The sequence below is a fragment of the Herbaspirillum sp. RTI4 genome (assembly GCF_034313965.1).
In the GTDB taxonomy this organism is placed as follows: Bacteria; Pseudomonadota; Gammaproteobacteria; order Burkholderiales; family Burkholderiaceae_D; genus Herbaspirillum.
On the sequence record NZ_JAVIWQ010000002.1, the window covers coordinates 3,860,383 to 3,918,053 of the forward strand.

The 57,671-nt window shown below is 53.8% G+C and carries 52 protein-coding genes, 1 tRNA gene and 3 pseudogenes (2 of these 56 only partly in view); 31 read left to right on the plus strand and 25 right to left on the minus strand.

Annotated elements, in window-relative coordinates:
• Window positions 1–586, plus strand: partial view of a tRNA (adenosine(37)-N6)-threonylcarbamoyltransferase complex transferase subunit TsaD gene (gene tsaD, locus RGU70_RS17220; RefSeq protein WP_322210846.1) — the 3' portion only. It extends 440 nt beyond the left edge of the window; only the last 586 of its 1,026 coding nucleotides appear in the window; the start codon falls outside the window, past its left edge; it ends in the stop codon at window positions 584–586.
• Window positions 587–660: 74 nt separating this feature from the next.
• Here the strand turns inward: tsaD and plsY are convergent, their stop codons facing one another.
• From plsY to RGU70_RS17240, 4 genes are read right to left on the minus strand one after another with little or no spacing between them, the layout of a single operon-like run.
• Window positions 661–1,281 carry a glycerol-3-phosphate 1-O-acyltransferase PlsY gene (gene plsY / locus RGU70_RS17225; RefSeq protein ID WP_322210594.1) on the minus strand — a complete coding sequence of 207 codons (621 nt, stop codon included), beginning with the start codon at window positions 1,279–1,281 and terminating at the stop codon, window positions 661–663.
• A 55-nt stretch (window positions 1,282–1,336) separates the two neighbouring features.
• Entirely contained in the window at window positions 1,337–1,825 is a 489-nt protein-coding gene (locus RGU70_RS17230; protein ID WP_322210595.1) for an aminoacyl-tRNA deacylase, read from the minus strand.
• Window positions 1,826–1,854: 29 nt separating this feature from the next.
• Window positions 1,855–2,826, minus strand: coding sequence for a site-specific tyrosine recombinase XerD (xerD, locus tag RGU70_RS17235; protein WP_322210596.1), 972 nt, complete (start codon window positions 2,824–2,826; stop codon window positions 1,855–1,857).
• Window positions 2,826–3,314 carry a methylated-DNA--[protein]-cysteine S-methyltransferase gene (locus RGU70_RS17240; RefSeq protein ID WP_322210847.1) on the minus strand — a complete coding sequence of 163 codons (489 nt, stop codon included), beginning with the start codon at window positions 3,312–3,314 and terminating at the stop codon, window positions 2,826–2,828. Before RGU70_RS17240 ends, xerD begins: the two co-directional genes overlap by 1 nt.
• 621 nt (window positions 3,315–3,935) lie before the next feature.
• On the opposite strand from RGU70_RS17240, the gene RGU70_RS17245 reads away from it, so the two are divergent.
• From RGU70_RS17245 to RGU70_RS17255, 3 genes are read left to right on the plus strand one after another with little or no spacing between them, the layout of a single operon-like run.
• Window positions 3,936–5,192: an OmpP1/FadL family transporter gene (locus RGU70_RS17245; protein WP_322210597.1), complete on the plus strand. Its 1,257-nt coding sequence runs from the start codon at window positions 3,936–3,938 to the stop codon at window positions 5,190–5,192.
• Between the two features lie 6 nt (window positions 5,193–5,198).
• Window positions 5,199–6,242 (plus strand): 3-oxoacyl-[acyl-carrier-protein] synthase III C-terminal domain-containing protein, encoded by a 1,044-nt coding sequence (locus tag RGU70_RS17250; RefSeq protein WP_322210598.1) that lies wholly within the window; start codon window positions 5,199–5,201, stop codon window positions 6,240–6,242.
• Between the two features lie 29 nt (window positions 6,243–6,271).
• Entirely contained in the window at window positions 6,272–8,869 is a 2,598-nt protein-coding gene (locus RGU70_RS17255; RefSeq protein WP_322210599.1) for a response regulator, read from the plus strand.
• 428 nt (window positions 8,870–9,297) lie between these two features.
• Here the strand turns inward: RGU70_RS17255 and RGU70_RS17260 are convergent, their stop codons facing one another.
• The 3 genes from RGU70_RS17260 to RGU70_RS17270 all read right to left on the minus strand — a co-directional run bounded on the left by RGU70_RS17260 (window position 9,298) and on the right by RGU70_RS17270 (window position 12,662).
• A complete protein-coding gene (locus RGU70_RS17260; RefSeq protein WP_322210600.1) occupies window positions 9,298–10,782 on the minus strand; it encodes a TRAP transporter large permease subunit in 1,485 nt (494 codons plus the stop codon).
• Window positions 10,779–11,375 carry a TRAP transporter small permease gene (locus RGU70_RS17265; protein ID WP_322210601.1) on the minus strand — a complete coding sequence of 199 codons (597 nt, stop codon included), beginning with the start codon at window positions 11,373–11,375 and terminating at the stop codon, window positions 10,779–10,781. Before RGU70_RS17265 ends, RGU70_RS17260 begins: the two co-directional genes overlap by 4 nt.
• Before the next feature lie 282 nt (window positions 11,376–11,657).
• A complete protein-coding gene (locus RGU70_RS17270) occupies window positions 11,658–12,662 on the minus strand; it encodes a TRAP transporter substrate-binding protein (RefSeq protein ID WP_322210602.1) in 1,005 nt (334 codons plus the stop codon).
• Window positions 12,663–12,841: 179 nt separating this feature from the next.
• On the opposite strand from RGU70_RS17270, the gene RGU70_RS17275 reads away from it, so the two are divergent.
• The 3 genes from RGU70_RS17275 to RGU70_RS17285 are packed head-to-tail and all read left to right on the plus strand — an operon-like array spanning window position 12,842 to window position 16,433.
• On the plus strand, window positions 12,842–14,869 hold the full coding sequence (locus RGU70_RS17275) for a PAS domain S-box protein (RefSeq protein ID WP_322210603.1): 2,028 nt from the start codon (window positions 12,842–12,844) through the stop codon (window positions 14,867–14,869).
• Window positions 14,870–14,896: 27 nt separating this feature from the next.
• Window positions 14,897–15,487, plus strand: a complete 591-nt coding sequence (locus RGU70_RS17280) for a response regulator transcription factor (RefSeq protein WP_322210604.1) — start codon at window positions 14,897–14,899, stop codon at window positions 15,485–15,487.
• A 52-nt stretch (window positions 15,488–15,539) separates the two neighbouring features.
• On the plus strand, window positions 15,540–16,433 hold the full coding sequence (locus RGU70_RS17285) for an AEC family transporter (RefSeq protein WP_322210605.1): 894 nt from the start codon (window positions 15,540–15,542) through the stop codon (window positions 16,431–16,433).
• An 11-nt stretch (window positions 16,434–16,444) separates the two neighbouring features.
• On the opposite strand, the gene queG is transcribed toward RGU70_RS17285, so the two are convergent.
• Window positions 16,445–17,536: a tRNA epoxyqueuosine(34) reductase QueG gene (queG, locus tag RGU70_RS17290; RefSeq protein WP_322210606.1), complete on the minus strand. Its 1,092-nt coding sequence runs from the start codon at window positions 17,534–17,536 to the stop codon at window positions 16,445–16,447.
• A 63-nt stretch (window positions 17,537–17,599) separates the two neighbouring features.
• On the opposite strand from queG, the gene tsaE reads away from it, so the two are divergent.
• Together tsaE and RGU70_RS17300 are read left to right on the plus strand one after the other, a co-directional pair.
• On the plus strand, window positions 17,600–18,085 hold the full coding sequence (tsaE, locus tag RGU70_RS17295; RefSeq protein ID WP_416186573.1) for a tRNA (adenosine(37)-N6)-threonylcarbamoyltransferase complex ATPase subunit type 1 TsaE: 486 nt from the start codon (window positions 17,600–17,602) through the stop codon (window positions 18,083–18,085).
• Window positions 18,049–19,383, plus strand: coding sequence for an N-acetylmuramoyl-L-alanine amidase (locus RGU70_RS17300; RefSeq protein WP_322210608.1), 1,335 nt, complete (start codon window positions 18,049–18,051; stop codon window positions 19,381–19,383). The genes tsaE and RGU70_RS17300 overlap by 37 nt, the downstream gene beginning before the upstream one ends.
• Window positions 19,384–19,446: 63 nt before the next feature.
• Here RGU70_RS17300 and RGU70_RS17305 read toward each other — a convergent pair whose 3' ends face one another.
• Window positions 19,447–20,094, minus strand: coding sequence for a VTT domain-containing protein (locus tag RGU70_RS17305; protein WP_322210609.1), 648 nt, complete (start codon window positions 20,092–20,094; stop codon window positions 19,447–19,449).
• Window positions 20,095–20,203: 109 nt separating this feature from the next.
• On the opposite strand from RGU70_RS17305, the gene mutL reads away from it, so the two are divergent.
• From mutL to RGU70_RS17350, 9 genes and pseudogenes are all read left to right on the plus strand, one after another.
• Entirely contained in the window at window positions 20,204–22,051 is a 1,848-nt protein-coding gene (mutL, locus tag RGU70_RS17310) for a DNA mismatch repair endonuclease MutL (protein WP_322210610.1), read from the plus strand.
• Between the two features lie 35 nt (window positions 22,052–22,086).
• Window positions 22,087–23,022 (plus strand): tRNA (adenosine(37)-N6)-dimethylallyltransferase MiaA, encoded by a 936-nt coding sequence (miaA, locus tag RGU70_RS17315; protein WP_322210848.1) that lies wholly within the window; start codon window positions 22,087–22,089, stop codon window positions 23,020–23,022.
• 367 nt (window positions 23,023–23,389) lie between these two features.
• Window positions 23,390–23,560, plus strand: coding sequence for a hypothetical protein (locus RGU70_RS17320; protein ID WP_322210611.1), 171 nt, complete (start codon window positions 23,390–23,392; stop codon window positions 23,558–23,560).
• 41 nt (window positions 23,561–23,601) lie between these two features.
• A tRNA-Met gene (locus RGU70_RS17325) sits at window positions 23,602–23,678 on the plus strand.
• Window positions 23,679–23,844: 166 nt separating this feature from the next.
• Window positions 23,845–24,438, plus strand: a pseudogene (locus RGU70_RS17705) (tyrosine-type recombinase/integrase); the annotation flags it as partial.
• Complete coding sequence (locus RGU70_RS17335) at window positions 24,430–25,089, plus strand: tyrosine-type recombinase/integrase (RefSeq protein ID WP_416186574.1); 660 nt, start codon at window positions 24,430–24,432, stop codon at window positions 25,087–25,089. The pseudogene RGU70_RS17705 and the gene RGU70_RS17335, both read left to right, overlap by 9 nt.
• Window positions 25,090–25,131: 42 nt before the next feature.
• The gene (locus RGU70_RS17340; RefSeq protein ID WP_322210614.1) at window positions 25,132–25,680 is read left to right on the plus strand and encodes a hypothetical protein; all 549 of its coding nucleotides are present in this window, start codon (window positions 25,132–25,134) and stop codon (window positions 25,678–25,680) included.
• Between the two features lie 100 nt (window positions 25,681–25,780).
• Complete coding sequence (locus tag RGU70_RS17345; RefSeq protein ID WP_322210615.1) at window positions 25,781–26,041, plus strand: helix-turn-helix transcriptional regulator; 261 nt, start codon at window positions 25,781–25,783, stop codon at window positions 26,039–26,041.
• A 1-nt stretch (window position 26,042) separates the two neighbouring features.
• Window positions 26,043–28,118, plus strand: coding sequence for a DUF927 domain-containing protein (locus RGU70_RS17350; protein ID WP_322210616.1), 2,076 nt, complete (start codon window positions 26,043–26,045; stop codon window positions 28,116–28,118).
• 435 nt (window positions 28,119–28,553) lie between these two features.
• Here the strand turns inward: RGU70_RS17350 and RGU70_RS17355 are convergent.
• Window positions 28,554–28,754: pseudogene (locus RGU70_RS17355) on the minus strand (M48 family metallopeptidase); the annotation flags it as partial.
• 118 nt (window positions 28,755–28,872) lie between these two features.
• Here RGU70_RS17355 and RGU70_RS17360 point away from each other — a divergent pair.
• From RGU70_RS17360 to RGU70_RS17710, 3 genes and pseudogenes are all read left to right on the plus strand, one after another.
• A protein-coding gene (locus RGU70_RS17360) for an IS3 family transposase (RefSeq protein WP_322210617.1) occupies window positions 28,873–29,948 on the plus strand; the annotation gives its coding sequence in 2 pieces (ribosomal slippage) (window positions 28,873–29,131 and window positions 29,131–29,948; 1,077 coding nt in all).
• Between the two features lie 483 nt (window positions 29,949–30,431).
• Window positions 30,432–30,653 (plus strand): hypothetical protein, encoded by a 222-nt coding sequence (locus tag RGU70_RS17365; protein ID WP_322210618.1) that lies wholly within the window; start codon window positions 30,432–30,434, stop codon window positions 30,651–30,653.
• A gap of 374 nt (window positions 30,654–31,027) precedes the next feature.
• A pseudogene (locus RGU70_RS17710) lies at window positions 31,028–31,276 on the plus strand (ISNCY family transposase); the annotation flags it as partial.
• Between the two features lie 16 nt (window positions 31,277–31,292).
• Here the strand turns inward: RGU70_RS17710 and drt2 are convergent.
• Window positions 31,293–32,570: an antiviral reverse transcriptase Drt2 gene (gene drt2, locus RGU70_RS17375; RefSeq protein WP_322210620.1), complete on the minus strand. Its 1,278-nt coding sequence runs from the start codon at window positions 32,568–32,570 to the stop codon at window positions 31,293–31,295.
• Window positions 32,571–33,182: 612 nt separating this feature from the next.
• On the opposite strand from drt2, the gene RGU70_RS17380 reads away from it, so the two are divergent.
• From RGU70_RS17380 to RGU70_RS17405, 6 genes are all read left to right on the plus strand, one after another.
• Window positions 33,183–33,830 carry a nucleotidyltransferase domain-containing protein gene (locus RGU70_RS17380; RefSeq protein ID WP_322210621.1) on the plus strand — a complete coding sequence of 216 codons (648 nt, stop codon included), beginning with the start codon at window positions 33,183–33,185 and terminating at the stop codon, window positions 33,828–33,830.
• Window positions 33,799–34,230, plus strand: coding sequence for a hypothetical protein (locus RGU70_RS17385; RefSeq protein WP_322210622.1), 432 nt, complete (start codon window positions 33,799–33,801; stop codon window positions 34,228–34,230). The genes RGU70_RS17380 and RGU70_RS17385 overlap by 32 nt, the downstream gene beginning before the upstream one ends.
• Before the next feature lie 143 nt (window positions 34,231–34,373).
• Window positions 34,374–34,520, plus strand: a complete 147-nt coding sequence (locus tag RGU70_RS17390; protein ID WP_322210623.1) for a hypothetical protein — start codon at window positions 34,374–34,376, stop codon at window positions 34,518–34,520.
• Window positions 34,510–36,453 (plus strand): type I restriction-modification system subunit M, encoded by a 1,944-nt coding sequence (locus RGU70_RS17395; protein WP_416186539.1) that lies wholly within the window; start codon window positions 34,510–34,512, stop codon window positions 36,451–36,453. The genes RGU70_RS17390 and RGU70_RS17395 overlap by 11 nt, the downstream gene beginning before the upstream one ends.
• Complete coding sequence (locus RGU70_RS17400; protein ID WP_322210624.1) at window positions 36,450–37,787, plus strand: restriction endonuclease subunit S; 1,338 nt, start codon at window positions 36,450–36,452, stop codon at window positions 37,785–37,787. The genes RGU70_RS17395 and RGU70_RS17400 overlap by 4 nt, the downstream gene beginning before the upstream one ends.
• Before the next feature lie 89 nt (window positions 37,788–37,876).
• Window positions 37,877–41,065, plus strand: coding sequence for a type I restriction endonuclease subunit R (locus RGU70_RS17405; RefSeq protein WP_322210625.1), 3,189 nt, complete (start codon window positions 37,877–37,879; stop codon window positions 41,063–41,065).
• Window positions 41,066–41,404: 339 nt separating this feature from the next.
• On the opposite strand, the gene RGU70_RS17410 is transcribed toward RGU70_RS17405, so the two are convergent.
• Genes RGU70_RS17410 through RGU70_RS17420 form a run of 3 tightly spaced genes read right to left on the minus strand, consistent with a single transcriptional unit; the run spans window position 41,405 to window position 43,455 of the window.
• Window positions 41,405–42,460 carry a metallophosphoesterase gene (locus RGU70_RS17410; RefSeq protein WP_322210626.1) on the minus strand — a complete coding sequence of 352 codons (1,056 nt, stop codon included), beginning with the start codon at window positions 42,458–42,460 and terminating at the stop codon, window positions 41,405–41,407.
• 32 nt (window positions 42,461–42,492) lie between these two features.
• Entirely contained in the window at window positions 42,493–43,023 is a 531-nt protein-coding gene (locus RGU70_RS17415) for a hypothetical protein (protein WP_322210627.1), read from the minus strand.
• A 9-nt stretch (window positions 43,024–43,032) separates the two neighbouring features.
• Complete coding sequence (locus RGU70_RS17420; protein ID WP_322210628.1) at window positions 43,033–43,455, minus strand: hypothetical protein; 423 nt, start codon at window positions 43,453–43,455, stop codon at window positions 43,033–43,035.
• Window positions 43,456–43,572: 117 nt separating this feature from the next.
• Between RGU70_RS17420 and RGU70_RS17425 the strand changes: the two genes are divergently transcribed.
• The 3 genes from RGU70_RS17425 to RGU70_RS17435 all read left to right on the plus strand — a co-directional run bounded on the left by RGU70_RS17425 (window position 43,573) and on the right by RGU70_RS17435 (window position 46,247).
• Window positions 43,573–44,469, plus strand: coding sequence for a helix-turn-helix transcriptional regulator (locus RGU70_RS17425; protein ID WP_322210629.1), 897 nt, complete (start codon window positions 43,573–43,575; stop codon window positions 44,467–44,469).
• A gap of 132 nt (window positions 44,470–44,601) precedes the next feature.
• The gene (locus RGU70_RS17430; RefSeq protein WP_322210630.1) at window positions 44,602–45,183 is read left to right on the plus strand and encodes a hypothetical protein; all 582 of its coding nucleotides are present in this window, start codon (window positions 44,602–44,604) and stop codon (window positions 45,181–45,183) included.
• The gene (locus RGU70_RS17435) at window positions 45,183–46,247 is read left to right on the plus strand and encodes a hypothetical protein (RefSeq protein WP_322210631.1); all 1,065 of its coding nucleotides are present in this window, start codon (window positions 45,183–45,185) and stop codon (window positions 46,245–46,247) included. The genes RGU70_RS17430 and RGU70_RS17435 overlap by 1 nt, the downstream gene beginning before the upstream one ends.
• A gap of 360 nt (window positions 46,248–46,607) precedes the next feature.
• Here the strand turns inward: RGU70_RS17435 and RGU70_RS17440 are convergent, their stop codons facing one another.
• From RGU70_RS17440 to dctP, 11 genes are all read right to left on the minus strand, one after another.
• On the minus strand, window positions 46,608–48,266 hold the full coding sequence (locus RGU70_RS17440; protein ID WP_322210632.1) for an NAD+ synthase: 1,659 nt from the start codon (window positions 48,264–48,266) through the stop codon (window positions 46,608–46,610).
• Between the two features lie 148 nt (window positions 48,267–48,414).
• The gene (locus RGU70_RS17445) at window positions 48,415–49,332 is read right to left on the minus strand and encodes an ACP S-malonyltransferase (protein WP_322210633.1); all 918 of its coding nucleotides are present in this window, start codon (window positions 49,330–49,332) and stop codon (window positions 48,415–48,417) included.
• Complete coding sequence (mdcB, locus tag RGU70_RS17450; protein WP_322210634.1) at window positions 49,329–50,237, minus strand: triphosphoribosyl-dephospho-CoA synthase MdcB; 909 nt, start codon at window positions 50,235–50,237, stop codon at window positions 49,329–49,331. Before mdcB ends, RGU70_RS17445 begins: the two co-directional genes overlap by 4 nt.
• Window positions 50,222–50,899 (minus strand): malonate decarboxylase holo-[acyl-carrier-protein] synthase, encoded by a 678-nt coding sequence (gene mdcG, locus RGU70_RS17455; RefSeq protein WP_322210635.1) that lies wholly within the window; start codon window positions 50,897–50,899, stop codon window positions 50,222–50,224. The genes mdcB and mdcG overlap by 16 nt, the downstream gene beginning before the upstream one ends.
• On the minus strand, window positions 50,883–51,599 hold the full coding sequence (gene mdcE, locus RGU70_RS17460; protein WP_322210636.1) for a biotin-independent malonate decarboxylase subunit gamma: 717 nt from the start codon (window positions 51,597–51,599) through the stop codon (window positions 50,883–50,885). The genes mdcG and mdcE overlap by 17 nt, the downstream gene beginning before the upstream one ends.
• On the minus strand, window positions 51,596–52,495 hold the full coding sequence (locus RGU70_RS17465) for a biotin-independent malonate decarboxylase subunit beta (RefSeq protein ID WP_322210637.1): 900 nt from the start codon (window positions 52,493–52,495) through the stop codon (window positions 51,596–51,598). The genes mdcE and RGU70_RS17465 overlap by 4 nt, the downstream gene beginning before the upstream one ends.
• Window positions 52,492–52,803, minus strand: a complete 312-nt coding sequence (gene mdcC / locus RGU70_RS17470) for a malonate decarboxylase acyl carrier protein (RefSeq protein WP_322210638.1) — start codon at window positions 52,801–52,803, stop codon at window positions 52,492–52,494. Before mdcC ends, RGU70_RS17465 begins: the two co-directional genes overlap by 4 nt.
• Before the next feature lie 14 nt (window positions 52,804–52,817).
• Entirely contained in the window at window positions 52,818–54,485 is a 1,668-nt protein-coding gene (gene mdcA / locus RGU70_RS17475) for a malonate decarboxylase subunit alpha (RefSeq protein ID WP_322210639.1), read from the minus strand.
• Window positions 54,486–55,835 carry a TRAP transporter large permease gene (locus tag RGU70_RS17480; protein ID WP_322210640.1) on the minus strand — a complete coding sequence of 450 codons (1,350 nt, stop codon included), beginning with the start codon at window positions 55,833–55,835 and terminating at the stop codon, window positions 54,486–54,488. It abuts the gene before it with no gap.
• Window positions 55,832–56,389: a TRAP transporter small permease gene (locus RGU70_RS17485; protein WP_322210641.1), complete on the minus strand. Its 558-nt coding sequence runs from the start codon at window positions 56,387–56,389 to the stop codon at window positions 55,832–55,834. The genes RGU70_RS17480 and RGU70_RS17485 overlap by 4 nt, the downstream gene beginning before the upstream one ends.
• Window positions 56,386–57,462, minus strand: coding sequence for a TRAP transporter substrate-binding protein DctP (dctP, locus tag RGU70_RS17490; RefSeq protein WP_322210642.1), 1,077 nt, complete (start codon window positions 57,460–57,462; stop codon window positions 56,386–56,388). The genes RGU70_RS17485 and dctP overlap by 4 nt, the downstream gene beginning before the upstream one ends.
• A 151-nt stretch (window positions 57,463–57,613) precedes the next feature.
• Between dctP and RGU70_RS17495 the strand changes: the two genes are divergently transcribed.
• Window positions 57,614–57,671, plus strand: the beginning of a protein-coding gene (locus RGU70_RS17495) for a GntR family transcriptional regulator (RefSeq protein ID WP_322210643.1). 653 nt of this gene lie beyond the right edge of the window; the window shows 58 of its 711 coding nt (coding positions 1–58); its start codon is at window positions 57,614–57,616; its stop codon lies beyond the right edge, outside the window.

Here is a 57,671-nt window from a genome sequence, read left to right on the forward strand (position 1 = left end):
GGTGGGGCGCTATACGCTGCTGGGCGAAACATTGGATGATGCGGCCGGAGAAGCCTTCGACAAGTCGGCAAAATTGCTGGGTCTGGGCTATCCCGGCGGGCCGGCGATTTCCTTGCTGGCAGAGCAGGGCGACCCACAGGCCTATCAACTGCCACGGCCTATGCTGCACGCTAAAAATCTCGATTTCAGTTTTTCGGGTTTGAAAACGGCGGTACTCACGGTCGTCAATAAAATCCCAGTCCCGATGAGCGAGCAAGACCGCGCCAATATCGCGCGCGGCTTTGTCGATGCGATGGTCGACGTCCTGGTCGCCAAATGCATGACCGCGCTCAAACACAGCGGCCTGCGGCGACTCGTGATCGCTGGTGGTGTCGGCGCGAACCGGCAATTGCGCGCCGGCCTGAATGCCGCTGCCGCCAAGCGCGGCTATACGGTGTATTACCCGGAACTGGAATTCTGCACCGATAACGGCGCGATGATCGCCTTTGCAGGAGCGCTCCGTTTGCAAGCCAACCCGGACGCTGCGCGCCGCGAATATGGCTTCAGCGTGCGACCGCGCTGGCCGCTGCAAGAATTGGTTCTCTGATTTTTTTAATGCGCCCGCTCAGGAAATAAACATCTGAGGCACCTTAGCCCCATAAAATTTATTGCTGACAGGCCTTAATGTGCGCCGTTCTTTTTCTTCTCTCCGATACGACTTTCCTTGCCAGCCAACAGATTGCCGATATTTTTGCGATGACGGTAAATCAGTAATCCGCTGACAATCACTACCGCTACCAGCACCCCATCTGCGCTGCCGAACATCAAGCCGTAATAAAACGGCGCGAACACTGCTGCAATCAGCGCCGCCAGCGACGAATAGCGGAAGGCATAGGCAATAATCAGCCAGGTTGCTACCGTTGCCAGACCCAGCCAGACATTCAGCGCCAGTAAAATTCCGAGCGCAGTAGCGACGCCCTTGCCGCCGATAAAGCGGAAAAACACCGGCCACAAATGCCCCAGAAATACAGCAAGCACGACTAGCCCCAGACTGCTGTCGTCTAGTCCGTACTGCGGCCCAAAGCGCTGTGCCAGCCACACCGCCAGCCAACCTTTGACGCAATCCCCCAACAAGGTCAGCGCCGCTGCCGCCTTGTTGCCACTGCGCAGCACATTGGTCGCACCCGGGTTCTTCGAGCCATACGTGCGCGGATCGGCCAGACCGAACAGTCTGCTCGACACCATGGCAAACGAAACCGAACCCAGCAAATACGCCGCCAACACAAACACTACTGTCATCATGATTTCTCTTTTCTTTATTGAAATAATCGGAAACTCGGTGGTTTTCGGTGACGGCCTATTCCTCTAATGCGCATTGCACCGGCACAGCTGCCAACGTTGTCAACAAGACTTGCGGCGCAATGCCAACAAGAAAGCCGCGACGCCCGCCATTGATATATATTTTTTCCAGCGCCAGCACACCTTCTTCGACATACACCGGCATCGCTTTACGCAGGCCGAACGGCGACGTACCACCCACCAGATACCCGGAGTGCCGTTGCGCCACTTCTGGCTTGCACGGCGCCACTGATTTGCAGCCGATCTGACGTGCCAGATTTTTGGTCGATACCTTGCGGTCGCCATGCATCAATACCACCAGCGGATGCGCTGCTTCATCTTCCATGACCAGTGTCTTGACGACACAGTGCTCATCTACCCCGAGCGCCAGCGCCGACGCGCTGGTACCGCCGCGTGCTTGATAGGGGTAGGGATGCTCACTGAAATCGGCTGCGTGCCGGTGTAGAAAGTCGGTGGCAGGGGTGGCGGAGACATGAGTTTTCTTCATCGGCGCCCATTATGCAGCAAGAACATCCGCTATCCGCGGGGATGATGTTCGGCGTGCAATAATTTCAGGCGTTCACGCGCCACATGGGTATAGATTTGGGTCGTAGAAATATCGGCATGGCCGAGCAGCATCTGCACCACGCGTAAATCCGCGCCATGGTTGAGCAGATGCGTGGCAAAAGCGTGTCGCAGGGTGTGCGGCGACAAGGGAGCGCTAATACCGGCCTGCAACTGGTATTTTCGGACGAGCTGCCAAAACATCTGCCGCGTCATCGGCGCTCCGCGGGCGGTAATGAATAAGGCATCGTCCACCTGACCTCCCAATATCTGCGGCCGCCCATGCTCCAGGTAGCGCACCATCCAGCTACGTGCTTCCTCGCCGAAAGGCACCAGACGCGTCTTGTCACCTTTACCGGTAATTCTGAGAACGCCTTCGTTCATCCCTACTTCCAGCATGCGCAGCAAAACCAGCTCCGACACGCGCAAGCCGCTCGCGTACATCAGCTCTAGCATCGCCCGATCGCGCAAACCGAGCGGTGTCGTCACATCGGGCGCATTCAGCAAAGCCTCCACCATGGCTTCGGTCAGCGCATGCACAGTGCGTACCGGTTGTCGGGCCGATTTAATTTTAAGGCAGGGATCAACGCTGATTTTGTTCTGCCGTAAGGCCAACTGGTAAAACCGTCGGATGACTGCCAGTCGCCGGTTTGAAGAGGTTGCCTTGGATAAGCGCGGGGCAGCAGCCACATCGCCCGGTATGGCCGGCTTAATATGTTTAGCGGCGATATAAGCATCCACATCCGCGTTCGTCGCTTCGTACAGATCGACACTTCGCCGCTGATACAGCCAATCGGCAAACAGCGTCATATCGCGCCGGTAAGCTTCCAGTGAATTACGCGCAAAACCATCCTCCAGCCATAAGCTGTCGCAAAACATATCGATGGCTCCCTGACTGCAAGACGGCGCAATGATTTTCGGCGGACGGGATACGGGGGCAGTCATCAATAAGACTCCACACCTTCATGCGCTAGCAACCAGCGCTTTACTCCCAGGTGAAAGCCGGCCTCGTCGCTCTGATGCGCGAAGCCGCCCAGACCGCCAGCGGCCGTCACCCGGTGGCAGGGAATGATGATCGGAAACCAGTTCGCGCCACAGGCCTGACCGACAGCGCGCGGAGCGGACTGCACGCGGCGCGCAATATCCCCGTAAGTCAGTACCTGTCCTTTGGGAATGGCGGCAATGGCTGCCCAAACTTTGCGCTGAAATAGAGTCCCGGCGGCGGCCAATGGAAGATCGAACCGACAATCCGCCTGCGCCAGATAGGCCTCAAGCTGAAGCGCGGCCCTCTCTGCCAGCGCATTTTGTGGCGGCTGAGCCTTGTAGGAGGGGGGCAGGTAAACCAGCTCACATAAGGCGTTTTCATCACCACGAACACCGATTGCGCCGAACGGGGCGGCGACGATAGCCGTGAACTGCAGCACTGCCGACATAGGTGATGAGCGCGCCGCGAGAGATGGCGCAGCATGTGGAGAAGTCTTTTTCATGACTCAGTATAAAGACATCCGCCAAGTGACTGACTGGAATTCTGCCATCGACGAAACACGGGGCCACCCATCCATTGTCACAATGCGTCGCGCCACCCGCAAAAAACAGACAAGTACCAAAATCAGAATCTTCTTGCATCTTCATGCAAGGGCGCGTGCCTGAACGGCGAAGGATTTGTTTATTATTTGTTTCCAAAAGGAAATTTATATCTATTATCCCATCGGCTAACAGTTCGCCAGCCTGAATATTTACAACGGAGCGCCCCCCGCTTTCTCACAGGTGAGCAAGCCCTACGTCTCAGCAATATCAATGTCTGCGACTCAAGATATCAAAGACATCGAATACACCGCTAAAACGGAGCCAACCACTCGAACCGCAGACGCATTCCATAACCGTCAGAAACGATTGGAACGGGTAATTTCAACGAATGAGTCCATCATGATGCGAAATAAAAAAATAGCATCTGGAAACAAATAATTTTTAACTAAAAAATACTAATTTATAAATAATTATAAAGATAATAATTTTTTATAATTTACATTTATTAATCTTAATATATTTTAAAAATGATGAAAATAATCCTTCTTTTAAAATCAATACACCTATTTCCCCTACTTATTTTTTACGTTACAGACGCTCGCGCAGCAGCGTTTTCCAGCCAAGCAACAAGTGCCTCCGCATTGGGAAATGCTTATGCCGGCTCAACCACTGGCACCCACGACAACTCGGACATGTACTTTAACCCGGCCATATTGAGCCTTCACGACAGGCCCCAATTAACTCTGGGGGCCATACGGACTGATCACGTCATCGACGCCACAGTACACAGCACCACCATCAACGGCATCGCCCAAAACGGGGTATCGAAAGCTTCGCCCGGATACATTGGACTCATCCCTTATTACTCACTGTCATTACCCCTAAACGCCTACTGGTCAGTGGGTCTCAATGTCAGCGCCCCCTTCTATCTGAACACCAAGTACGGCGCAGATTCGCTTGCGCGCTTTCATGCACTAGAAAGCCGGATTAGAAGTACTAACATTAATCCCATGCTGTCCTACAAAATTAACGAACGGCTGGCAATCGGCGCCGGGCTACAACTGGAACGACTTGATATAGAGATGAGCCGCAATATAGCGCCTCATCTGGTATTCGGAAGGTACGGCGGCAGCCATACCGGCTATGGGCTCAACCTTGGCTTACTTGCGCAGATAACACCCGAACTCAAAGCGGGCCTGGCCTATCGCTCTGCCATCAAGCACCATTTGCTAGGCAATGTCGATCTGAAGACTGCGGCTGGCGGCAACCTGCCGTCCTATCAAGGCAAAGTCGAATTCACCATGCCTGAAATGCTCGCACTAGGGATTGCCTGGCAAGTTCAAAAGAAAATGGAAGTAGCGATGGATATTCACTGGACCCGCTGGTCGCGTATCTCCGAATTTCTGATTGAGCGCATCGCCCCCCCACCTGGCAACACCAATCTGGCCGTCGCACTTCCCTTTCGCAACAGCCTGCTGACCGCCATCGGATTGAATTACCGACTCAATAATAAATGGTTGTTGCAATCAGGTCTCTCCTATGAAAAAGACGCCATCACCAACCATTACAGAAACCCCAGATTTCCCGTAGGGGACAGATATGGGCTGAGCATTGGGGCCCAATACTCACTGAATCAGAACACCCGCCTCATCCTGAGCTACGCAAGACAAATCATGAAAAACACTGTCAGTCACATCCCCGAATCAGCGACAACGGCAAGTCTGCAAGCGGAATACAAACAAGCCGTCCATCTGATCGGAGCCGCCCTCAACCTCACTTGGTAAATCACTATGAAAATCATCGGCATTGCCGCCACACTTCCCTCCCGCATTGTCAGCAATGAAGAAGTACTCGATTTAATTCAACACCATTCAAAAGATAGTTTTGATGGTGACCTGCCCAAAACCCTCAAAATCATCAATAAGGTATTCAAGAAATCTGGAATGGAATCACGGCACTGGCTGGCGCCGGGCGAACGTCCCATGGAAATGCTTCAGGAAGCCTTCGAGCGCGCACTGAGCGATGCCAATATCAAGAAAGAAGACATCGACTTACTGATTTACACCGGCGTCGGCCGGGGATTCATTGAGCCCGCGAACAGCTGTTTTATCGCCAATGCACTGGGTTTGAAGTGCCGTAATTTTGATGTGCTTGAAGCCTGCATGGGTTGGGTAGCGAGCATGGATATTGTCAACGACAAAATGAAAGCAGGAGCAGCCCGCAACGCGGTGGTGGTCAACATGGAATTCAACATGATCGAAGGATCGCACATCTATCCAAAGAATTTTTCGCTGAAATCCGCGACCGAATTGCCCTATAAATTTCCAAGTTATATGGTGGGGGATGCACTTACCGTCACCATATTAAGCAATGAAGACCCAAACAATTTTAAATTCACATTTGTAAGCCGCCCAGACTTATGCAATCTTTGCACCATTCCATTGCCTTGCTGGGAGTCATTCTGCAACCTGGAAAAACCCTTCTCGCTAACAAATCAAATTTATAACTTTAATTCGTATGGATATGAATTGCATGAAGAGGGAAGAAAAGAGATTATTAATGTGCTTAACAAACATGAAATGAAAAGTATGGATATTAAATATATATACACACACACATCCTCGCCCACGAGATGGGAGCAGTATGGCCAAGTAGTTAATATAACTGATAAATTTTATCTAGTCGCACATAAAACAGGGAATATTGCCAGCGCTGCAATTCCATATGGGATTGCAGAATCGAAACAAAATAATGTCTTAAAACCTGGTGACAACTGCCTAGGGTGGAAAGGTAGCGCAGGAATGTCTTTTGCTGCGTTAACCTTCACGTTTTAAAATGCATGCAATAAGAGATGGGAAATACCATGATCAAACTAATAATTAATATTTATAATAAATTATCAAAAGAAATTTTGTCTGAGTTGCAAATATCCGGACAAAATATTATTTATTTTGGATTAATAGGCGGAATTGGGCATCTTTTATATTGGATGATTTGGACAAAATTTATACCGCAGTCGTATGAAAATTTTTGGCTAAGGCTATTGTGCGGAATGTCTTTACTTCCAATTATATTTCATAAGAAGATGCATTTATCAGAAAAATTAAAATCAATATACTGGAATATTTCAATGACAATTAATTTGCCATTAATATTTACCTTTTTAATGTTGATGAATAATTTTAGTCCGGTGTATATTGTTTGCGAGATAATGGCAATTTATTCTCTTATCATATTATTACAGGGAATTTCTTCTGTTATTTTATCTTTTATTATTGGAGCAACTCTCGGCAGTATTCTTTTCTCTTATTTGTCACCGACCGGATTCGATTTCTTAAATTACAAAATACTTTTCGATTTTTTACCTTTAGCTTTTTTTGCCTTTTTTGCAGGTGGATTTTACAGTCGTTTAATCAGAGAAAGCCTCTCTCTGAATCAAATGACTGCCTCAACAAAAGAACGTGAAAAATGTTTACAAAGCCTGGCCGGTTCCATCGCCTATGAAATGCGCAATCCTCTTGGACAGATCAAACATAGCCTCGACACCATAGGCCATAATTTACCCATTCCGTCGACTGCCTCCGCGACGCAAATCATTCCATCAAGAAATCTGCAAGAACTATACCAACATCATTCCCACGGACGGCTGGCTGTTATACGTGGCTTACAAGTGATCTCCATGATCCTCAATGAAATGCAATCGGGATCCCTTGCCGGCTTAAAATTCACCTACCTGTCGGCGGCCGGCTCCACTAAAAAAGCCATTGCCGAATATGGCTATGAAACGGAAGGAGAACGCGGCAAAATTGATCTCAATATCATGCAGGATTTCACTTTCAGAGGAGATGAAACCAGTTACCTTTTCATTCTCTTCAATCTGATTAAGAACGCCCTGCATTTTTTTAAAAAATATCCCAATGCTCGCATCATTATTACAGTCAACAGTCCCCATATCTACGTCCGCGATACCGGACCAGGCATTCCGCAATCCACACTTCCCTATTTATTCGATGTTTTTTATAGCGCCGACAAATCAAGCGGTGGGACAAGTCTAGGGTTAGCCTACTGTCAGCGCATGATGCGCGCATTCAACGGATCGATTTCCTGCCATTCGGTGCTAGGTGAATATACCGAATTCACGCTACAGTTTCCGCTCGTTCCACAAGCAGAACTGGAACACAAAAGACAGGAAATACTGAATCAAGCATTACCTGTTTTTTCTGATAAACGGATTTTGCTGGTGGATGATGATGGCCTGGCCCGCATTGCCGTAAAAAAAATTCTGCAAAAATTAGGTGTCACCATTGATGAAGCCGCCGATGGGGCAAAAGCATTAGGAATGCTGCATCAGGATAGCTACGATCTGATCATCATGGATCTCAACATGCCTAAACTCGATGGTTATGCCTGCACTGAAAAAATCAGAAATGGTGCCGCACCCGGACACCAATTCGTCCCTATCGTCGCCTACACCACAGAGCCTGCGTATATGGCGGAGGTTAAAACCCAAAAAGTGGGGATGAACGGCTTCCTCAGCAAACCATGTAATGAGCTGGAGTTAATTCAAACCTTGCGGCAAGCTATCAAGCAATACCCTCGATTCCCTCACACTGGTGGAAAAAATGCCCTGCTCATTGGGAAAACCGTCCTGGTTGCAGCCGACGAAGATGCCAAGCGTCGCATCATCAGGGCATACCTTAGAGAATGGGGCATCATTCCTCTGGAAGCAGAACACGGCATCGCAGTGATGCGGCAACTGAGATCGAATCCCGAATGTTCCCTGGTGCTGATGGATATGCTGATGCCTGACATGGATGGCTTGAAAACAACGCGGGCGATTCGAGCTAGCGACACCCAATTCCAGAATATCAAAATCATCACGGTATCCGACAAGGCCGATGAATCCAGGCATGAAATCTTTGCTTCCGGCGCTACTGATTACCTGCTCAAACCAATAGACCCGACCGCATTGCATGCAAAATTACTTCAGCACCTGACAGGCGTACCCTGCTCCGAGTCCGACAGCAGCATTCCCTCATCACACAGACTACAAGGAATCGACAGCATCGAATCTGAGGCCGCCACGCCGACCGAATCACCCCTGTTTGATTTCGCGCAGCTGGAATACATTACTCAAACAGGCGTGCTGAAAGATGCGCTGCCAAGCCTGCGCCTACAGTGGAGCGACTGGCTAGATGTACTGACGCTGAGCGTCAATAACCACGACCTCGCACATTTGAAAAATGCACTGCATTACTTTAAGGGGAGCAGCAGCACGGTAGGCTCCCATGCCTTTTATTCTTACATTATTAAAATTTCAAACCAGACGCTGGGCGACAAGTGGCCAACCGAGGAAAACTGGTTGGCAAATTTCATCTATCTCCATGGGCGCACCGTGGAAGGCCTCGCCAAGCATCTCGAAGAATACGATCACTTTGCAACAACGCCAGCGCACGCCTGACTTCTGCTCTCAAGTTATTGAGGCCGCGAAGGAAATTACAAATCCTCTGAAACAACACCCCTCACATCCCCTCGTTAAAATCCACAACAAGATCAACAACATCGCCGCTTCAATCGCTGTTGGCGCGTCACACACCCTCGCAGTATTCAGTACAAGCACCCTTTGTTTTTTTCACCCCTGAAACGGCGCATTGACATGCATCAGACGCAAGCAGGATCGCTGCCATCGATATCGAAAGACGCGCATTCTCATGCCATCCCTCGCCCTTTTTAAATCCTGCGTCTGATCATCACACCCGCCAGATAATCAACGCTCTCTTACCCGACAGACATAAAAAAAGCCTGTCCGATACAAGAAAGGACAGGCCAGATTACAAGGGGATTGCGGATACCGTAGGCAGCGCAAGCACCCTTCGCAGATCAATATATTTATTTCAGCAAATGCGGCAACCAGAGCGAAATTTGCGGGATGTAGGTAATCATGATCAGGAATACGATCATCGTCCCCAGCCACGGCAACACCGCCACCGTCAGCTCTGAAATTCCCATCTTGGTCACCCCCGAAGCCACATACAAATTCAAACCAACCGGAGGATGGCACAGGCCCACTTCCATGTTGACCATCATCAGCACACCAAAGTGAATCGGATCGATACCCAGCTTGATCGCCACTGGGTACAGGATCGGTGCCAGCACCAAAACGATGGACGACGGCTCCATCACGTTACCGGCGACCAGCAACAGAATATTGACCACTGCCAGGAAGGCAATCTGTCCCAAACCTTGCGAAGTAATCCAGTCGGCCATCACTTGCGGAATATTTTCGCTGGTCATCAGGAAAGAGAACAGCACCGCATTGGTAATGATGTACAGCAGCATGGCGCTCATCGCTGCCGAATCCAGCAAAACCTTAGGAATGCGCTTGAATGGCAATTCCTTGTAGACGAAGACCACCACCACGAAGGCATACACCGCCGCCGTCGCCGCCGCCTCGGTCGGCGTAAATACGCCGGAATAAATACCACCGATCACCAGCACGATCAGCAACAGACCCCAGATGCTGTCCCAGTAAGCCTTCCATACTGCCAGCGATTCAAACTTCAAACCAAAATGTTTGCGTTTGGCAATCTGATAAACCACCGGCAACCAGACCATGAAGCAACTGACCACCGCCAGAAACATACTGCCGGAAGCGCGCTGCAACAGCCAGACAAACGGAATCGGCGGAACGAAGGTGATAAACAAACTGAAAAACACACCATAAAACGCGCTGCAGGTTTGGTGACTGAACGGCCGACCTGGAAACAATTGCACGCGCGGATAATCATTCTTACGCGCCAGCCACCAGGTAGTCAGTCCCAACATCAGCGCCAGCATGATGCCCGGCACGATACCGGCGATGAACATATCGCTGACAGAATTGTTGGTCGATACCGAATACAGCACCATCACGATCGACGGCGGCACCAGAATACCGAGCGCGCCGGAAGTCGTAATCACCCCTGCGCCGAAACGCTTGGGAAAACCGGCCTTCACCATTTCAGGAAGAATGATGGAACCAATCGCCACCACGGTCGCGACGGACGATCCCGAAATCGCGGCAAACAAAGTACACGCCAACACACCGGCTAAGGCCAGACCACCGTAAAAATGGCCCACGATGGCAACGGTGAAATTGATCATGCGTTTGGCTACCCCACCCTGCGTCAGGAAATTCCCCGCCAGAATGAAGAAGGGAATTGCCATGATCCCGAAGTTTTCGATACCCGTGAACAGCTTCAGCGCTACCGACTCAATCGGCACCGTCGTCAGCGTAAACAGGAAGGTCAGAACTGTCAGGCCGAGCGAGATGGAAACCGGCATGCCGGTCAGCATCAGGACAATCAGCAAGACGAAAATAATGGCTGCATTCATGAATGTGCTCCCTTGTTCTTAGCGTCAACTTCAGCGGCGATTTGATTCAGATCGATAGGGTCAATACCATCGACCTGCGTGTGATCACGGTGCGGCAATTCGCCGGTACGCCAGAACGACACCACCACCTGCACAAAGCGGTAACACATCAGATACGAGCCGAGCGGCACGCACAGATAAACGATCCACATCGGGATCTCCATCTCTTCCGACGTTTGCTCGGTATGCGCCATCTGCCACACAAAACTCGCGCCCAGAGTACCGACAACGCTGGTGAAAATCACCCCCCCCAGCAAACCAGCCAAAATCAGCTTGCGCCGATTGGCAGGGCCGAGCCGGTTAACCAGCACATCGACGCCGACGTGGGTACCCGCACGCACGCCATACGCTGCGCCGAACTTGGCCATCCAGACGAACATGAAGATGCACGCCTCTTGCGCCCAGCTCATGTTGATCGTCGAGGTGAAGTCCTGAAATGCAGGAACGCCGGAAGCGAAGCGATGCACCACTGACAGAAAAATAATGAAGGTGGCCGTCGCAATCAGCGTTGCGATGATCCATTCTTCGAGATGATCGAGAAATTTATTAAACATGGAATGATCCGTTCAGGATGGAAATGCCTGCTTTGAAAAAACGTATTTCGTCTAAGAAAATGTGTTTTTAAAGATGCTGTCGTTACAAGTCGTTTTTAATTATTTTTCAGGAAGCTCTGAATCGGCAGGGCAATCAGAGCAAGAGGAAGTCAAGAAGCAGAGCCGCTAAGAAAACACGCCTTACCTCTTGACCTTGTAACCCTGACCTCGTAACCCTGACCTTCTAACCCTGGCCCTGCAACCCTGGCATTGCACCGCCCGGTCGCTTAATCCGCGAGACCTTTATTTATTACCCAGCGCAGCCGATTCCTTGTTGATGGCATCGATCACATCCTTGCCGATACGACCTTCCATAGCCTTCTGCACCGGCAGCAAAGTCTTGCGCCACTCAGCTTTTTCCTTGTCGTTCAGAACGTAGACGGTTGTCTTGCCGGTCGCTTTGACCTTTTCCAGTGCAGCGTCGTTTTCCTGTTGCGCAATCGCATTAGCGTAGCGCGTCGATTCCTTCATCGCACCTTCCAACTGAGTGCGGATATCGGCAGGCAGACCAGTCCAGAATTTTTTGTTGACGATGACGGCGTAGCCGAGATAGCCGTGATTGGAAACGGTCAGATATTTTTGCACTTCATTCATGCGCTGCGTGTACAGATTCGACGGTGGGTTTTCAGTCCCATCCACCACACCTGTCTGCAGTGCCTGATACACATCGGAGAATGCCAGCACCTGCGGATTCGCTCCCAGCGCGCGCATTTGTGCGTCCAGTACTTTGGACGACTGAATCCGCATCTTCAAGCCCTTGAAGTCGGCAACAGCATGCAAAGGCTTGTTAGCCGACATCACTTTGAAACCGTTGTCCCAGTAAGCCAGGCCGATAATATTTTTCGATTCGAGTTTGGCGAACAGATTTTTACCGATAGGGCCTTCCGTCACGCGATACAGCACTTCTTTCGTCGGGAAGATATACGGCAAGTCGAACACTTCAAATTCCTTGACGCCCAGCGGACCGAATTTCGCCAGCGACGGTGCCAGCATCTGAACCGCACCCAACTGCAAGGCTTCCAGCTCTTCCTTGTCCTTGTACAGCGTGCTATTGGCATAGACTTCGACCTTCACGCGGCCATGCGTCGCCTTTTCTGCCAGTTCCTTGAACCGTTCAGCCGCTTTTCCCTTTGGGGTATCGCTGGTCACTACGTGACTGAATTTGATAACGATAGGCGCTTGTGCCAATGCGTTGCCACTCAGAGCGCCTGCCGCGCAAACGGCCATTATTAAAGAAGTGAGTTTCATGCTTGTCCCCTCAGGTTTGATGAAATAGTATCTGTCCAGCTATCCAGGCCAGCATGTCGCTTCACCAGTCCCGCCTGCAGTGGCGTTGAAACGGATTGCGCATGCTATTGTTTTCTCATTGACCCGCATTGTCGGCAAACCGTCACAATTACTCAACTGTGGATAACCACAATAAAAAGATGACACTCGGCCCGTTTAACCCCGTCAAAGCCGGCACCAGCCCGGACAGCAAGCACTTGCTGCGCTGGGCCATCCCGATTTTACTGATCACCCTATTCCTGCTGACTCTGGTCGGATTGCCAATAGAAGCGCAGCGAATGGAGGCCAGCGACCGCCAGGAGCAATTGATTGCCGATACCCTGTGGGTCGAACAAACCATGCGATTCCAGCTCGGCCGCGACGACGAAAGCCTGCAATTGCTCGGGCGCGACATCATCAACAACCACCTGTCGCCACCCCAGTTCCGTCAACGCATCGCCGCCTTGCTGCGCAATAATCGGGAGTTTTACCGACTGCTCTGGGTAGACCCGACGGGCAAAATCGTCGCCTCCACCACTGACGCTTCATTCACGCTGGAAAACCTGTCCGCACCTTCGCGGCAGACCATGCTCACCGCACGCCGCACCCAGACTGCGCAATACAGCCCGGCGACGACAACGGGCATCAACGAACCAACACTGATTGATTACTATCGCCCGCTCTACCGCGGCAGCCACTACGCAGGCATGCTCATCGCCAGCTATTCGGCCAACCGCATCCTGGAAGAAATGGTGCCCTGGTGGTTTGCCCAGGACAACGAAATCACCCTCGCTGACAGCGACGACAAACTGGTCGCCCGTCGCGTCGATGGCGGCGTCGGCCTTAACGTCTACACCCACGGGCGCGAACTGGAACTGCCGGGCCTGACGCTGCGGCTGCGCACCAACAGCACGAAGGGCGCGCCCAAGCTGCTACCCAATTTACTGGTCGGCTCCGTCATCGTCCTCTCGCTTGGTCTGCTCTGGAGTTTGTGGGCCTTATGGCGCGACATCCGCCGTCGACTGAATACGGAAGGGGCGCTGCGGCAAGAAGTGGTCTTTCGCAGCGCGATGGAAAACTCACTGGTCACCGGCATGCGCGCACGCGATCTGGAAGGCCGCATTACCTACGTCAATCCGGCGTTCTGCGCCATGGTCGGCATAGCCGCAGAAAATCTGATTGGCCGTATTCCACCCATGCCTTACTGGGCGCCGGAAGCCATGGATGAATATCAGGAGCGCTTCGCCAAAGTCCTTGCCGGCAGGATCACACCGCAATTCGAAACCATCTTCCAGCGTCGTGACGGTGAACGCTTCCCGGTGCTGATACTGGAGTCGCCGCTGGTCGATCAGGAAGGCACGCAGACTGGATGGATGGGTTCCATCCTCGACATTTCAGACCGCAAGCGAGTCGAAGACCTTAACCGCCGACAAGAAGAAAAACTGCATGCCAGCGCGCGCCTGGCCAGCATGGGTGAAATCGCCTCAACCCTGGCACATGAACTGAATCAACCGCTGGCAGCCATTTCCAGTTACTCGGCCGGCGCCATCAACATCATGCTCAGCAGTGGTCAGGCCGATACCAAAACCTTGCAGCCAGCACTGGAAAAAATCAACGCCCAGGCGCAACGCGCCGGCCAGATCATCCGCAGCGTTCACCAATTCGTCAAAAAACGCGAACCCGAAAGACGGCCAACTTCGGTGGCGGCGCTCATCGACAATGTCCTGCCGCTGATCGAATTACAGGCGCAACCGTTTCTGGTCATCGTCCAGATCGGCAAGCACCACAACATTCCCCCCGTGCTGGCCGATGCGGTACTGCTGGAACAAGTGCTGCTGAACCTGACGCGCAACGCCATCGAATCCATGGCCGACACGCCCTCCGCGCGCCGCTTGCTGCGCATCGTGGTGGAACACAAAACTGTCGGTGAAAATGCGGGGGGCAGCGATACCGTCGTGTTATCCGTCATCGATCAGGGACATGGCATTTCCGAAACGGTCGCCGCAGGTCTGTTTTCCGCCTTTTTTTCCACCAAATCGGAAGGCATGGGAATGGGGCTCAATATCTGCCGCACCACCATCGAATTTCACGGCGGCACGCTGCAATACACCGACAATCCCGCAGGCGGTACAATCTTTAGTTTTTCGCTCCCGGCTGCCGCCATCCCCTGGCAGTCGCCACTCCATTGAGTCCGCACTACTTTTCCCTTTGCGCCGATGCTGCACATAGTTGACGATGAAGAAGTAATCCGCGATGCCCTGCTGTGGCTGGCGCAGTCACGCTCGATTACCGCCACCGCCTATGCCAGCGGCACCGCGCTGCTCGAGGCATTAGCCGCCGCCAATCACTTTGATCCGCAAGGAGAATGCCTGCTGCTCGATGTGCGCATGCCCGGCATTAGCGGGGTAGCGCTGTTCGATATGTTGCTGGCACGCAAGTTATTGGGCCGGCGTCCGGTCTTGTTTCTCACCGGCCACGGCGATGTACCGATGGCCGTCGACACACTGAAAAACGGTGCTTTCGATTTTTTTGAAAAGCCGTTCAACGACAACAAACTGATGGACCGGGTGGAGCAAGCGCTGCAAGTCTCGCGCGCGGCTTGCATACAGGAGGCGGCGCAGATGCGCCTGTCCACGCTGTCAGCCCGTGAGCGCGAAGTGCTTGATCTGATCCTCGCCGGAAAAATGAATAAAGTGATCGCCGATGAACTCGGCATCAGCATGCGTACGGTCGAAGTCCATCGCGCCAACGTATTCGACAAAATGAATGTCAAGACGGCCGTGGAACTGGCCCGTCTGCTGAAGTAATCTCCACCGCGCCCGGCGCGTTTTTCTCACCCTGTTCATACCGCCGTTACCCATGTCTATCGCCACCCTGCTGATGCCCGATTTTTTAATGATCCTGCTCGGCTTCATCATCTATCGCATGACCAACTGGGGCGATACCTTCTGGACCGGCGTCGAGAAAATGGTGTATTACCTGCTGTTTCCCGCTCTGCTGTTCTATTCCACTGCACGTCTGAAACTACACTTCGAGACCACTGGCCGGTTACTGGAAGTGGGCATGCTGGCTTTGTTGACGGGCATTGTGCTGACCTGGATCGGTAAATTATTGATCAAGACGGAAGCGATGACCTACGCCTCGGGAATGCAAACCGCGTATCGCTTCAACTCCTATATCGCGCTGGCAATCGCCTCGCGTCTGGCGGGAGAGGATGGCATCGGCCTGATGGCTTTGCTGCTCGGTTTCGGCGTGCCATTGTGCAATATCGCGGCGGTGCATGCGCTGGCGTCCGGCAGCGGCAAGGGCAATGTACTGAGGGAATTATCGAAAAATCCCTTACTGATCGCGACCAGTTGCGGTTTGTTGTTCAGCGTATCCGGGCTCGTGTTGCCGGAAATTGTCGGCGCGGTACTTTTAAGATTGGGCAATGCCTCACTGGCACTGGGTCTGTTGATGGTAGGTGCTGGCTTGCGCCTGTCGGCCGTGCGCGAAAACAAAGTCATGACCGCTTATTTCACCGCCATCAAGCTGCTGGCAGTACCGGCGGCGGCGCTGCTGATCGGCCGCCAGGTCGGCTTGCCTGACCTGCAATTAAAAATCGTGGTGCTGTTTTGCGCCATGCCCACCGCCTCCAGCTGCTTCATTCTGGCGACTCGCATGGGAGGCAATGGCCCGGCCACTGCGTTTCTGGTGTCGTTCGGCACGCTCTTGTCGGCGCTGACGCTGCCGTTCTGGCTCAGCGTGATGTAAGGAGGCAGCGATTAAGCCAGTACGCCATGTTGCATCAATGCCCAGGCGACATGCTCGCGCACCAGTTCGGAAGGATGGCTGCTACGGTTTTTAAGCGCTGCAAGCATGGCGGCATCGCCGCACAAAATTCCTGCTGCCGCATTGCCCAGCCCTACTGCCAGATTGCGCAGCCAGCGCTCATGACCGATACGGCGTATCGCGCTGCCTTCGGTGTTGCGTAAAAATTGTTCCTCGCTCCACCCCATCAGATCGACCAGCATCGCGCTGTCTAGCCCATGCCGCACATCGAAATCATCGAGACCGGATGCTTGCGCAAATTTGTTCCAGGGACAGGCCGTCTGGCAGTCGTCGCAACCATACACGCGGTTGCCGATCAGCGGCCGTAACTCCAGCGGAATGCTGCCCTTCAATTCAATCGTTAAATAGGAAATGCAACGCCGCGCATCCAGTTCGTAAGGGGCCACGATCGCCTGCGTCGGGCAGACATCTATACAGGACCGGCATTGGCCGCAATGCGCGGTGGTCGGGATGTCGGACGGCAGCGCCAGATCGGTAAATAACTCGCCAAGAAAAAACATCGATCCGGCTTCGCGGTGGAGCAGCAAAGTATGTTTGCCGCGCCAGCCCAGACCGGCTTTTTCCGCCAGCGCCACTTCCATGACCGGTGCCGAATCGGTGAAGACGCGATAACCGAAGGGGCCGGTTTCATTGCCGATGCGGGTGGCAAGCTGCTGCAAGCGCGCCCGTAATACCTTGTGATAATCGCGGCCGCGAGCGTACAAGGAGATGACAGCCGCGCCCGGCTCGGCCAGTCGCGCTTCTTCCTGCTCCCGCCAATCGGGGGACGTAGTACTTGGCAGATACGGCATCCGCACGGAAATAATGCGCACGGTGCCCGGCACCAGTTCAGCCGGACGCGCGCGCTTGAGGCCGTGGCTTGCCATATAATCCATTTCGCCGTGATAGCCTTTGGCCAGCCAGTCGAGGAAGCCCGCTTCGCGGTGCGCCAGATCGACATCGGTAATACGCACCTCGTCAAAGCCGAGTTCGCGACCCCAGGCCTTGATCGTCAGCGCCAGCGCGGCCAGATCGGCGGGGGTCATCGGGCGCCCGGAGGCAAAAAGGGAAAAGACAAAACCATGGAATCGACACCTGAAAAAATGAACATGCAAGCGCGTTTATATCACTTGCACGATGAAGCCGGCACCACAGCCCTCGGCGCGGCGCTGGCAAGGGTACTCATCCCCGGCCTGTGTCTGCATCTGAACGGCACGCTCGGTGCCGGAAAAACTGCTCTGACCCGCGCCATTTTGCACGCTGCGGGACATACCGGACGGGTCAAAAGTCCGACCTACAATCTGGTGGAAATTTACCCCCTGCAACTAGAGGGAGAAACGATCAGCCTGTTCCATTTCGACCTCTACCGAATGCAGAACCCGGAAGAATTCATGGAGGCCGGATTCCGCGAACACTTCGACGGCCACAACATCTGCATCGTCGAGTGGCCCGAGAAAGGCGAACCGCTTTTGCCTGCTGCTGACCTTAATCTCGCCCTTACCCTCGCTGGCGACGGTCGTGAGGTAAAATTGGCCGCGTTATCCGTCCAAGGTCATCAATGTCTCGCCCGACTGAAATTCGCGCCAAATCTGTAAAGTCCGCCAACCGCCGCCTGGTCATCAAAGCCGGCGGTACGCTGCTGCTCTCGATATTGACCGCCTCACCCGCGCGTGCCTCGCAAATTCTGGCGGTGCGCGTCTGGCCTGCGGATGAGTACACCCGGGTCACACTGGAAAACGACAGCGACCTGAAAGTGACCCACTTCCTGGTGGCCAATCCCAACCGGCTGGTGGTCGATATTGAAGGGGCCGATCTCAACACGACGCTCAAGGATCTGGTTGCCAAGATCCAGCCCAACGACCCCTACATCCGGCAAGTGCGCGTCGGCCAGAACCGGCCCGGCGTGGTACGTCTGGTGTTCGATCTGAAAGACGAAGTCAAACCGCAAGTATTCACGCTGGCACCGGTCGGCAATTACCAATACCGCTTCGTCATCGACTTATACCCGACCGCCCCCGCCGATCCGATTGCCGCGCTGATTCAAAAGGGCGACTGGTTCAAGGAACTGCCGGGCAATGGCGAACCGCTGCCGATCGTGCCGCAAGCGCCGCTGGCCGAGGCCAAAAAAGTCCCGGATGTGATCGCTCCCAAAGCCTTACCGGAAGAGAAACCGCTGCAACTGGCACGCATGATCACCATCACGCTCGATCCCGGTCACGGCGGCGAAGACCCCGGCGCAACCGGCAGCCGCGGCAATCACGAAAAAGACGTGGTGCTATCGATTGCTCAACGTCTCAAAAAGCGCATCGAAGCGCAACCCAACATGCGCGTGATGCTCACCCGCGACGCCGATTATTTCGTACCACTGGGTATGCGTGTGCAAAAAGCCCGCAAGGTGCAGGCCGATCTGTTCGTTTCCATCCATGCAGATGCCTTCGTTCAACCGACCGCACGCGGTTCTTCCGTGTTTGCGCTCTCCGAAAAAGGTGCCAGCTCATCGGCGGCACGCTGGTTGGCGAACAAGGAAAATTCAGCCGACATGATAGGCGGGGTCAACTTCAAAACCCGTGATAAGCAACTGGCCAGCGTCCTGCTCGACCTCTCCACCACGGCCCAGATCAGCGACAGCCTGCGACTCGGGCAAGCGGTACTGAGCGAAATCGGCGGCATCAACCGTCTGCACAAGGGAGCGGTAGAACAGGCTGGCTTTGCTGTGCTGAAAGCACCGGACATCCCCAGCATCCTGATCGAAACTGCCTTCATCTCCAATCCCGAAGAAGAAGCCAAGCTGACCGACGAAGGTTACCAAAACCAATTGGCCGATGCGATCATGAACGGCATCAAGAAATATTTCGCCAAGAATCCACCACTGGCGAAAAACCGGCTGACCTGATTGAGGTGCCGCAGCTTAAGAAGCTGCTCGGCGGCGCATCTAAAAAATCTCTAAGGGATATCCCTACCGCCGACGCAGCAAAGGCCTCAGCAATTTCCAGAGCAGCGCCAGCACGATGGGAATCAGCGCCAGCGCCAGACCGATCAGAATGATCGTGTTCAGACACCGTTGCACCAGCGGCATGTTGCCAAAGAAATAACCGGCTGCCACTAATCCGCCCGCCCACAGCACCGCCCCGACAATATTGAAGAACTGAAAACGCGCAAACGTCATCCGTGCGACTCCCGCCACAAAGGGGGCGAAGGTGCGCACCAGCGGAATGAAGCGCGCCATCACAATCGTTTTGCCGCCGTGCTTTTCATAGAAACTGTGCGATTTGCGCAAGGCATCCTGATTCAGCCAACGGTAATGGTGGCTGAAAACGCGGTCGCCGATCAGCCCCCCTATCCAGTAATTAAGGGTATTGCCGGTAACGGCCGCCAGTATCAGCAGCCCCGAAAGCAGCCAGACGTTGAGCGCGCCGCTGGCACAAAAGGCACCGGCGAGGAACAACAGCGAGTCGCCCGGCAAAAAGGGCAAGACCACCAATCCGGTTTCGCAAAAAATGACCAGGAACAAAATCAGGTAGATCATCGGCCCGTATTGCTGAATCACCAGGCCCAGAGATTTATCGAGATGCAAAATAATATCGAACAGCTGCGGCAGATCCATTCCACTCCCTTGTGTGCATCCTGGCAGACATCATACCAGTCGATACCACCACAGGTGCAAGGAAACGACACGCCTGCGCCCTGCTTCTCCCCGGCGTTATAATCGCAGCATGACCGCCCCCCTGCACCCCCTCCGTCCCATCCTCGCACTTCCCGATCAACTGATTTCCCAGATTGCCGCCGGCGAAGTGGTCGAACGCCCCTCTGCCGTCGTCAAGGAGTTGCTGGAAAACGCACTCGACGCAGGTTCCACCCAGATTTCCATCCGACTGGAGCAGGGCGGCGTCAAGCGCATCGCCATTAGCGACAACGGACGCGGCATCGCCGCCGAACAAATGCCGCTGGCACTGGCGCGGCATGCCACCTCCAAGATTTCCTCGCTGACCGAACTGGAAAACGTCGCCACACTCGGTTTTCGCGGCGAAGCACTGGCCTCCATCGCCGCCGTCGCCCAGTTGCAACTAACTTCACGCACCGCCGACGGCGCGCACGCCTGGCAAATCGAAGGATCAAGCGCCGGCAGCGTTGTGCCCGCTTCCGGCGCGCCGGGCACCACCATCGACGTGCAAGACCTGTATTTCAATACGCCGGCGCGACGCAAGTTCCTCAAATCGGAACAGACTGAATACGGCCATTGCGCCGAAGTCGTGCGTCGCATCGCTCTGTCGCGGCCGGACGTGCTGTTCTCGCTCTCGCATAACGGCAAGACTCTCGACCACTGGGCCGCCAGCGACAGCGCCAAACGCAGCGCCGCCATCCTCGGTAACGAATTCGCCGAAGCCCGGCTGCCGCTCGACGAAGCCGCCGGCCCCCTGCACCTGCACGGCTTCATCGGCCTGCCGACCGCCTCACGCGCGCGCGGCGACAGCCAGTATTTCTACGTCAACGGCCGCTTCGTGCGCGACAAACTGCTGCTGCACGCGGTGCGCGCCGCTTATCAGGACGTGCTGCACGGCGAACGATTTCCTTCCTACGTGCTGTCCCTTGATCTCGACCCGGCCTTAGTCGACGTCAACGTCCACCCCTCGAAAATTGAAGTCCGCTTCCGTGATAGTCGCGCCGTACATCAGTTTGTCTTTCATGCGATCAGCCGGGCGCTGGCGCAGACTTCGGCCACGGCCTACGGCGCAACACCCGCGCCACTACCCGCTGCCAGCGGCGCAATGCCGTGGATGCGCGAAGCGCAACAAGGCAGCTTCGGCGCGCAACTGGCGCAACCCTCCGGCGTATCGGCATACGGCCGACCCAACGCATTTGCCGCCAGCGGCGTAGCCCAGTCGCCCGCTGCTTATGGCGCATTTTTCAGCTCTGCTTCGGGCGCAGTCACGCAAGCCAACGCCTACCCTCCGGCCACACCCCTGCCGGAAAGCGATGAATTCCCGCTCGGCTTTGCCATGGCGCAATTGCACGGCATTTACATCCTCGCGCAAAACAGCAAGGGACTGGTGGTGGTCGACATGCACGCCGCCCACGAACGCATCCTGTATGAGGAATTGAAAAGCGCGCTGGACGACGATGCCATGTACGTGCAGCCACTGCTGATTCCGGTCACTTTTTACGCCGACGCCGTTGAAGTCGCCACCGCCGAAGAGCATCAGGACACCCTCAGCGCACTCGGCTTCGATATCGCCGCCATGTCGCCCACCACGCTGGCCGTGCGCGCCATCCCCGCGCTGCTCAAGACCGCCGATGCGCAATCGTTGGCGCGCGACGTGTTGCGCGAAATCCGCGAATTCGGCGGCTCGCGAGTTCTGGTGGAGCGGCGCAACGAACTGCTCGGTACGCTGGCCTGCCACACCGCCGTGCGCGCCAATCGCACTCTTTCGATACCGGAAATGAACGCCCTGCTGCGCAGCATGGAAGGCACCGACCGCGTCGATCAGTGCAACCACGGCCGTCCCACCTGGACCCAGCTCGCGTTGAGCGACCTCGACAAACTCTTCCTGCGCGGCCAGTGACCGCGCCCTCGTCCCGGCCGCTGGCCGTTGCCCTCATGGGGCCTACCGCCTCCGGCAAAACCGCCGCCGCACTGGAAATCGCCCGTCATATCCCCTGCGAAATTATTTCCGTCGATTCCGCGCTGGTGTACCGCGGGATGGATATCGGCACCGCCAAACCCAGTGCTGCCGAATTAGCCAGCGTCCCGCACCACCTGATCGACATCCTCGACCCAGCGCAGTCGTATTCCGCAATGCAGTTCCGGCAAGACGCGCTGCAACTGGTCTCAGACATTCAGGCGCGTGGCAAACTACCGCTGCTGGTGGGCGGCACCATGCTGTATTTCAAAACCCTGCGCGATGGGCTCGATATCCTGCCGTCGGCCGACCCCGCCATCCGCGCCCGGCTCGACCACGACGCTGCGGAGCTGGGTGTACCGGCACTGCACGCTCGGTTGGCGCTGTTAGACCCCGTCACCGCCGCCAGACTGCCTCCCAACGATAGCCAGCGCATCCAGCGTGCGCTGGAAATCATCGAACTGAGCGGACAACCGATGTCGGCGCTGCTGACGCAATCCGACTCAGACCTCGCGCCCTACAGCCTGCTGTCGTTTGAGCTACTGCCGATTGCATTGGAACCGTCCGAGCGCAGCGTCCTGCACGCCCGCATCGCCACCCGCTTCGACCTCATGCTGCAAGACGGCGCACTGATCGCCGAAGTGCAGGCGCTGCGCGCCCGTGGCGACCTGCACCCCGGCCTGCCCGCGCTACGCTGCGTGGGCTACCGGCAAACCTGGGATTATCTGGACGGCAACGGCAACCTGCACGACTTGCGCGAAAAAGGCCTCGCTGCCACGCGTCAGCTGGCAAAACGGCAACTGACCTGGCTGCGCGCCATGCCTGAGCGTCTGGTTGTCGATTGCAATGCGGCGGATGCCAGCGCGCAAGTGCTGGCTCTGGTGCAGGCAGCGTGGCAGGCCCGGGAGCGCTGATCTCAGACCGGCGTGCCGCCGGATCCTTCGATACGGGGCCGTGCCCCTACTCAGGACGAACGGTAAATAAAGTATTTTTCAGTCGTACTCTGCTGGGGACGAACGGAAAACGCCATCTGGAAAAATAGAACATCAAACACCCTCCCAGCGTTCGTCCTAGGGTCTGTTGACGTTTCATTTACGAGATGCGTTTTCCCCAGAAAGTGTGATGGCAAGGCGCATAGGGTGGCAGGTGGCGGGCTCACCTGCCACCCTATGCAACACCGCCAACACGCTTTCTGGGGAAAAACCCTCCGGGAACGGCTACAGGCGTCGCCTGCCGCGCGTTTGTCCTCGTCAATAAAACGTCAACAGACCCTAAGTAGGGATGAAATCCCGTATCGAAGGATACGGCAGCATAAATCCCCACGCATCACCGCACCCAAAAACCGCATCCAAAGACATTTCCCTTGCTAAAAGCCCTAAAAAGACCATCGCTCTGTCTGATTTAAAGGACACGGGACGTAACAAACGCAACAGCAAGGAGGATTTCTATTGACGGCGGCGCAATGCTGGCGGCATAATACTCGGCTTGCTTTTGGTGATATAGCTCAGTTGGTTAGAGCACAGCACTCATAATGCTGGGGTCGGTGGTTCAAGTCCACCTATCACCACCATGAACATGTATAAAGAAGTACAAAGAAGTTCAAAAACCTGCACACAGCCCATAGCTGGTGCAGGTTTTTTTGTTTTATATTGTTTTTTACAGTTCATGGACATCCATATTTTTTGCATCCATACTTATATCCATGGATTAAAGTTATCCAACCTCATGGATGCAAAATGCCAAAATTAGCCAAACCGCTGACTGATATTCAAATCAGGGCAGCGAAATCAAAAGAAAAAACTTGGACACTTGCCGACGGCAACGGGCTATACATTGAGATTAATCCTGCCGGGAAAAAGAGTTGGCGCATGGCCTACAGGTAACCTGGCAACAAGAAGAACAATCGCCTTTCATTTGGCGACTACCCGTTAGTTGGATTGGCAGAAGCCAGGGGGAAATGTTTTGACGCACGCAAGCTCTTGAACAATGGCATCAATCCAGCGCATCAAAAACGAATCGAAAAAGCCAGCTCATCTCTTGCCGCAGCAAATACATTTGAAGCTGTCGCACGAGAATGGCACAACAATAAACTAGAAACTTGGCAAGCTCGAACGGCCAAAAACGTTCTGCACAGATTGGAAGTCGATATCTTCCCCCTCATGGGGAAATATCCTATTACTGAAATCACCACGCTGATCATTCTGGATACATTGCGCCAAATAGAAAAGCGCGGGGCGATTGATATGGCCAAGCGACAAGGTCAAGTCTGCGGTCAGATATTCCGATATGCCATAGCGTGCGGCAAGGCAGCTACTGACCCAGTGCCGAGTCTGAGGGGCGCTCTGAAATCGGCGGCAAGAGGACATCACGCAGCAATTACACCAGACGATCTACCAGAATTTCTGCGTGCCTTTAACAAAATAGAAGGGCGCATGTACATCCCCACCAAAGTCATGTTTCGCCTCATGATGCTTACCTTCGTTCGGACCAGTGAACTAACTACAACAGAGTGGGCAGAAATTGATTTTGAAAATGAAAAATGGCTTATCCCCTGGCAACGCATGAAAATGGGAAAAAAGAAATTCAATCCACGCAAGGTCAATCATCATGTATTTCTACCCGACCAAGGTTGGAAGCTATTACGGGAACTTCACACAATTACAGGCAATAACAAGTACCTGTTTCCGAATTTGCGAGATCCGACGCAACCAGCCACCAACTGGGGCATCCTGGCGGCCTTGAAACGTATGGGCTACGCAAGGAAGATGACCGGGCATGGATTTAGGTCCTTGGCGATGGGGATAATTAAAGAGCGCCTAGGCTACCGCCATGAAGTCGTGGATCGACAGTTATCCCATGCATTAGGTGATGCTTATGGTGAAGCCTATGATCGAGCACTATTTCTTGATGAGAGAAAAATCATGATGCAACAATACGCAGACTATTTGTACAACGTTGAATCAAGCAACCCGAATCCCTAAAAACTTAGCTAGGTAACCAACTAACAGAAGACTTCCTATCCTATGACCGAATTTGTTGATTACCGATGGAACGCCTTGAATGGCCCTACCGAAGATCGCGATCCAAGAATGATAGGTTACTGGAAGGGGCTAAGCAACAATCACATCTCAAAAGAGAAAGGTGAACTTTTCCTAAATAAGGTTTGGATTTCATGTGCGCCAGAAGATGAATTTTCTGGCGAGCGGCACTTTTACGATGAACAAAAAAAAGAAGAAGAGCTCTGGCAGAAAATACAACTTTTCCGAGACACATACAAACATCTGCCTGATTGGTTAGAACTATCCGGAACATTTAAAACCAGCATTCCTCCTGAAATTAAGATTGCATTTTCAAGCAGAAAAAGATCCAAACTTGGGGAGAAAAAAATACGCCGACTTTTTGCTCTCGAACGGGGTAAAAGTTTGGTTCTCATGGCCCGAAATATTTTTGGGAAACCGCTTTATGAATGCGTCTCCATAGCGGTATCTGTTGCTGTTGGCATTGAGATAAGTGGCGATGATTTAAAGAAATCGTTCGCATCCCAAAATACAAAAATTAACCATCAGGGATGATTCACGATTCGAATCATCCCTGACATACATCTGCAAAAAAACAAAAATAGCCCTCATTAGCTCAACCGAGCTCTACATAAGTTTTTAATGGGGGTATCACATGCACTATTTACCAGAAACGGGCTATCTGCGCCTAAGCCAAATTATCGGTAACAAAAAGGCTAATCCCATCACTGTTCCGATCATCCCGATTAGTCGAAGCAGCTGGTTAACAGGGGTCAAAACTGGACGTTTCCCCCAACCAATTAAGCTAGGCTCACGCACCACAGTTTGGAGAGTCGAAGATATTCGCGGCTTAATCGAACAAACAGGATGTCATTCTGTCAGCCAAGTAACTATTCATGCGACGAAAGGAGAATGACATGTCCACGCTCCCCGTCCAAGTCGATGTGCAAATAAATCCTCCAGCAGATCAAAAACTCGGCCTGCAAGCAGAGTCAATGCAAGAAAATATTCAACCCAAACTAAAAGCAACGAATCAATCTCCAAAAAGGAAACATTCTTTATCGACTGAGGCACATGAGGCACATGAGACTAATACAACCTTACGTAAGCTTTTCCGTAGTCTCTCTGATGTTGATTCCGCTGAGACAACCGAGGCAAAGGTGAATGATTATGTCCCCTTTCCTTATCGGCTCACGAATGAAGGGATTTTTCGGGAAAGCAAAGAAGGGGAAAGATCCTTCGGTAAAACGGAGCAAATATGCAGTCCGCTGATTATTCGTCATTTGACGCGAAGCGCAACAGGCAAGGAATATGGGCTTGACCTCGGGGCACTCACCTTGGACGGCAAGATCATTGAAATGGCGATCCCTGCCAAACAGCTCCATGGTGATCCAGCGTTACTCGCCAATTTCTTGGAGGACCATGGGGTACGCGTCATTCCATCGAAAGAAAAAGCGCTTAGCGCCTATCTTGATGCCGCCAGAACGTGCGCTCGCAGGAGGCCTTGGATGACTGCAATGCCCCGTACAGGCTGGAGCGACGGCGACAAGATGACTTATGTTTTACCTGACAAAGTCATCGGCTCCAATAATTGCGTCTATCAGCCAGAACATGCAAACAAAATGAAAGAGAGCTGCAAGAGCTCCGGGACACTCATCGACTGGCAGAACCACATTGTCACATCGATTTACCACAGCGACCTGCTGTTATTTATGGTCTGTGCAAGTTTCACCGGGCCCCTCTTGCGCCCCGCCAACTCAGACAGCTTTGGCTTTAACTTGGCTGGAATGACCAGCAGGGGGAAAACCACCGCATTACAAATAGCAGCCAGTGTATGGGGATGCGGCAGCGACCCAGGAGCAGACTCAAATGCCATGGTTCGCCGTTGGAATAGTACGGCCAATGCTCTCGAGGCGATGGCAGAGGAACATTGTGATCTACCACTATGCTTGGATGAGCTAGGGCAATTTCGTAATGCCAGCGAACTGGATAAGGCGATTTACTCTCTGGCAGGAGGTCGTGGCGCTGAGCGCCTCAAATCGGATAGCAGTCGTCGTACTGTCAGGGAATGGCGCTCTGTGTTCCTATCGACAGGTGAAATCTCGATGGCAGAATTGATGGCACAACATGGGAAACAGCAAAAAGGAGGGCAAGCGCTACGCATCCTTGACATCCCATTTCCTGTCGTCGACCTTTTCGATAAGGATATCGATGCAGGAAAAACCGTGCGTCATCTGAAGGAAGCTTGCGGCAACTATTACGGCACCGCTGGAAGGGCATTTACCGAATGGCTTGTCCAAAAATATGCAACGCATGCGCGAGCCCATAATAATATTCGCTCACGAATGAAAGAAATTTCCGACCTGATGAACTCTGGTGAAGCGCCAGAAATTCTACGCGCGCTAGATAGATTTGCCCTCGTTCAAACGGCGGGTGAATTGGCCATCGAAGCTGGAATTTTGCACTGCACACCCGAACGTATCGCTACCGCTATGCGAGCAGTATGGGAAATGTGGCGTGCCGCGGTACCAGATGTCGACGATGGTAGACGAGCCATCAAGCTGATTGCGCAATATATTTATGCACATCCAGGCCATTTCCCAGATAGCAGTATTTATAAAAATTTACCATTGACCATCTCCGGCTATCTAAAAATAAAAGCGGAGGGTGCGCTCTATTTGTTTAATGACGATGGATTCAAAGCTGCTATCGGCGACATCTCAAAAACCGCCGCACTACACGCCCTAGAAAACAGTGGGCTAATATACAAAAATGAAGCAAATAGAACCAAGAGCAAACACAAGGTTTCCGCAGTCGATACAAGGACCTACTTCTATGCAATACGTGCCTCAATTTTTGATGAAGCGCCATTGTCACGTCCCATAGTCTCAGTAGCAGAGTCAGCGGCGAGGCAACCCCGAACCTCCGCCAATCAAGACAATGCCTCAGCAGCCTCATTGCCTCATGCATTTGAAGATGATGTTGAGTTTTGAGGACGTTTAAAATAAGGCTGGGAGCTTTTAAAGCCGCGGCCTTATTTTTGTCATTTGGGAAATGCAATGGATCAGTCTCATGAGTGGGCGTTGTAGCGCTACCTGTGCCCCCACAAAAAATACACATTGGCCCCGCCGGGCTATCCTGCGTATTTCAGTCTCATTTAAGTATCAACAGGCCGAACCAGTTTGATACCGCGCCAAAGGAATAGTCTCATATGAAAAATTGGCAGCGCTCAAGACAATGAGAGTTTCGCGCAAAGATGATGGAGAAGATTTTTGCCTTTTCCAGTCACAATTGAAGATAGCTTACAAAAATAAAAAATATCACTACTTAATTCAATAAAAATTTCTCAACCTCATAATTTTTAGTTGTAGTAGTCGCGGTCTGATCTTCCCCACGCCGTTAACCGCCATCCCCTCACCTCCAATCATTCACACATCAAGCCCCACCCCCACCTCGCGCAACCACTCTTTGCACTGCACATAATCGGGCACGATCCGTTCCACTGATTTCCAGAACGCCGATGAATGGTCATGGTGTTTCAGATGGCACGGCTCATGCACCACCACGTAATCGACGATGCGGTGCGGGGCCATGATGATTGTCCAGTGGAATTGAATCTCCCCCTTGACGTTGCAACTTCCTCAGCGGGATTTGAATGTTTTGACGCATACATCAGTAGGCTCCACGTGACCTGCTCCCCGAGATTAGTACGGCCATAATGTAGAGTTTGCCCCTAAGGAGGCAAGCATGAAGAATCGATTCACGGAAGAACAGATCATTGGCGTATTAAAAGAAGCGGAAACTGGTGTAAAAGTGGCGGAGCTTTGCCGGAAACACGGTATTAGCGACGCCACCTATTACAACTGGAAAGCGAAATTCGGCGGGATGACGGTATCCGAAGCACAACGACTCAAGGTTCTTGAAGCAGAGAACGCCAAGTTGAAACGCTTGCTGGCAGAATCAATGCTCGACAACGCAGCTCTCAAGGATGTTGTTGGCCGAAAGTGGTAAGCCCACAAGCCAGACGTGACGCCGTTTCCTATGTCATGGAAAACCACGGAATAGGTGTTACGCGTGCTTGTGGGCTGATGGGCATTTCCAGGTCGTTATATCGGTATGAATCGACTCGCCCGAGCGACGAACAGTTGGCAGGACGATTGACTGAACTGGCTGGTCAGAAGAGGCGTTACGGATATCGACGCCTGCATGTGCTGCTGTGCCGGGAAGGTTGGTTGATTAATCCTAAGCGTACGTATCGGGTTTACCACGCAGCCGGTTTGATGGTGCGTCGACGCAAGCGCAAGCGTATCGCTGGCGTTGAACGGCAGCCGAAGGTAGTAGCACTGGGACCGAATCAGAGTTGGTCGATGGACTTTGTATCGGATGGATTTATTGACGGACGTCGCCTGCGCTGTTTGAATATCGTCGATGATTTCACAAAAGAGTGTTTGGCAATAGAAGTGGATACCTCACTGCCTGGTCGCCGTGTCGTGGCTGTTTTAGAGCGTTTGGCAGAAAATCGAGGGTTGCCCAGATCGGTGACTGTAGATAACGGCCCCGAGTTTATTAGCAAGGTACTCGATGAATGGGCTTACCGAAAACAGCTTCAATTGCGATTTATCGAACCGGGCAAGCCGCAGCAGAATGCCTATATTGAAAGTTTCACCGGTAAGTTTCGGGATGAATGTTTGAATGAGCATTGGTTTTTATCAATGCGTCATGCACGGGAAGTCATCGCCGCATGGCGTCAGGAATACAACGAGGAGCGCCCCCACAGCGCACTTGGCTACCTGACACCGAACAGATTTGCAGATAGTTTTTAATCGCAAACTCTATGTCGGTTTCGGACTAAATTGTGGAGCAGGTCACACGCCGATGATGGGTGCGCACTGGCAGTCGAATTCTGAACCGAGTTGTCGAACTGACAGCTAAACACTTTGAGACCGAAGCAGAGTCGGTAGGTCTTTTTATTTGGCCTAGGCGACTGACCGAAAAATCAACAATCACATTTAGAAGCCCCGTCGCAGGGACTGCTCGTCAGGTCGATGAAGTTTCGCTGGCCGAGCTGAAAGCACTCGCCAATCGCTTACGTGAGCAAGGACATGATGAAGAGACTGCGCTTAGCGGAATGAGCCGAGAGTTGGGCTTGTTGCGCGCACGGGCGACCAGTCGAGAGCGCTTAATGGAGGCGTGGCAGACGTAGGAAAAGACTCAGGCTGTTTAGTAAATGGCTCATGAAAGCTTTGCAATTACGCACTGGGCTGAAATTAAACGTGGTTGTCGCTGGGCAGATGTAATAAGGAAAATTGGATATTATAAAAATCACTAGGGAAAATTATGGCGGCAGTGCTGGGAGTAAGAGACACGCAAAACGTGCGGAGAATCAACAGATGTTGCCGTTCAAATCATCAAGCGATACGATGGCTACATTGGCGCGACGAATGGCCCCTAAGAAAATTGAAACGATGTCAGTTAATCGGGCAACTGATTTCCAGGGCGACTATAATTTTACATTAGATAAATTATAAGTATTAATTGATGCAATTCTTGTAGCTAATGTTGTAATGTCCGCTTTTAGCAAAATTCAAATGTTCGTTTTCCAGATTGAGCGCATTGTGCTCTCAACTGGGAGATACCATGAACCACGCTGGCAGCATAACAATGACGATGCGCGGCTGGCCCGGACGAAGGTCATGCAAGCCCTGGTAGATGGCAATTTGAAGCCACAGCTAGCTGCACAGCGAGTTGGGCTGACGGTGCGCCAGGTACGCAGGCTAGCAAACTGATACCGAGAATAAGGTCCGAACGGACTGGTATCACGGCGCTATAATCGTCCCAGACACAATCGTCGGGCAGCCGATATCTCTGACATGGCCTTGAGCATCATCCGGAAACGGTACGCGAGCTGATCCAGATTGATGGCAGCGACCATCGTTGGTTCGAGCCACCTGGTCCTGCCTGCACGTTGCTGGCGCATATCGATGATGCGACGAGCCGGTTGATGTATCTGCATTTTACGTATTCAGAATCGACCTTCAGCTATTTCAAGACGACTCGTAGCTACCTAGAGCACTACGGCAAACCGCAGGCGTTTTACAGCGACAAGGCCACCGTATTTCACAGCATCAATCCCAAAGCCGCGAGAACCGGCTATAACATTTAGTCACCTACGCGGCGATTTCCTTATGAAGACGCGACCAAAGACCGTCAAGCTGTCGCCGGATGCTTTTTGAATTCATAATTCGCGCTGCACGATAACCGTAACTGACAAAATTCCGTCGCCCGAGATAAGAATATCGTTTGTAAAGTGACTTTTTAAACAATGGCTTTTCACTTTCCCCTCGAGATAGTCTTGCAGCATTTCGCTTTGCCATTGTTGCCTTTGCAACCCGCACTCCTTTTTTCATGCGCTCAGAATATCTCGCTAGAGACGCAGAACGTAGAAAAACACGATCGCCGTCGAAAAGAAATCCCAAGTATTGGAGCGGTTTAGATGTTGCCAACACACCTTTGACCCTTATGAAGTCTCGGCTCTCCGTCTTCGAGCTCTGAATTGTCAGTTTTATTTTCTTTATTTCCTGATCGACAAAAACACTCAATGAATTTTTGTACTCTGTTGGCACAATGAGCAACATATCATCACAGTACCGTAAATAGCAGCCGCCAATCCCTTCCACAAATGCTTTGACTGTTACGTCAAAACTCATCATGTAAATGTTTGACAGGAGGGCACTTATTGGAGACCCCTGTGGAATTCCGTGTGGTACTGGATTGACTTTTATTAATCCGTTTTTTCTAACTCTCGCTCTAAATTCGCCAGGCGAACAAATCCGTTCAATTCCGTTTTTAGGATTATTTTTTGAAATCTGGAAAAGCTCATAGAGCTCATCCCGATTAACCCTTGAATGCTTTGTCAGTGATTTAAAAACAGAAAAATGGTCAGGTGGTAAATTTTCTTTTTTTAAAACATTTGTCCATGCTTGTTTAAGTGTCTCATGATTTAAGTTGTTAAAGAAACCCTCAATATCGAGGCAAAGCACATGACAAGTATCTCGCTTCTGAATTTCGGCAAATGCATCAAACGCAAACTCAATATTGCTCTTATTTAATGCTCGAAAAGCAAGCACTGATGACCCAAGCGCTAATTCGCCAATCGACTTTTCATATCTCTTTGAAAGGCTATAAGAATAATAGGAATAAATGTGGCTATCAAGATGCGACGCGTACGCAATCGGTCGCACCTTTGGGATTTTTTCGAGTTTTTTTGATATGGGATTTTTTTTGACTTTTTCCGTAGAAAGCTCAAAGTCAATGAAAGGATGAAAGCTGCGCTTTGCAATTTTTTCTGGGCTGGAAACTATACTTTGGGCAGTACGAAAGTCTATTGGACGATCAAAATGCAAATACCCTCTTCGCGTATACCATGGATGCTTTTTCTTGAACAATTTGTGAATCTCATGGTGACTAGCAAACCGGGAGAGCGAAGATGGCGGCTATCTACGAACCGCTCTCCCGGATTAACCAAGTGGTCTTTATCCTACCATTTCACCCGACGAATCGAGCCTAGCCGCGTATGTTAGAAATGATTCATAATGTTCATATCACCATGGAGGTATCCTTGAGGAATCCTGTCATCGATCTGCTATCAATCTGCTGGCTCCTTGCAACTTCGGGCTTCGCGGGACTTGACAACTTGTAACACACCTCTATGCCTTTGCATAAAGCATTATTATCATATCAATTTCTTTCTATAAAAACAACGCATCAATCTCAATAAATTCGTTTGAAAAATTTGGTTTTTTCTTTTGATAATACCTGACCAAATTGTTTGGTATTTCCGCGACTGTCGCAGTGCCACTTGCCAAGTATCTTCGCCTTAGCAATGCCCAAGCTGCGCCAAAAGAGCCTGACGGCAAAGGGTTGTCTTTGGAATACACCCTCGGTTGAGTCCCATCCCACAAAGAAATAGTCTTAAAGAAATTTGTAGGGCTTCGCCTCCCAATTCATTTTTCCTGAAAAAAATCAATTGCCACCCCTTTTAAATACACGCGCAATACATGACTAGCTTGACAATACCCTTATTGGGTATTATTATTCCCATTATGGGTATTTACGCAGACGCACTATTTACGAAGACGCAACAGCGAGTGCTGGCCGTGCTATATGGTCAGTCACAGCGGTCGTTTTACGCCAACGAAATTATTGGGTTGGCGTCAATCGGTTCTGGTGCCGTGCAGCGCGAGCTAGCGCGACTGGAAGCTTCGGCCTTGGTGACCGTGCGACGAGTGGGAAATCAAAAGCATTACCAGGCAAACCACGAAGCACCAATATTTGAAGAGCTACGCAGTATTGTTTTAAAAACGTTCGGCGTGGCCGATGTATTGCGCGCAGCGCTTCATTCACTGTGGCCGCTGGTGGATATTGCGTTTGTCTACGGTTCACTGGCTAAAGGTACTGAGCATGCCAGCAGTGACGTTGATTTGATGGTGATTGGAGCAGTGACGTCAAATGCAGAATTACTTGAAGCGCTATTACCAGCTCAAGCGCAGTTGGGACGCGTTGTGAACCCGACTCTCTACACACCGGACGAGTTTGCACAACGCGTGCGCGATGGTCGGTCATTCATCGTCCGGGTACTGGAGCAACCTAAAATCTTTGTCAAGGGGTCCGAACATGATATTACCCGCCTCGGCAGCGCTGGCTAATTTAGCGCGGATTGGCAAGTTCAAGGCGGAGCCACCCGATGCGCGGGAGCGTGCTGGCTTGTTGCGTTCTGCCAGCGTGCGGTTGCAGGATGCCCGACAACCTATGCTTTCATTGGAAAGCCGTTTTGATCTTGCCTACAATGCCGCCCATGCTGCTGCATTGTCCACCCTGCGGGCCCATGGCTACCGTAGCGAAAATCGTTACCTGGTATTTCAATGCCTAGAGCATACGCTGGGATACAAACCGGAGCAGTGGCTATTGCTTAATCATGCTCACAAAAAACGTAACTTAGCCGAATATGAAGGTGACCTCGATGTTACCGTAGGCTTTGTCGAAGAGCTGATTGAACATGTCTCAAACTTGATTGCTGCTGCCCAGGCGCTTGAGTCTGCATCATGATAACGAAAGTATTCTCCCAATCGGCATTGGTGTCGACGCTGCAGGTTGGCGAGCAGTGTAAATTAAGACGGTAATCCGGTGACATATGACACATGTAATTAATCGCGACGGTCGCTCACGATGGACCAGAATGAGCGGTCACGATGCGCAAGAATATCCATCGGCTTAGCATCACGGCATTGACGGAAGAGGATGCATTGCAACATCAAATTAATGAGCTCCAGCAGCGTCAGGCATTGCTCGCCGCACATTGTTGGTCGCTGGAACATAATGAAGAAAATGGACAATAACATCATGAACCAACAAAACCTTGCCGATTTCATCTGGAACGTTGCCGACACTCTGCGCGGCGATTTCAAGCAGTCCGAGTTTGGCCGCATCATCCTGCCCTTTACCGTGCTGCGCCGTTTGGAGTGCGTACTGGAACCCACCCGCAAACAGGTGCAGCAACAATACGCCGGATTAAAAGGGTCGCTGGTTGATCTGGACTTGGTCTTGCCCAGTACCGCCAAGGCGAGTTTTTACAATATTTCCGAATTTAGTCTGGCCACGGTCGGCTCCACCACCACCCGCGCCAACCTGGAAGACTTCATCGCAAAGTTCTCGGCCAACGCGCGCCAGGTGTTCGAACACTTCGCTTTTGACGGCTGGCTGACCAAGCTGGAAAATGCCAACCTGCTGTATCTGGTCACGCAAAAGTTTGCCGCCATCGACCTGCATCCAGACACCATCAGCAATCATGAGATGGGCCTGGTGTTCGAGCATCTGATCCGCAAGTTTGCCGAATCGGCCAACGACACCGCCGGGGAGTTTTTTACCCCGCGTGATGTGGTGCGGCTGGTGACGACCCTGGTGTTCTCTAGTGACCACGAAGCGCTGAACGGCAAAGGCGTGGTGCGCACCGTGTACGACTGCGCCGCCGGTACCGGTGGCTTCCTATCCTCGGCGATCGAGCAGGTCGCCGAGTGGAACCCCAATGCCCGCCTGATCCCGTACGCTCAGGAATTGAACCCCGAGACCTATGCGATCTCGGTGGCGGACAAGCTGATCCAGGGGTACGACACCAAAAATATCAAGCTCGGCAATACCCTCTCTAACGACCTGCTGCCACACGAACAGTTCGACTATTGTCTGGCGAATCCACCGTTCGGGGTGAAATGGGAAAAGGTGCAAAAGCACGTGCAGGACGAGCAAAAAAATCTCGGTTTTGGCGGTCGCTTCGGCGCGGGCCTACCGCGTGTTGGCGATGGTTCTTTGCTGTTTTTGATGCATCTGCTGTCCAAACGTAAACCGGTGGAGCAAGGTGGTAGCCGCATCGGCATCGTGCTGTCCGGCTCGCCGCTGTTTAACGGCGGAGCAGGATCGGGGGAATCGGAAATCCGCCGTTGGATATTGGAAAACGACTGGTTAGAGGCCATCATCGCGCTGCCGAATGACCTATTCTACAACACCGGCATTGGCACCTACGTGTGGGTTCTTTCCAACCACAAGGACGCCAGCCGCAAAGGCCGAGTGCAGCTGATCGACGCCACCAGCATGCATGCGCCGATGCGCAAATCGTTAGGCAGCAAGCGCAAGTTGCTATCCGAGGCACAGATCGCCGAGATAGCGCGCCAGCACGATGGCTTTGTCGAAGCCCCTACCGCCAAGATTTTTAACACCACCGACTTTGGTTATCGCCGCATTACTGTCGATCGCCCGCTGCGCCTGAGTTTTGCCGTGACAGCGGAAAGCCTTGCCACCTACCGCGACATCAAAGGCGCCGAGCATGCCGATGCCTTTGCCGTGCTGCTGGAACGCGATGGCCATTTTGATGACCTGCCCAGCTTCCTCACGGCGGCCAGGGTGAAGAAGCTGGGGAAGGCAGCGCAGAAGGCCGTGTTTACCTACTTCGGTACCAAATGCCCTGAGGCTGAGCCAATCAAGGACGCCGATGGCAAGCTGCTGCCCGATGCCGACCTGCGCGAAAACGAGAACATCCCACTTAATCAAGACATCAACGACTACTTCAAACGTGAAGTGCTGCCGCATGTGCCGGATGCTTGGATCGACGAAAGCAAGCGCGACGAGATGGACGGCCAAATTGGCATCGTCGGCTATGAGATCAACTTCAACCGCTATTTCTACCAGTACCTGCCGCCGCGTAAGTTGGCAGATATCGACGCCGATCTGAAAGCCGTAGAGATGGAAATTGCTGCGCTGCTAAACGAGGTAACGGCATGAGCTATTACAAGCCCTATTCGGCATACAAGGATTCTGGGGTGGGGTGGGTTGGCGAGGTACCTTCTGATTGGGACGTAACTCCACTATTTGCCGTTGCAAGCGAAAGGAAGGAGTCCAACAAAGGAATGGTTGAAGACAACTTACTGTCTTTGAGCTACGGCTCCATTGTCAAAAAAGACATCAACACAAATGATGGTTTGCTGCCGGAGTCGTTTGAGACCTATCAAATAGTCAGACCAGGCGACATTATTTTTAGGTTGACTGACTTGCAGAATGATAAACGAAGTCTTCGTACTGCAGTTGTCAGCACGAAAGGGATCATCACTTCAGCTTACGTGGCCGTGAGCCCAAAATCGATAGAGCCACGGTATTTTAATTATCTTCTTCGAGCTTACGATGTTCAAAAAGTTTTTTATTCGATGGGCGGCGGCATGCGTCAATCGATGAAATTTGAAGACTTGCGTCGCATGCCAATACTCGTCCCTGGCAAAGATGAGCAGGAGATTATTTGTAAAATGCTCGATCGCGAAACCGTCCGCATCGACGGTCTGGTCAGCAAGAAAACTAGCTTTATCGAACTGCTGCGCGAAAAGCGCCAGGCGCTGATCACTCACGCCGTCACTCAGGGCCTCGATCACAGCGTGAAGATGAAGGATTCTAGGGTAAAGTGGCTGGGGGATGTGCCAGCGCATTGGGACGTAGCACCAATGAAATATATATGTGAGCTTCTAAAGGACGGCACCCATTTACCTCCGCCTCGTGTTGACGATGGGCCACGATTGTTGAGTGTTAGAAATATTGTTGATGGTTGTTTCACCGATCGCGACGACGACTCAAAAATATCCCAGGATGACTATCGGGAACTTTGTCGATCTTTTGTACCCCTTGAAGGAGATGTTTTACTTGCTATTGTCGGAGGGACGCTTGGAAAGACAGCCATTATTCCAGTGAAATTGAATAATTTTCATATCCAGCGAAGCTTAGCTATTTTCAGGCCTCGCCAAAAACGAATGAAGTCTAGTTGGCTTCATTTGATATTCCAATCAAGTCTTTTTCAATCGTTATTGTGGGAACATGCCGGTTATTCAGCTCAACCCGGCATTTACCTTGGTGCACTCGGCGGCTTCGCCGTGCCACAACCTCCCATTGAAGAGCAAACGCGGATTATGAATTATGTCGATATACAAACAAGCCCCATCGATACTCTCATCACCAAAACTGAACGCAGCCTCGAACTGCTCAAGGACCGCCGGAGTGCATTGATTACTGCGGTAGTTACTGGGCAGATCGACGTCAGGCCGAACACCGATCGGCAAGATCAGCAGGCGGCTTGAACAATACGAAAACGAGTGCGGTTGCTGGTTAAGAGGAGCCCTTTTTCTCTAACCGAACCTGACGAAAATAAAAAGTAGAAAGCGTCGCCATGAGCCAGATCCACCACGAATGCGAGCTCGAACGCCATATCGTCGAGCAACTCACGGCAGCCGGTTGGCTGCTGGGAAAATCTACCGGCTATGACCCAGCCAGGGCGCTGTTCCCGGAAGATGTGATCGGCTGGCTTCAAACCAGCCAGCCGCAAGCCTGGTCCAAGCTTAGCAGCCTGAACGGCGCTGGCACCGAAACAGCCGTGCTGGACCGGCTGGTGAAGATGCTGGAAAGCAAAGATGGCGGCACCGTGAATGTGCTGCGTGACGGCTTTGCGATAGCTGGCGGTGGCACCTTGGCGATGAGCCAGGCGCTGCCCGAGGATGAGCGCAACCAAACAGTGCTAGCGCGCTACGCCGCCAACCGACTGCGGGTGGTGCCGCAGTTGCGCTACTCGCTCGACAAGACCGACGAAATCGACCTAGGATTTTTCATTAATGGCATTCCAGTGGCTACGGTGGAACTGAAAACCGACTTCACCCAGTCGGTCGAGGCGGCCATGGACCAGTATCGGCAGGATCGTCCGCCGAAGAATGAGAAGACCGGCCGCGTCGAGCCGCTGCTAGCGTTCAAGCGCGGCGCGGCAGTGCATTTCGCGATGAGCGACAGCGACATCCGCATGAGCACCAAGCTGGCTGGCGATTCGACCTTTTTCCTGCCGTTCAACCGGGGCAACGATGGCGCAGCGGGCAACCCACCGGGCGCGAACGGTAGCTATCCGGTGAGTTATCTGTGGCAAAGGGTGCTGCAAAAGGACAACTGGCTGCGCATTTTCCATCGCTTTGTGCTGCTGGAGCGCAAAGAAACGCAGGACGTGAACGGCACAACCACTTTCAAGGAAAATCTGATCTTCCCGCGTTTTCACCAATGGGAAGGTGTGACCAAGATGGTCGATGCGGTGCGGGCGGAAGGTGCTGGCCAGCCTTATCTGATTCAGCACAGCGCTGGTTCCGGAAAAACCAATACCATCGCCTGGATGGCACATTCGCTGATCCGCGTGCGTCGGCCAGATGGTAAACCGTACTTCCATAGCGTGATCGTGGTGACCGATCGCACGGTGCTGGACAAGCAGTTGCAAGAGGCCATTGGCCAGATCGAACATCAAACCGGCGTGGTGTGCGCGATTGACCGGCAGCAATCCAGCAAGCCAAAAAGCCAGCAATTGGCTGAAGCGATGTTGGCCGGTGTGCCGATCATCGTGGTGACGCTGCAGACCTTCCCTTGGGCACAGAAATTGATCCTCGCCGAACAGAGCCTGCGGGATCGGCGCTTCGCCATCATCATCGACGAGGCGCATAGCTCAACCGGTGGCAGCAGCGCCGATGATTTGCGCTATGTGCTGACAGGGCAAAGCGAAGAAGAATGGGAGAAGCTGAGCAAGGAGGAAAAGCTATCGGTATGGCAGTCTTCCCGCCAACGCCCAAGCAATGCCAGCTACTTCGCCTTCACCGCCACGCCCAAACACTCCACGCTGAGCCTGTTCGGTCGGCCGCGTCAACCGGATCAACCGATATCCAAAGACAACCCACCCGTGCCGTTTCACCTGTACACAATGCAGCAGGCCATTGAAGAGGGTTTCATTCTCGATGTGCTGAAGAACTACACCAGCTATGACGTCGCGTTCCGTATCGGTTCGAAGTTTGCCGAGAGTGATGATGAGCGCGTGGACGAAAAGAGCGCCAAGCGCGCCCTGGCCAAATGGCTATCGTTGCACCCGACCAATGTGGGCCAAAAGGTGGAGCTGATCATCGAACACTTCCGCGCTAACGTCGCCCACCTGCTGGGTGGCCAAGCTAAAGCCATGGTGGTCACTTCTTCAAGGGCGTCTGCGGTAAAGTACCAGTTGGCCCTGGATCGTTACTGCCAGAGCAAGGGTTATCAAGGGATTCAGGCGATGGTTGCATTCTCCGGCGAGGTCGCGAATAAGGATGTGCAAGACGGTCAATTCGCCGATGAGTATCAGTTCACCGAAACTAACATGAACCCTGGCCTTAAAGGGCGGGAAATGCGCAAGGCATTCGATACCCAGGACTATCGGGTGATGATCGTCGCCAATAAATTTCAAACGGGCTTCGACCAGCCAAAACTGGTGGCCATGTACTTGGATAAGAAGATTTCAGGTGTGGAAGCGGTACAGACCCTATCGCGCCTGAATCGCACGTATCCGGGCAAGGACAAGACCTTTGTGCTGGACTTTGCCAATGAGTCGGAAGAAATCGTCAACGCATTTAAGACCTTTTATCGCGATGCCAAGGTGTCGGATGTACAAGACCCAAACATCGTATATGACATCAAGCAGCGCTTGGATGGCATGTTAATTTACGAAACCAGCGAAATCGTGGCTTTTGGCGATGCCATCGTGAATAAGAGTGTCACGCATCAGAAACTGTATTCACTGACCCAAGCCGCCACCGACCGCTTCAACGGCAAGCTGAAGGCATTGAATGATGCCATCGATAAATGGGATGAGGCCTGGCGTATTGCAAGCGACGCAGACGACCAGAAAGGCACGGCGCACGCGGATGTCCAGCGATCAGAACAGACCAAGGCGCGGGATGAGCTGATGATTTTTAGCGAGAGCCTGACCAAGTTCGTGCGAAGCTACGAATATGTGGCGCAGCTGGTGGAATTTGGCGACCCTGGCCTGGAAGCGTTTGCCAGTTATGCGCGCCTGTTGCGCAAGCGCCTGAAAGGCATCACGCCGGAGCAGGTGGATTTGGGCGATCTGACGTTGACGCATTACAAAGCTATAAAGGGTGATACGTTGACTGGGCTTTTTGCGGTTGAGCAGATACCGGAGCTATACGGGATTACCGATAATGGCTTACGTGATGGCCGCGACCGTGAAAAAAAATATCTATCTGAGTTGATTGAAAAACTGAATGATGCTTTCGGCAAAGACATCAGTGACAAAGATAAGGTGGCCTTTGCGGTGCATGTGTCTGAAAAGCTGCGCGATGACGCGATGGTGATGGCGCAGGTGCAAAATAACAGTCGGGATCAGGCGATGAAAGCCAATCTGCCAGCCGCTGCCGTCGCTGCAATTGTTGAGGCAATGAGCACCCATCAGAGCATGGCCACAAAGCTGTTGAGTGACGAATTGACGCGAGATATGTTCTTTGGCGTTGTATATGAAATGCTCAAGAAGGACATGAGCGGGGATTTGTTGACAGCCGCTCGCCGATAGATGAGCTTTTTCAGGGACTCCGTCGCAAGCGTAACCCAGCGAGCTCAATACACAGGTTCATTTTTCCGAGAGTATCGGAATTTTTGTGTGTAAGGCATATCTCACTGATCTCTCAAAGGAGACTGTATGCCAAGCAAGACAAAACCCTGCACCACGTCCAGGGTAATCCCCCCGCAAAAAAGTAAAAATGGGGGGATTACCTTGTTACTGTCGTCAGTTACCATTACCTTCTCCTGAAGTTGTTGACCACATTGAAGAACTGAATTTGACCTGGCAACTGCATACATCAAACCAGGAAACTGTCAGAGCAAAATGCGACTACTAAAAATAAAACGGCACTCACGACATAAAACCCACAGTCGCGATGAAATGACCATCATCAAACCGCAACATCCGTTCCGGCCATTGCAGCGCGGCCAGTTTAAAACGGGCCGCCACCGGCTCGCAGGCCTTGCGTGCAGACCAGCGCGCACCCACAGAGAAATCAACACAAAACACATTGCCTGCCACGCCATGCCACGCCTGCGGCAATACGCCATCAAACAGGTCAGGGCCGCCTTTGTTGGCATTGGCGTCGCTACTGTCGAAACGTCGCCAATAATGGCCGACTACCACCGGTATGCCGTCGGTATATTCATCCCACCATTGCACGCGTTCGGTAAAGCGCCATTTGCCACTCGAATAAAAAGCAGCCTCCCCCTTGCGCTCCACGCCCGAGGTCAGGACCTTGAGTGGGTTCATCATTTGCTTAATTGCTTCGTTGTCGGCAAGTGCGTGCATGAACGGCGGCTCATGCTGAATATTTTCCAGTCCATGTTCCCACCTCAGCCGTTCCTCTGCCATGCGCGGCTCCAATTCGCGCGCGCATTGTTGCGCCACCTTCTCCCAGGCATCGTAGTGTTGACGGACACTGCCTAGCGGAAGGTCGCGGATCTGATCAAGTTTGTCGCTAATCCAGGCAGCATGAATCACGCGCAAATCAGCTCGCTCCAGCGCGATGGGCAAGGTCGACAGAAACGCCACGATCTTGCTTCTGGCCGTTTCATCTGCATAATTGAGCGGCGCATAGCGTGCTTGGTCGCGCTCCTTGCGTTCTTCAAAAAACCATCCCGATCCGTCTTTGGCATCCTCGCGGAGTAGATTGATTTCGTGGTTTCCCAATACCGCGACGGCACGGCCGGTACGGATCAAGTTTTCTACCAAGGCCAACACGGCGGGGCTATCCGGCCCCCGGTCGCAAAAGTCACCGACAAAAACCAAGGTTCTCCCATCGGGATGTTGTCCCTGCTCGTCATAGCCCAGATGGCGCAACAGATTGCACAGTGCTTCATATTCGCCGTGAATGTCGCCGACGATGTCCAACGGTCCTTCAGGCAGGGCTTGAATCAGGTTCATGACATTTTCTTATTTGTGTGAAGCGCGTTGGTTTAATCGCCGGTACAGGCGCGGATACGATGGTTGTCATAATTGAAGCACTCGTACAATACATTGTCTTGGATGATTTCGCGTGCAATTCTTCGCGAATTAATGGGCCAGTCTTTCGGTTTAATGGAGGGCCAGGGCTTATCCGGAGGCTCCTCCATGTCGATGACATTTTCCTGTGATGTGTATCCGACCGACCATTCCGGGCTTGTTGCATACGTTACTCCGTCGTATGTCATCAACCACAGCATTTGTTTATTGCCCAGTGGCAAGGCATCGACCAAAGCTGTCAGGTGTCCTTCCAGATGATCCAGGTACGCCTCTTCCAGCCAAGAGTCCATTCGCATCGAGACGCAAATTTCCTCCCATAGGTTGTTGATGCCTTGCCCCTCCATAAGGCCAGGTTTTTCCGACTGACATTTGCGAATCAGACGTTTAGTCAGTAATTCACAAAGCTGCACTGCCTGGTCTTGCAATACGGAACGATACAAACCATAGGGATCATGCATCGGTGCCCGTGTACCAAATTCAAACATGGTTTTTCCTTAAACGTCTGTGTCAACACGACGGCTGAAGGGAATTCCCTTGTCCGCCAACCAAGCGATGAGTTGCTCCACATCGGGGAAAGGATCGGCCAGGCTCTGCGGCAGTTGCGCATCACAGATGGTCGTCATGGCCGCCAATGCAGGCATTGTCAGAGCGTAGGCGAGCAAGAGGCTCTCCATCGCAGGCAGATCGGATGCGGCGACCGTGTAGGTAGTGGCAACCTCTCCCCCGCAGAATCTTTCCGTCAGCTCTCCCCTATCGTACAACTCGACTTCCAGCCCTCCGAGACGGTTTAACCTCACAAAGCCGCATGCTCCGGGCAACCGGCTCACCATACGCACACTGTCTGGCGTCTTCGCTTCAGAGGCTTCTTGCTGCCCATCCGGATTGCTCATCATGTCCTCGGTTGAATAGTTGCTCATGGTCTTTCCCAGTAAAAATATATACGATCAAATTGATCTTAATAAAACTATAGCATCAATTTGATTCGTTTGTGATATATTCAATTCATCTTGTTTTTAACCCTGAGGCTTGTCTCTATGTCCCCTCCTCCCATGCCATTGGATGCCTTGTCCGCCGCGCAACGCGAACGACTGGCCTATATAGAATTTCGTCTGTGGTTCCTCGGTGAGGTGAGCCGCATGGATGTGCTGCAGCGTTTTGGTATCGCCACGGCGGCAGGCACGCGCGATCTGGTGCTGTATCAGGAGTTGGCTCCAGGCAATGTGGCGTACATCAAGAAGCGGCATTGTTATCTGCCGACGTTCAAGCCGCTGTTTCAGCATCAGGTGCAGCGCGTGCTGTCGGCGTTGACTTCCGGCTTCGGGGATGGCGAGCGCGATACAGGCAACTCCTTGTTGCCGCATGATGTTCCGGCGCGGCTGAATCAACCGCAGCTGGCACCGCTAGCCATGGTTACGCGCGCCATTCACGGCGGCTATCCACTCAAGCTCAAGTATTACTCGATGAAGCGGGGACTCAGCGAGCGGGAAATCATCCCCCATGCGCTGGTGGATTCTGGTTTGCGCTGGCATGTCCGGGCCTACGATCGCAGCAAGCAAGAGTTTCGTGATCTTGTCCTGACGCGCATGGAAAAAATCAGCCCTTTGAAGGAGCGGGACCCTCGCACCGAAGTATTGCCGCAGGAATGCCAGCTGGCCGATGTGCATTGGCAGCGCTTGTTAAACATGAGCTTCATCCCGCATCCGGGCCACCCGCATCCTGAATCGATCATGCGCGACTATGGAATGACCCATGGCCAGTTGTCGGTGCAGGTGCGCGCCGCCAATGCCGGGCATGTACTGCGGCAATGGCAGGTGGATTGCTCCCCGGACGCGAGCCTGCAGGGGCCAGAGTTCCGGTTACGACTGACGGATCTGCGCCTGCTCGACGATCTGGACAATGCAGTACTGGCTCCCGGATACACCAAGCTCTGACATTGCCTGCAAGCATTCTGCTTGTTGAGTTCGAATCTGCACCCTTTACTAAAAATTGCTTCCCTCACAGGACGGCATGTCCCGTAACGCCCACTCCCGTCCAAATGACCGGACACCTCACCCAGGAACATCATGAAACTCATCGCTACCCTGATCGCCACATTGACTCTCTCCGCTTGCTCCTCCGCACCGCCCTTGTCAGCGGTGCCGCCAAACGTCCAGGTCGCCAGTGTTCCCTCCGACTTGCTGACCACCGGTTTTACGCGTGGCGGCCTGACGCTGGTATTCAATAAATCCGGTCAATGGGAGCGCATCACTTCCGTGTCGGCAGTCACTATCGGCAGCAATTTGATCGGTGCCGCGGATGAATCCATTACCGTGGCGACCATGAAGGCGCGTCGCCAGATCGCGGAATTCATCAATACGGACGTCAAGAGCAAACGCACCCTGACGACCATCTCGACAACCATTCAGAAAGCGGAAGGCAAGACCGGAGGGGAACCCGAAAATAACAGCGACGATGAAAGTCAGACCTCCGCCAGAATTGCGCAGATGGTCAAGGACAGCATCGTTCAGTCCAGCCGCGCCATCCTGACTGGCACGATGGTGGAGAGCGAGTTTATTGATGCCGAAAAACGCCAGGCTATTGTTACCGTCTTCGTCGATCGCAAGACTGCTGCGGCAGCGCTGTCCATGAGCGGACGGGCTAAATAATGCGCGCCGTCCTTGTTGCCCTGATGCTGGCGATGCTTGCCTCTATTGCCAACGCAGTTCCGTTACCGATCCTGACCACGCTAATCGGTCAGGGCATCAAGCTGATCGAGTTCTCACCGGAGAAAGTGGTGGTCAATGCAACCGGGACGGGATCAACCCGCGAACTCGCCATTACAGCGGCTTTGCTGGCGGCGTCCCATCAGGCGCTCGGTTCCCTTATCGTCAGCACCCAGGAATCGGCAGACGACAAACTGGTACGTGATGAGATCATCCAGCACACGACTGGCATTGTGAATAAATATGACGTCATCTCCTGCGACCGGGCCGACGGACGGTACGAATGCACGATCAAGGCCGTGGTCTCTACTTCTCCACTGCGTACGGCGGCGATATCGCTTGGTGCTAAGGTTCAGACCTTCGACGGCGGATCTGCCTATGCCGAGCAGGTGAGCATTCGAAACAGCGTGATCGAAGGGCGCAAACTGGTCATGAGCTTAGTCGACCAATTGTCGACCTCCGGCATGGATCTGAAGCTGAAAAGCACAGCGGCAGTTCCGACAGATAGTGAAATGGCATCCGTGCTAATAAAGTACACGGTATCGATCAATCCTGAGTTTGCCGACTCGATGAAGTCCATTCTCAGTAGGCTTGAGGATTCTACCGACAAGCAACGGATAAGCACGCAACCGGGGTATATCACGGTAGTCGGTGGCTGGCCGGTTAGTACCTATCGAATGTATGACGGGAAGATGGTTGCGCAGATTGGCGAAAGCATGAAGGAGCAAGCGATATTATCAGTCCTTATCACCGTTCGCGGCGACAATGACGAGTCGCTTGGCACCTACTGCGACCGAGCAAAGACACCCCTCTTCGCTAAGAACATGGATTACGATATCTGGCGCAAGACGGACAACACCGCCGCAAGCGTTCGATACGTCAACGATCCAGTGATTTATACCGGACGCAGCGGAACTCGCTCAGTGCAGATTGCCATGCCAGAGGAAACGCTTTCAAGAATGCGCTCGGTATCGATCAACGCCGGATGCAAACTACCGGCAAAGTAATTAGTCCTACCTATCAGCAATTTTTTTTGCATCCACGGTTGCATCCATGAATTAAATTAAAAAGTGCACACCTCTTATTTAATAGGACTTTTAAGCTCTTATCCAAGTCCACCTATCCCAAACACACGTCAGAGAATTTCTCTGGCGTCTTAAAACCCGCTTCCAGCCCAGTGCTGAAGCGGGTTTTTTGTTGATGTACCTGATGCATCTGATGTGTCCGCTACACGGGCGCTTGCCTATCCGTTCACCGCATCTATTTCCAAAAATCAGCGCACACTCAACAAGGTTGCTCTGCCCGGTCACTCAGAGGTCGCTTAAATCACTCAGGCCACTCAGATCACTTGCCAGGCACGAAAGCCATTACTCCGCAGCACCCGGATGTCGCACCCGATTCCGTTCCATCACCTGCCAGCCGTTCGTAATCGGATAGCGCCGATCCCGGCCAAAGGACATGCTGCTGATCTTGACTCCGGGAGGAGCCTGTCGACGTTTGTATTCAGCAACATGCAGCAGCTCGTTCACCCGCCTCACCAACGACAGTGAGAACCCCTGCGCCGCCACTTCATCCACACCAAGCCGACACTCCACCAACTGATGCAACACCGCATCAAGCAAGGCATAGGGCGGCAGCGTGTCCTGATCGGTTTGCCCCTCATACAATTCCGCAGAAGGCGGCTTGCTCAGTATGCGCGGCGGAATAACTTCACCATGAAGATTGCGCCACGCAGCCAGTGCAAACACCGTAGTTTTATACGCATCCTTAAGCACTGCAAAATGCCCGCACATATCGCCATAAGGCGTAGTGTAACCAACCGCCATTTCAGATTTATTTCCCGTATTCAATAGCAATAAATTTTCCTTACTACTGATCGCCAGCAAAATGCCAGCGCGCAAACGCGTCTGGTTGTCGCCGAACGCCAGATCCGATACTGGCCCATCAAACACCGTCTCCAACATGGCTCCGAACGCCTGCATCCCCAGATCAATGGGAACGGTATCGATCCTGATACCCAACCGCTGCGCGCAATCGGTCGCGTCCTCAACACTATCGTCGGAGGTAATCGGCGAGGGCATCATCACGCTACGGACATGCGCTGCGCCCAATGCGTCGCTGGCAAGCGCCGCCGCCAGTGCGGAATCAATACCGCCGGACATGCCAATAACCACGCCAGCAAAACCGTTGCGCAGTACAAAATCGCGCAAGCCCAGCATCATGGCGCGATAGATCATTTCCGTATCGCCCAAACGCGGCTGAACAGTTCCCGCCAGCGGAGACCAACCTGCGCCCTCGTTCTGTAAACGCACGAACTCCATATCCTCACGAAAGACGTGCAGTCGCGCGCAGATATCGGCCTGCCTTCCCAACACAAAACTGCCGCCGTCGAAAACCAGTTCGTCCTGCCCGCCGATTTGATTCACGTACAACAGCGCCAGCCCGGTTTCTTGCACCCGACTGATAGCGGCACGTTCTCGCGCATCAGGTTTACCCGTTTCAAACGGTGAGGCATTCATGGCGATGAGCAGCTCAGCTCCCGCGTGTTTCAGATGCGCGGAAACATCGGCAAACCACATGTCTTCACACACCAGCAGTCCGAGCTTCATGCCCCGCCAGAGAAGCGGTTCCGGCATCGCGCCGGGCGTGAAATAGCGCCGCTCATCAAAGACGCCGTCATTAGGCAAATGGTGTTTTTCCTGACGCGCAGCCACGCGGCCGTCTTGCAGCAGAAAAATCGCATTGAACACGATCTCTTCCTCGCACCACAAGGAGCCGATCAGCATGGCCGGGCCGCCGCTTGTCATGCGCGCGCATTGCTCCAGCGCCTGCATCGCGCTTTGCTGAAATGCCGCGTTGAGAATCAGGTCTTCCGGCGGATAGCCGGTCACGTTCATTTCCGAGAAGACCACCAGGTCGGCTTTGGCGATGACTGCGACTTGATAGAGCGCAGCGATGCGGGCAAGGTTGGCGTCGATATTGCCGACGGTGAACGCGGCCTGAATCAGGGCAATGGAAACCGACATGAGGGAAGTGCTCCGAAGAAATGATACGAACGTCGACGCTCGTCAAATGAATCGGGCCATCATAGCAGGCGTTAAATATCCGACTCAGCGGCAGACTGTCAAAAGCCAACGAAGGGGCAGGTCGGGCCAGATCAGTTACGCCAACCCATCAATCGAGTCTATCCAGCCACTGCCGTATCCCGGCCAGACTGCGAAATTCCGAAACAGAACGGCAGGCAATCTCCGGATGCCGCACCCGCAACATGCGCGACAAAGCCGCGCCTGGGCCGAGTTCCAGCACCACTGTAATGCCCTGCTCCACGCAAGCGTCCATGCAGGCAGTCCAGTCAATCGGCTGCGTGAGCTGACGCATCAGCGCCTCTTGCACCGCCGTCTTGTGGCGCAAGACCTGCCCCGATACACCCGCCAACAGCGGTATATGCGGATCATGGAAAGTCATCTGTGCAAGCCTTGCCGCGAACGGGTCAGCCGCGCCCTGCATCAAGGGAGTATGGGAAGCGACCGACACCGGCAGATGGCCAATGCGCGCGCCGCGTGCCTGCAAATCGCATTCTGCGGCCAGTAAATCCGCCTGTCTGCCACCGGCGATCAGCGTATCGAATCCAGTGTCGATGGCGAGGTAAATTCCGTACAGTGGCAAGCGTTCTCGCACGATATCAACAGCGAGGCCAGTGACTGACATCAATCCCTGCGGCGCATCAATTGCGCAGGCATCCATCAAAGCGGCGCGTTGTGCAGCGAGTGCAATCAGCTCCGATGCCGGCGCTGCGCCCGCAACACCACAGGCAGAAAATTCGCCTATGCTGTAGCCCGCCACTAACATCGGCTCTGGCAGCGCGTCTTTGAGCAGATCCCATATCGCCAACGTGGCAGCGACGATCAGCGGTTGCGCAATGCGATTGGCGAATAACAAGCTGTCGTCGGCCAGGATGCTTGGCAGCGGATACGCCAGCACCGGGGCGAGCGCGACGCCCACCGCTGCCTGCGCCTCCGCTGGCAGCAGATCGAACATGCCCGGATTCTGTCCGCCTTGACCGGGACATAAAATCGCCAGCCGCCCGCTCATGTCCCTGTCGCAGTACACGCCTGCATGACCAGACAACTACCCGCCAGCAAATCGGCCGCACCGCCCGGCGAGAGTCGGTGCCGCACGAATTCAGCATGACATACCAGCGCCCGCGGCATCCAGTCCGCCGAAGCCGTACCACCCGCATCGAGAAAATCGCGACCGGCGTTTTTCACACGCGCCGCACCGTCTTCCGCACCGCGATGGTAAACATTGGTATCGCTGATGTGCGCCATCAGCGCAAACAGCGCGTCGATTTTGGCGTGTCGTTCATCGCCACCGGCAGCGCGTGTTGCGTGCATTTGCGGCAGCGCGATGTGAAACAAGGAAGGAAATCCGAGTGCGCCCTCTTCTCTTGCACCGCCCACCGCATGCAGTGCGGCAACCTGTGCGCCGTGCGATGCGGTGCCAACAGGCAGCGTGTGTCGCGCCAGACCCTCGCCCCACTGAATTAATAAATTGGCTTGAATCGCTGCCGCCGACAGCACGATGCCCTGTGCGCGACAAGAAGCAATCGCCGCGCACAACATCCCCAGACAAAAAATCGCGCCGCGATGCGTGTTGATGCCACCGGTCGCACGCAACATGCGCGCCTCAGCGACGATGCCGAGTTGGCGCAATACCTCGAACGGCGCGCCTGCCATGCCGGCCAGCGATATCTGCACAAAATAATGGCGCAAGGAAAACAAACTGCGCATAAAAATGGCGGCATCCATATCGCGATGGCTACCGTTATCCACCAGCGACACCAGTCCCGGCTTCGGATAGAGCGCCAGTTCCTGATACAGACTACGCACCGCCATGCGACCCAACTCACGACAAAAAAGATCGTGCCGCCGTTCATCGGAACGTGTGCGTTTTGGATGACGGCGCACATCCTTATGAAAAATCAGATGACGGTGCATGACCTGCCTTCCCAGCTTTCCAGCAAGTGATCGATGCGCTGCAATTGCACGCCGCGATACCGCTTGAGCAATACGCGATTACCCGGCAGAAGCGCCGCTTGTCGCCACTCTTTCCACGCCACTGCGCCGGATTCGCCGAAGCTGATTTCACCATCGAGCGGCAACGCCTCGGCATGACGCGTCAGCAGCGCCACGCCCTGCTCCAACTGTCGTCGGTCGCGCGGAAGAAACAGAAGATCGATATCGGAACTGTCCCGCAGATAAATGTCTTGCGTCAGCGCTTGCCAGGACAAGGAACCGTAAACCCGAATATCGAGTTGCAGCGCCGCCGCTTCGTCCTTTAAATATTGCAAAGGAATTTGCCATGCAGTCGGGGCAGCCGTGATGACAGCGGCTATCGACAAGGGTGGATTTTGTTCGCGAATATCGGTCGCAGTCACACGAAACGCAATCCGCAATTTGTCGCCCTGCGCATCCGGCGGTAAGGCAATACCGAGGCAGACTGCATCGAGATCAGCATCGTCGTCAGCACGCCGTACCACGGCAGGAAGGTCTTCGGTTTGCCAGCGCTGAAGGTGAGGACGATGCGGCGCAGGCACCTGCTTGCAAGCCTGCGCCCAACCTGATGCCGTCAAGCAAACCAAATTATGGCGGGGAAACATGCGTGCCGCCGACAATCGCTTGCACCACCCGCTGCGACCAGTTGCGCCCGCCGCGTGCCGCACCCAAGGCTGCGCGTTGATCGACGCTGGAGGCCTCTGCCAGCGCTTGCTGCAACTGCGCGGCCAGATCGCCGCTCCAGATGGCAGCGAGGCCGCCCATGCGCAGGTAATTTTCCGGGCCGGGCGCAAACACCGGATTGTCCTTTGCCAGCTCCACCAGCCGCTCTTCCGGTACTTTGGTAATCCGCGCCATGGCCGGCAAACCCATCACGCGGATGGTCGCATCGGGCAAGGCATAGCAGGCATCCGCCATCAGGCCGCTAGTAATGAAACCGCCCGACAGCGCCTGATCGTAGACCAGACCAATGATCTTGTGGCCGCAACGACGCGCCAGATCGATGGACTTGCCCAGATGCGCCATGTAGCTGTTGATGCCCAGCATTTCATCGCGATGCCGCAGGCGCTGGCCTTGCGTATCGACCAGAATCACAATGGCACGGCCCGGATGTTCGCGCACTGTGCGCAGAATCGCTTGCGCTTGCAACAAGGCGATTTCAATGCCGATAGGCGTGTGGCCGGTGGTGCCGACCACGCTGACGGTCTCGCTACCGACCTGCGCTGTGCCGCATAAAAAATCCTCGCGTTCGACGATCTCGTGTCCCTGCGGGAATAATGCCGTCGCTAATTTTTGCCAGTTCATGCTTGCACTCCCTGCCGCAATGCCTGGTTCTGCGCCACGAAAGCCGCGGCTTCCAGCATCGGGATATCCTGCGCTGCGACGACGCCCAGACGGGTCCAGATTTCCATCGGGTCTTGCGCATCGCCAAAACGCTGCATACGCTCAGTCAGCATGGCGTGTTCCGCCTCCATATTTTCCAGCGTCAATTCGGAGGAGGCGCTACGCAAGACTTGCAAGGTGCGCCATGCCGCATCGCGAAAAGCATCGATGTCATCGGCCACGATGTCCTGACAATCGCCCAGCAAATAGCGGTGTTTACCGCCACTGGTGCGCCAGACCAGCGCCCGGTCGCGGGAATCGAATTCTTCGACACCGTTTGCAGTTTCGATCACTTCCGGGCCGGACATGGCGAGTCGTCCTTCTTCCGACATGATGATGGCATTGGTGCAGCGAGCGACGATGCCCATGCCGCCGAAACAGCCGTTGGAGCCGCCGATCAGCACGATCACCGGAATTCCGGCAGCGCGGGTATCGAGCACAGCACGCATCACTTCCGAGACCGCGATCAGTCCGGCATTGGCTTCATGCAAACGCACGCCACCGGTTTCCAGCAAGAGGATGACGCCATCCGCTTCTTCCGCCACCGCACGCTTGAGCATGCCGACCAGTTTCGCACCATGTACTTCGCCCACGGCACCGCCCATGAAACCGCCTTCCTGCGCGGCGGCAAACACGGTCGCGCCGTGCAGACTGCCGCGGCCGACGATCACGCCGTCATCGAAGGAAACCGGGGCGTCCAGTTGTGCCAGATGCGGACTGACGATGCGTTCTGCAGGGGGTAGAAATTCGGTGAAGCTGCCGGGGTCCAGCAGTTGCGCCATGCGCTCGCGGGCATTGGCTTCGAGATAGCTGCTCATTTTTTCTCCAGCATGGCTTCGACTGCCTGATCCAGCCGCAGGCTGACCACGGCCGGCGTCGCGCCCATGTCGTTAATGGAAATACTGACGTCGGTCAGTTGCCAGCGTTGATGGAAGTCGTGCATGACTGCTTCCCAGATAGCGCCGAAGCCGCGTGCAGCGGTATTGATATCGATCTTGCAGGCACCGCTCAGCGCGGCCGGCTCAATGAGCACTTCCAGGTTGCCGGAGCCAACCACGCCCACCAGTTCCGGTGCGGCAGGCAGTCGGCGCGAACCGTGTTCAAAACGGTAATGTAAAGTTTCCATGGAGTGTTTCCCGATCACCAGTTTCTGAAGCGTTTAGGCGGGTTGTACAAACCGCCGGAAGCGCGCACCAAATCTTTCATGGTCTTGGCGGCGAGCAAGTCGCGGGTGGCGAGTCGCTTGTCGACGCCGAGATCTTCAGCGCGGCGGATGATGCCGCGATCACGCAGGTTTTCCACCATACGCTTGTCGCGCCCGAGTCCGACTGCGGTATATCCGGCCACGCCGCGAATGGCTTGTTCGCGTTCTTCATCGCTACGACAAAGCAGTAGATTGGCGATACCTTCTTCAGTCAGGATATGGGTCACATCGTCGCCGTAAATCATCACGGGCGGGATCGCCATGTTGGCCTGTTCGCCCAGTTTCCAGGCATCGAGCCGTTCGACGAAAGCAGGCTGCATGTGCTCGCGGAAAGTCTCTACCGTCTGCACCACCAGCTTCTGGCCGCGTGGAATCATGTTCTTGCCGGCACGCGCCTGTTCGCCGGCTTTCAGCCAGGCAGGACTGGCGTGACGACGACCGCGTGCATCCGCACCCATGTTCGGTGCGCCGCCAAAGCCGGAAATACGACCCAGCGTGGCGGTGGAGGAATTGCCCTGCAAATCGATCTGCAAGGTGGAGCCGATGAACATGTCGCAGGCATAGTGACCGGCGGTTTGCGACAGCCCCCGGTTGCTGCGCATGGAGCCGTCAGGCCCGGTGAAAAATACATCGGGACGGGCGCGGATGTATTCCTCCATGCCCAGCTCGGAACCGAAGGAATGCACCGATTCGACGAACCCGGCTTCAATCGCCGGGATCAATGCCGGATGCGGATTAAGCGCCCAGTGCTTGCAGATTTTCCCTTTCAATCCTAGCGAAGCGGCGTAGGTCGGCAAAATCAGTTCGATGGCGGCGGTGTCGAAACCGATGCCGTGATTAAGCCGCTGCACGCCATATTCGGCATAGATGCCCTTGATCGCCATCATGGCCATCAGGATTTGGATTTCTGAAATTTGCGCCGGGTCGCGGGTGAACAAGGGTTCGATGTAATTCGGGGTCGGCGCCTTGACTACGAAATTAACCCAGTCTGCCGGAATATCCACCCGTGGCAGCACATCGACAATTTCATTGACTTGCACGATGACAATGCCGCTTTTGAAGGCAGTGGCTTCAACAATGGCGGGGGTGTCTTCGGTATTGGGGCCGGTGAACAAATTGCCGTGGCGATCTGCCGAGTGCGCTGCGACCAGCGCCACACGCGGCGTCAGATCGACGAAATAACGACCGAACAATTCCAGATAGGTATGGATCGCGCCGATGTTCAGTTTGCCGCTCGAAGCGAGATCGGCCAGACGTCCGGCTTGCGGCCCGGAGAAGGAAAAATCCAGTTTGGCGGCGATGCCCTTTTCAAAGATATCCAGATGTTCCGGCAAGGCCAGCACCGAGAGCAGCATGTGCAGATCATGCACCCGCGCCGGATCGAGACCCGCCAGTGCTTTGGCCAGAAAATCGGCCTGCTTCTGGTTATTGCCTTCGAGGCAAACGCGGTCGCCGGTTTCCAGCACGCTGTACAGCAAGTCAGCGATGCGCGTGGCGGGCAGCAGCTTGCCGCTCAGGTCGGCGCCCAGCGTCGTCCTGGCGCGCGCCAGGCGAGCGTCGCGGTTTTGCTGTTGCCGGTTCCATACTTTTTCAGTGACGGTCATTTACTTCACTCCCATCAACAGGTCGGGCAAACCAGTCGCAATGCCCGGCATGAAGCACAGCAGCAGCACGGCTAAAAACATCAGGCCCAGGAAAGGAATCGTTCCCTTGATCACTTCCGACAAGGGAATATCGGGCGCAATATTTTTGATGATGAACAGATTCAGTCCGACCGGCGGATGGATCAGCCCCATTTCCATGACCACGGTCATGACGATGCCGAACCAGATCAGATCGAAACCGGCTTCACGCAGCGGCGGCAGAATGATCGGTGCGGTCATCAGGATGATCGATACCGGTGGCAGGAAAAATCCCAGCACGATCACCATGCCCAACACCACGGCCAGCAGCAGCCATTTCGACAGATGCAGGTCAACCACCCCTTGCGCCGCCGACTGACTGATGTGCAGGTAACTCATCACATACGAGTACAGCAGCGACATGCCGATGATGAGCAGCAGCATGCCGGATTCCTTGATGGTCGAACTCAGGAAGGGCACCAGATCGCGTGGCTTATAGATACGGTAAACCACACCGATCAGGACGATGGCCAGCAGCGCACCCAGTCCGGCAGTTTCAGACGGTGTGGCCAAGCCGCCGTACAAGGCAACCATCACGCCGATCAGCAGAATCAGGAAGGGCAGCACACGCGGCAGCATTTCCACTTTTTGCGCCAGCGTGAAATGCTCTTCCTCCAGATAGGCCGATTTGACGCCGCTATCGAGATAAATGGCATGCGCCATTTTGTATTCCTTGCGCGCGCGATACACGGCATAGGTCGCAAACAAAGTCACCAGCAAGACCCCCGGGCCGATGCCCGCCAGGAACAGGCGACCGAGTGATTGCTCTGCCGCGACGGCGTACAAAATCATCGTGATCGACGGTGGCAACAAAATGCCCAAGGTGCCGCCTGCCGCGATAATGCCGGCCGCAAAGCCCGGCGAATAGCCGCGTCGTCGCATTTCAGGAATACCCGCGGAACCGATAGCCGAACACGTCGCTGGCGAAGAACCGGCCATCGCTGCAAACAGGGCGCAGGCAAAGACGTTGGCAATGCCCAGTCCACCGGGAACGCGATTGAGCCAGGCGTGGATGGCGGAATACAAGTCTTTACCAGCCGGTGATTTACCGATGGCCGCGCCCTTCAAAATGAACAGGGGAATCGACAGCAAGGTGATCGAGGCGATTTCTTCATACACGTTTTGCGTGACCGTATCGAGCGACGATGCCGGCATGAAAAAATACATGAAGCTGCTCGCCACTACGCCTAAAGCAAAGGCGATCGGCATGCCGGAACACATTACGACAATGGTGACGACACCGTACAAGGAACCTAATATCAACGGTGTCATGCTTGCTCCTTGGTGCCGGTGAGACGGGTCAGTACCTGCACCAGTATTTGCAAAGTGAGTACGCTCATGCCGAGCGCCATCATGGAATACGGAATCCAGAGTGGCGGCGCGAAGGTGGAAGAAGTGGTCTGCCCCTCGGACCAGGCCTCATGAAACAGGGTCCAGGATTTCCAGGAAAAGAAGGCGCAAAACAGGAAGGAAACCAGATCGACGAGGAACATGCGAATCTGATTGGCGCGTGGCGACAGCAAAGTCGCCAGCGCTTCGATCCCGATATGCCCGCGCAGCGATTGCACATGCGCGGCACACAAGAAGATGACGCCAACCAGGACAAACACGGCGGCTTCATCCTGCCAGTCGGTAGGCTGGTGGAAGAAATACCGCACGACCACCGAATAGGTCAGAATCAGCGCCGTCACCATCAATGCCACCATGGAGACGGTCACTGCCGCTTTGTTGAACCATTGCAGCACAAGCGCTACTGCCGCCAGTACCGCATTGGCCGGCACCGGCGCGTTGGCCGGCGGGTGCACATCCAGTCCGCCGTGACTCACAGCAGCTTCTCCGCCAGTTGCAGCAGATTGGCGCAGCTGGCGTTGCGGGCAGCAAAATCTTTCCATGCCGTGACGCGGGCAATGTCCTGCCATTTTTTAACAACGGCGGCGTTGAGGTCAAATATTTTGGAACCGGCTTTTTGGTAGACAACCGCCACTGCGTTGTCATCGACTTGCGCGGCCTTCATGGCGAACTGTTCCATCTCGGCACCGACAGCCATGATTGCCGCTTGCTGGTCTTTGGGCAGGCGGTCGAAGACGGCCTTGGAAATCATCAGCGGCTCAAACATGTACCAGTAAGCCTTATCGCGTCCGGTGGTCAGCGACTTGGTCACTTCTTCCAGTCGGAAAGAAATGAAGGATGTCGATGAAGTCATCGCCGCATCCATTGCACCAGTTTGCATGGCGGCATAAATTTCATTGGACGGCAGCGTGACGACAGCGGCACCGACTTCCTTGAGGATCATATCCATTTCACGCGAGCCGCCGCGAATCTTCATGCCCTTGGCGTCGGCCGGTTCGACAATCGCTTTGCCGCGCGAAGCCACGCCGCCCGCCTGCCAGATCCAGCTCACGATCAACACGCCCTTTTCCGCCAGAATGCGCGCCAGTTCTTTACCGACTTCGGCGTTTTTCCAGGCAGCACCTTGCTGATAGGAAGTCACCAAACCGGGCATCAGGCCGATATTGGTTTCCGCGACTTCGCCGCCGGCGTAATTGAGCGGCACCAGCGACATGTCGAGCGCGCCTTTGCGCATGGCAGAAAACTGGGAATTGGTTTTCATCAGGGACGAGCCCGGATAAATGTCGAACTTCAGCGCACCGTTGGTGCGCTTGCTGACACCCTCGGCGAACATGCGCGTGAGGCGATCGCGGAAGTCCCCTTCGTTGATGGTGCCGCCGGGAAACTGATGCGATATTTTCAGGTTCGTGGTTTGGGCGAATGCCGACGAAGTCCAGAACGGCACTGTCGCGATCGCGCCGAGCAGATTGCGGCGCAATGGAGAATCGGGAGTCGTCTCAGAAAGTGTGGCGGGCAGGGATGCGGAAAGCGAACGCGGAAGCGAAGTCATTTTGTCTCCTTCAGGGGTCGATGGCCGGATCGAGCCAGTCATCTTGTTTTTTTATGAAATGTTTGTGTATACAATGTCTAACAGCGCGCATACATTGTCAAGCACCAAACCACAAATTAACTGTTCCCACTTTTAGCTCTACATCAACATCATGACTCCACCGAAAAAACGCTCCGTCTCGGCCGATCTGCGCGAAGCGATTGAGGAGT

Bases quoted from the DNA above. Each gene is read 5' to 3' on its own strand.
- RGU70_RS17245 (WP_322210597.1), top strand. From the start codon at position 3,936: ATGATGAAAATAATCCTTCTTTTAAAATCAATACACCTATTTCCCCTA.
- RGU70_RS17390 (WP_322210623.1), top strand. From the start codon at position 34,374: ATGCGCAAGAATATCCATCGGCTTAGCATCACGGCATTGACGGAAGAG.
- RGU70_RS17430 (WP_322210630.1), top strand. From the start codon at position 44,602: ATGAAACTCATCGCTACCCTGATCGCCACATTGACTCTCTCCGCTTGC.
- mdcE (WP_322210636.1), bottom strand. From the start codon at position 51,599: ATGAACTGGCAAAAATTAGCGACGGCATTATTCCCGCAGGGACACGAG.
- RGU70_RS17405 (WP_322210625.1), top strand. From the start codon at position 37,877: ATGAGCCAGATCCACCACGAATGCGAGCTCGAACGCCATATCGTCGAG.
- mdcA (WP_322210639.1), bottom strand. From the start codon at position 54,485: ATGACCGTCACTGAAAAAGTATGGAACCGGCAACAGCAAAACCGCGAC.
- RGU70_RS17385 (WP_322210622.1), top strand. From the start codon at position 33,799: ATGATATTACCCGCCTCGGCAGCGCTGGCTAATTTAGCGCGGATTGGC.
- RGU70_RS17270 (WP_322210602.1), bottom strand. From the start codon at position 12,662: ATGAAACTCACTTCTTTAATAATGGCCGTTTGCGCGGCAGGCGCTCTG.
- RGU70_RS17350 (WP_322210616.1), top strand. From the start codon at position 26,043: ATGTCCACGCTCCCCGTCCAAGTCGATGTGCAAATAAATCCTCCAGCA.
- RGU70_RS17265 (WP_322210601.1), bottom strand. From the start codon at position 11,375: ATGTTTAATAAATTTCTCGATCATCTCGAAGAATGGATCATCGCAACG.
- mdcB (WP_322210634.1), bottom strand. From the start codon at position 50,237: ATGCACCGTCATCTGATTTTTCATAAGGATGTGCGCCGTCATCCAAAA.
- RGU70_RS17230 (WP_322210595.1), bottom strand. From the start codon at position 1,825: ATGAAGAAAACTCATGTCTCCGCCACCCCTGCCACCGACTTTCTACAC.
- RGU70_RS17400 (WP_322210624.1), top strand. From the start codon at position 36,450: ATGAGCTATTACAAGCCCTATTCGGCATACAAGGATTCTGGGGTGGGG.
- RGU70_RS17465 (WP_322210637.1), bottom strand. From the start codon at position 52,495: ATGAGCAGCTATCTCGAAGCCAATGCCCGCGAGCGCATGGCGCAACTG.
- mdcG (WP_322210635.1), bottom strand. From the start codon at position 50,899: ATGTTTCCCCGCCATAATTTGGTTTGCTTGACGGCATCAGGTTGGGCG.
- RGU70_RS17420 (WP_322210628.1), bottom strand. From the start codon at position 43,455: ATGAGCAACTATTCAACCGAGGACATGATGAGCAATCCGGATGGGCAG.
- dctP (WP_322210642.1), bottom strand. From the start codon at position 57,462: ATGACTTCGCTTCCGCGTTCGCTTTCCGCATCCCTGCCCGCCACACTT.
- RGU70_RS17410 (WP_322210626.1), bottom strand. From the start codon at position 42,460: ATGAACCTGATTCAAGCCCTGCCTGAAGGACCGTTGGACATCGTCGGC.
- RGU70_RS17345 (WP_322210615.1), top strand. From the start codon at position 25,781: ATGCACTATTTACCAGAAACGGGCTATCTGCGCCTAAGCCAAATTATC.
- queG (WP_322210606.1), bottom strand. From the start codon at position 17,536: ATGACCCCCGCCGATCTGGCCGCGCTGGCGCTGACGATCAAGGCCTGG.
- RGU70_RS17425 (WP_322210629.1), top strand. From the start codon at position 43,573: ATGTCCCCTCCTCCCATGCCATTGGATGCCTTGTCCGCCGCGCAACGC.
- tsaE (WP_416186573.1), top strand. From the start codon at position 17,600: ATGCAAGCGCGTTTATATCACTTGCACGATGAAGCCGGCACCACAGCC.
- RGU70_RS17445 (WP_322210633.1), bottom strand. From the start codon at position 49,332: ATGAGCGGGCGGCTGGCGATTTTATGTCCCGGTCAAGGCGGACAGAAT.
- RGU70_RS17340 (WP_322210614.1), top strand. From the start codon at position 25,132: ATGACCGAATTTGTTGATTACCGATGGAACGCCTTGAATGGCCCTACC.
- RGU70_RS17320 (WP_322210611.1), top strand. From the start codon at position 23,390: ATGAAATCCCGTATCGAAGGATACGGCAGCATAAATCCCCACGCATCA.
- xerD (WP_322210596.1), bottom strand. From the start codon at position 2,826: ATGACTGCCCCCGTATCCCGTCCGCCGAAAATCATTGCGCCGTCTTGC.
- RGU70_RS17480 (WP_322210640.1), bottom strand. From the start codon at position 55,835: ATGACACCGTTGATATTAGGTTCCTTGTACGGTGTCGTCACCATTGTC.
- RGU70_RS17435 (WP_322210631.1), top strand. From the start codon at position 45,183: ATGCGCGCCGTCCTTGTTGCCCTGATGCTGGCGATGCTTGCCTCTATT.
- RGU70_RS17305 (WP_322210609.1), bottom strand. From the start codon at position 20,094: ATGGATCTGCCGCAGCTGTTCGATATTATTTTGCATCTCGATAAATCT.
- miaA (WP_322210848.1), top strand. From the start codon at position 22,087: ATGGGGCCTACCGCCTCCGGCAAAACCGCCGCCGCACTGGAAATCGCC.
- RGU70_RS17395 (WP_416186539.1), top strand. From the start codon at position 34,510: ATGGACAATAACATCATGAACCAACAAAACCTTGCCGATTTCATCTGG.
- RGU70_RS17415 (WP_322210627.1), bottom strand. From the start codon at position 43,023: ATGTTTGAATTTGGTACACGGGCACCGATGCATGATCCCTATGGTTTG.
- mdcC (WP_322210638.1), bottom strand. From the start codon at position 52,803: ATGGAAACTTTACATTACCGTTTTGAACACGGTTCGCGCCGACTGCCT.
- RGU70_RS17275 (WP_322210603.1), top strand. From the start codon at position 12,842: ATGACACTCGGCCCGTTTAACCCCGTCAAAGCCGGCACCAGCCCGGAC.
- RGU70_RS17300 (WP_322210608.1), top strand. From the start codon at position 18,049: ATGTCTCGCCCGACTGAAATTCGCGCCAAATCTGTAAAGTCCGCCAAC.
- RGU70_RS17380 (WP_322210621.1), top strand. From the start codon at position 33,183: ATGACTAGCTTGACAATACCCTTATTGGGTATTATTATTCCCATTATG.
- RGU70_RS17280 (WP_322210604.1), top strand. From the start codon at position 14,897: ATGCTGCACATAGTTGACGATGAAGAAGTAATCCGCGATGCCCTGCTG.
- mutL (WP_322210610.1), top strand. From the start codon at position 20,204: ATGACCGCCCCCCTGCACCCCCTCCGTCCCATCCTCGCACTTCCCGAT.
- RGU70_RS17440 (WP_322210632.1), bottom strand. From the start codon at position 48,266: ATGTCGGTTTCCATTGCCCTGATTCAGGCCGCGTTCACCGTCGGCAAT.
- RGU70_RS17255 (WP_322210599.1), top strand. From the start codon at position 6,272: ATGATCAAACTAATAATTAATATTTATAATAAATTATCAAAAGAAATT.
- RGU70_RS17250 (WP_322210598.1), top strand. From the start codon at position 5,199: ATGAAAATCATCGGCATTGCCGCCACACTTCCCTCCCGCATTGTCAGC.
- RGU70_RS17240 (WP_322210847.1), bottom strand. From the start codon at position 3,314: ATGTCGGCAGTGCTGCAGTTCACGGCTATCGTCGCCGCCCCGTTCGGC.
- RGU70_RS17285 (WP_322210605.1), top strand. From the start codon at position 15,540: ATGTCTATCGCCACCCTGCTGATGCCCGATTTTTTAATGATCCTGCTC.
- plsY (WP_322210594.1), bottom strand. From the start codon at position 1,281: ATGATGACAGTAGTGTTTGTGTTGGCGGCGTATTTGCTGGGTTCGGTT.
- RGU70_RS17260 (WP_322210600.1), bottom strand. From the start codon at position 10,782: ATGAATGCAGCCATTATTTTCGTCTTGCTGATTGTCCTGATGCTGACC.